Genomic DNA, 57,671 nt, shown 5'->3' with positions numbered 1-57,671 from the left:
GGGTTTAGAAGCAATGTATCCATCTGAAAATAATAATCTCGCCATGGTAATCGTAAGTCATGAATACAGCACGTTCGCTCATGGTCAATTAAATTCACATAATAATCAAGTGACCTCTCTCCTCGATCACCAGCACGAATGATCCGAACAGCATCTTGAATAGGCAGCTGATTGGTATGGCCATGAACAATCCGGCTGTTAATAGATTCATACTTCCAGAGCTTTATTGGTTTGTCGTGATCTTTTAGAATCAATAAGCAACAATCCCTTCAAATTGGTATACTTAATATAGTAGCTATTTTTCAAATAATTACAACATATAATACTATTGATTTATCAAAATAAAAAACTTCCACGAGGGAGAACATGTCCCTCTTTCATGGAAGCGTTACTTTGGTATAAGCTTAAAATTAATAGAATATCCGTCCTTTTTTCCTCTGTTTCTTAAGTAGCCAAATGCCAACGAGCAACAGCACGATGCCAATTTGCCAAAAGCCTCGGTCCGGGGCATCAAGCAATATATAAGTTAAAAAATCTAATACACCATCCCACGGTTCCGTTGGGTAAACAAAAACAATGGGAAATACTCCTACTACTATAGATATAACACCTAGCCCTATAAAAATACGTGAGAATAGCTTCACCCTCGATTCCCCCATTAAGCAAGAAAAGTCTATTAGCACTCTTTTTCAATCAACCATTTAGTTTATATTAATCGAAAATTCAAACTTTTATACTATTTTAGCACAAATCATTAATTTAAAAAGGACTTAGAGGGAAATTATTATAGAACTTTCAACTATTTTGCTGAAGGATGGTCATTTAAGTACCATACAACTTGATTCTTACCACCTTGTTTAGCGCGATATAAAGCCTGATCTGCACGCTTAATTAACTCATCTCCAGCCTCACCATCACTAGGATAAACAGCAACTCCAACACTCATGGTGACATGATAAATATTACCATCGACCTCCCACGGCTTGGATACTGTCTCAATTAAACGCTCTGCGACTCGCTGAACATCTAAATCAGAATAAACATTCCTCACCAATACATTAAATTCATCTCCACCGATCCGAGCAATCAAATCTTCTTCTCGTACCGCATTTTTCAATCTCCTAGCTAAATAAGTTAAAAACTCATCCCCAGCATCGTGTCCTAAATCATCATTAATCTTCTTAAAGTTATCACAATCTAAGTATAACAGGGCTATACGTCGGTTTTGATGACGTGCATCCTTTAACACTTGATCTAACTTCTCTTTAAAATAACGACGGTTTGGCAATTCAGTCAAAGGGTCATTATTAGCAAAGAATTGAACTTGCTTTTCAGCCCGTTTGCGATCAGTTATATCGATTAAAACCCCTTCAATATACTTTATTTGATTATCATATCCTCTAATAATGATCGTCCGGTCATCAACCCATTTAATAGAACCATCCTTAGTTCTAATGCGATACTCTTGTTGATATTCATTAATGCCGTTTTGCTTGTAATATTCTACTTCATCAGTGATACGATCGAGGTCATCTTCATGAATAATCGATGAAAACGGGGTTTTCTCACCTAAAAAGTCACAAGACGAATAACCAAACTGTTCGACGTTTTTAGATATATACTCAATCGGCCAACCAGGTTCATTTTTCCAGCGTAGGACAACAGCCGGTGTGCTTTCAATTACCGTCTCAGCTAACCTAACTGATTCCTCAGATTTCTTCTTGGCAATAATAACAGCCGCTAGGTTTGCAAAGGCATCAAATACCTGCATTTCCTTTTCAGTTGGTAAGCGTTTTTCTTTGGAATAAAAGGCAAGTGTCCCAAATAACTCACCATTTGTTGAGGTAATGGGTTTAGACCAGGATGAACGGATACCAAACGATCCCAGTTTGTCACTTAATCCTTCCCATAGTAGACTGTCATGAATATCTTCTACCAACACAGGTTCGTTAAGATAAGCAGCCGTTCCACAAGAACCAGATTGAGGTCCTATTTCAATTCCCTTAAACATCTTCACAAGATCACTCGGCAAATTAGGAGCAATTGCATTCCCTAGTTGATTGGAATCTTTATCAAGAAGAAGAATTGATGAATAGATTCCCTCTAAAGATAGGTCCAAAGTGCTAATTAGATGTTTTAAGGTATCCCACAATGGAATTTGTTCCATCGCTAATAATTCAATCACTTTACTCTGCTCTATTAATATATCTTGTGCACTTAAATGCTTGTTCATGATTGTCATCACCAATCTATTAATTTATGTCGAATTTTTAAGAATTATCCATACTATACCACTACATTTCCAATAAACCAAGACAAAACTCCTAGAAAATGCTTATAAGTTTCATTTTACTGTCATTTTAAATATACTAGTAAACAAATCGGAATAATTTTAGTTTTAAAAGGAGCTTTTTTATGAAAAAAATATACATCATTCACGAAAATGACGAATGGACTCAACCACTTATCGAAGCATTAGAAGAGCTGGGTGCTCCTTATGAAAGCTGGTTCATTCATGAGGGACATATCGATTTAACCGAAACTCCTCCCAATGGGGTATTTTATAACCGAATGAGTGCATCCTCTCATTCACGGGGACATCGCTATGCACCAGAATTAACTTCAACCATACTCGCATGGTTAGAAGAACACGAGCGTCTTGTATTAAATGGAAGTCATGCTCTAGACTTAGAGATTAATAAAGCAAGACAATATACAGCATTACAAAAAGCTGGAATCCGAACGCCTCAAACAATGGTCACTGTCGGTAAAGAACAAATGATTGAAGGTGCTCATCAAATGGAAAAACCATTTATCACCAAGCATAATCGAGCAGGGAAAGGTTTAGGTGTTCAACTATTCCAGAGTGTTGAGGCGCTTGAAAGCTATGTTAATAGTAATGAATTCGAAGAGCCAATTGACGGTATAACCTTATTACAGCAGTATGTTGAATCACCTGACTCGACCATTACACGTTGTGAATTTATCGACGGTAAGTTTTTCTACGCGGTCAAAGTCGACACATCAGAAGGCTTTGAACTTTGCCCTGCTGATGCCTGCTCCATTGAGGATCAGTTTTGTGTGACCACGGAAAACACACGTGAAAAGTTCCAAATTATTGAGAACTTTGCTGATCCGATCATCCATAAATATGAGAAATTCTTAAAGGATAATGGGATCGATTTTGCCGGCATTGAATTCATTCAAAATAATAATGATGAGATTTTCACCTATGATGTTAATACCAACACCAACTATAACTCTGATGCCGAGCTTAAAGTTGGTCAATATGGGATGAAACAAATCGCCAAAGTATTAAATAATTACCTTCAAAAGCTTGACTAAAAATGAATCCCTGCTAACAGTATTCGAACTGTTGCAGGGATTTTTGGTTAGTTTCTTCAATTATGGTTCATTAAGCCTACTTATTATTCAAGATTGAATGGCTCTTGTAAAAATAAAATAATTTCTTCAACTAACCCCTCAGCAAGAGGTGATGTTGGATCCTGATAAGTTGCTAAATTCCCCATACGATCTTCCGGAGAATCTTTTAACACGTGGTTCATTCCATCTATCACAACCCATTCAGCTTCTGGTTTTGCTTTTGCTAATTGTTCAGCATCTTCTTTAGTTACCTGTAGATCGTGTTCACCTTGGACAATTAAAGTGTTAGCATCTACCTTAGTCATGATCTCACTTGGATCATATGCCATCCAAGACCCTAAAAATGGTTGTACTCCTGGCCGAAATGTACTTTGTAATTCAGTTGAGACATCTTCTACGACATTTCCTTCAGCTATTTGATTAAGAATCTTATCCGCCTCTATCATTAAATGTTCCGGTAGTTGGACGGCCAACTGTTCCCTTAATACATCATCAATTGTACGTCCTGCTCCAGCGATTGAAATGATCGCATCAACCTCGACATCGAGTGATGCCAACTTACCCACTAATGCTCCTTGACTATGGCCAATGATACCTACTTCATTAAAACGGTCATCTTCTTTAAGCATTTCTAACCAGTAGACTGCATCTTGTATAAAGTCATCAAAGCGCATGTCTTCTTCAGGAACAATAGCATCCGAATTTTCTAAAGCTCCACGCTTACTATAGCGCACACTAGCTATTCCCTTATCTGCTAAAGCTTCAGCTAATAACTTCAAGCTATTATTCTGACCTACCCCTGGTGAGTTCCCGTGCCGATCAGTCGGGCCTGAACCAGGAATGATTAATACGACAGGTGATGGCCCATCTTTATTTGGCTCCAATAACTCACCTTGTAAAGTGCCGTCATCTGTTTCAACTGAAACGAGATTAGCCTCTTCATCTTCTTCACTTGACAACTCACCTTTTTGTAAATGAAACGGAAAGGATTGTCCTTGTTGCGTGAACGTGCCTTCTATACGCTCTTCATGCTCTAAGTCACCAACAAAGCGAATAAACTGACCAGGCAAGTCCATATCAAATCGGATATCATCATCAGATACCTTCAAGTCGGACAATGGGAAATCCGTCAACCCTTGCATAGGAATACTGATCTTCCCGGCTAAGTCATCTTCATCAACTTCTTCAAAAGTTACCAAAACATTCAAAGGCATGTCGGGTGTTTCAATCATACCTTGCCAGTTACCTATTAAGGTGTTTTTTATATTGTTATCATCCATTACTTCTTCGTTCGAACAACTTACTAATAAAAAAACGAATCCAACCATTAATGAGAGCCAAATCTTTTGCAATTAAATTACCTCACTTAAACGTAGTATTTATGATGATTAATCCTTTGTCCGAACTCTAAAAAGCACTTCTTTATTTAGTCTGAACTAGATCAAGCTACGTCATAACCACAATGAGAAACCAAATGATCATAATCGTTAAGGTGACAAATTTGGCAAACGCACCACTTAAGAACCCTAGAAGTGACCCAACTGAAGCCTTCGCTGCCTCTTCTGCCGTTCGTTTTTGTAATAACTCAACGACGAACACTGCAATAACAGGTACAACTAAAATCCCTAACGGTGGCATAATAAACGCACCAATGATGACACCAATTGCTGCTGCCCATTCACCACGCTTAGTACCTCCATACTTTTTGACGAAATAACTATTTGCAATAACATCAGCCACGACAACGATTATAGTTAGAATAATCATCGACGTCCAAAACACCCATGTTAGTTCCTCACGATTGATTCCAAAATGATAGACAAAAAATCCACCCCAGACTACTAATGGGGCAGGTACTATTGGGAAAATAATCCCTATGTAACTCAACAAGAACAAACCAGCCACCAACACCCACATGATGATTTCTGTAAGTTCCATAAACGATCACTCTCAATCATTTAGATTTTAAGAAATACGGTTAATTTCGAGAAAATACAGTTAAAGTTTCTGAAATACAGTTAATTTGAGCAGAATACAGTTAATTTTTCAGAAATACGGTTAATTTCAGGAAAATACGGTTAATTAGACTTACTGTTTATTATAGCCTTTATTAACTTATAGGGTAAACTAAAATGTGCGCCTCACCCGAAGCGCACATTCACACTATTCTAACTCCTCCAAATCGAATGAAATCACTCGATCTGTTCGTGGATTATAAACGACATGACCTTGAACAGTTACTCGTTCCTGAGGTGATTCAACGACATAATTGTACGTCTCACTCACACGATTTTCAGCTACTTCTTCAGATCCAACGAATTCATAATCAACAATGTTATAACCAGGGTAAGCTACGCGCACAATTTCCATTAAATACTTACCAAACTCTTCTTCCTCTAAATCTGGTGCAGGTGATATGACGACATCAACAATCCCAACTCCTGGATTTGCACCTAGTGCTTCAAATGCACGACGGTGGAGATTGATATGATTTCCCGGAAATTCATCTACTGTATCAACAACTTCAACTAATATTTCCCGTTGAGTTGCTGGGTTACGTACTTTTAACATTTGACCACATCTAAACTCACTTTGTGGACTCACTGCAACAGTCATAAATTGATTATCGGACCAAGGAATATCACATTTTGTTACTGCCCCTCCTTCTGTCCATGTCGCCTGTCCTTGAATGGATTGGCGCCGATAAAAGAACGGCATATGAAAAAGAGGCTGTTCCGTGTCGGGGGCTCGGTGGAAGTGATCAACGTTATTCGGATAGTAAAAATATGGATACATATTCTTCCTCCTATATTTATTTTTCTCATTATTTAACATATGCCTACTAAGCTTGACTGTTACCTTTCAGTTCCTAAAATTGTTTATACAATACAATTCAAATGTAAATTTATTTTAAGGTTTATTTTTTCGTGGTATAATAATAAAGGACAAACAAGAAATCTATAGGGGGAAACGCAGTGGGTAAAAGAATTTTATTTTTCTTATTAACAAACATTCTTGTGTTAACCACAATTATGATTGTTTGGTCAGCGATTGTCTCTTTTACAGATATCGGACCAACATATGATGGTAGTGGTGCCTTAGGTATTAATTATACATCACTAGCTGTGTTTAGTTTATTAGTCGGTTTTTCAGGTGCTTTTATCTCCTTAGCAATGTCCCGTTGGATGGCTAAGAAAATGATGAAAGTCCGTGTACTAGATCCTAATGATAATTTAACAACAGCTGAGCGCCAATTAGTAGAGCGCGTCCATCGCCTATCTCGTGCAGCTGGTTTAATGCATATGCCTGAAGTAGGAATTTACCGTTCTCAAGAAGTTAATGCTTTCGCAACCGGTCCAACCAAAAAACGTTCGCTAGTTGCTGTATCAACAGGTCTATTACAATCTATGGACGATGACGCTGTTGAAGGTGTACTTGCACATGAGGTGGCACACGTCTCAAATGGTGATATGGTGACAATGACATTACTACAAGGTGTCATTAACACATTCGTTGTATTCTTATCACGTATTGTTGCTGCAGTGGTTTCCAACTTCGTACGTGAGGAAATGAGAATGATTGTTCACTTCATTGCGATCATCGTGTTCCAAATCCTATTCTCAATTCTAGGAAGCCTGGTTGTTATGGCATACTCACGTCATCGTGAATTCCATGCTGACCGTGGTGGTGCTGACTTAGCAGGTAAAGATAAAATGGCTCATGCACTACGTTCGCTTAAGAACACTTTAAGTAATGCTAATGACCACAGTGATGATACAGCCATTCAAACGATGAAAATCAATAACAAGGGTGGAGCAGCAAGATTATTTTCTTCTCACCCTGATTTAGATGAGCGTATTGCACGTTTAGAACAAAAATAATCCTAAAAACCTGACGTAGACACTACGTCAGGTTTTTTCACTTCTAACTTCTTCTTTCGATTAAATTAACTCCTACTCCCATACATAACACACCAATTAACACGATAATCGCTATGGGCTCTAGCAACTCACCTAACCCTTGTTCGTACATTGATACCCCTTTTAAAGCATCCATTGCATAAGTGATCGGGTTAACCTTAGATGCAGCTAGAATAAATTGGTTACTCACCGCTTCAATCGGCCAAAACGCGCCACCGATCATCGCCATACTTACCGATACAATCGGCACAACAGAATTTAACTGCTCTTGAGTTTTCGTAAAGCCTAATAAGAGCATTCCAATCGCAACAACTGAAAATGTGAAGCTTGCTATTATTACCAATAAAGCACCAGTACTTTCCCCAACATCAAAATTAAACAGATATTTAAACAATAAGACGATCAATATAATCTGTAAAATTCCTAGAACAAACGAATAACTCACATGCCCAAAATATACCTGCCACTTCTTAACGGGTGACAATATAATTCGATTCATCGTTCCCGTCCGTTTTTCTTCAGCGATCTTGCTTAAACTAAATATGATCGTATAGATTGAAAAAAACAGGGTCATTCCAAACAAGGTCTGTATCTGATGGTTATAAGTTGGTGCAGCATTGTCGTTGTCTACCATCTCAGTTGTTACAGATAGGGCTGGCTCAGATAATCGATTTTCCACCTGACTACGAAATTGGTCATCGTCCACCACTGATTCGACAGTAGCTAAACGGTTTTCATTCATATAAACCTGCCTCACCACTTGCTCTAACATGGTTAACTCGGGACTTTCTGATAACATCCAGATCTGATAGTTATTTTCCATAACCAGTAAAGCAAAGGGCTTATTACCCATAGCAATCTTTTCCCTTGCCTCAAGCTCTTCCATTTCTTCAAAAGAGTAGCCATCTGTTTCATTAAGCCGTTCCAGCCAAAATTCCTTCTTAGACTCACTCACTGAATCATCGATGACTGTTGGAACCTTAATCGATGAGATCGAACCAAAGCCACCAACAACAGCTACGAACAAAATCGTCATAAGAACCATAGCAAAAAACAATACCGGCTCTCTCCGTAATCGCTGCCACTGTAATAAGAATAATGCCTTCATCTAAGCCACCCTCCTTTTTGGAAAGATAAATAAACTCATGCTGAATATGACTATTGCCATCACTAGTAACCGAACTAATAATGGACCAATGGCGCTTAAACCTAAGCCTTGAGTCCACTGTAAATAAGCGTTCATGGCAACCCCATTCGGCACCCATAATCCCATTTGATTAATCACATCAGGTAATTGGAACATTGGAGCAAAGCTACCCCCTAAAAAGGCAAACACACTTACGATACCAAAAGCGAACACATTAGGAATTGCATTACTTTTTGTCCTCATTGCCATAGCTACTAGTAAAGTCCCCAATGAGCCAATGGTTAGCGCGTAAACTAAAGAAATTAAACCAATACCACCCCAATAGGCCCAATTATTCAGTTGGAACGCTTGGAAGACAAGACTAGAAGCTACCAATAATATGAAGATCTGCATAACGACCAATACTATAGTAGAAACCCATTTTCCGGATAAATATAGATTTCGACTTCTTCCTGACAGTAAAATACGATCAAAAACATGTTGGTAATTCTCGATATAAGCCTTAGACCCCATCGTGGAAGCTACATATAATGCAAACATAACAGCCATTCCAAACGTATAATACTGAAGCATCGAAAGGGGTTCTTGATCCGTAACTGATTCAACTCCCCCAAGATCATGAATAGATAACTCCTCTTCAGTTGAAGTTATTGCCTCCTCGCCACCGACTTGAGCAATGGCAGTCTCCAAGTTGATTTGATCAACCAACGTACTGATGATGTCATCAACAATATCGACAGCTAAGGCACTGTGATCACTGGATTGAATAATTAATTCACTTCCCTCACCCTCATCAAGGATCATCTTTTGTAAGGCTTGATAAGTAAAATCTTCTGGGACCTTAATAATAGCTAGGATTTCCTCATCTTGAACTGCTTCTAAAGCCTCATCCTCAGCTAAGTAAGATACTTTTACAACCCCTTCTAAATCATCACTGAATAAAGCCTCTTCGATAATAGAAAAAGGTTGAAACGATTCAGCTGCTTCGGTCATACCTACTTTTGCCTCATCTGGGAAAGCAGCAGAATTGACGTCATCAATGAATTGTTGCACCCCAGCCTCTGTATCATCTTCCTGTACAATAGCCACCTTTAACTCAGAAAATCCTTCCTCCGACATCACACCACCTAGGGCAAAACCTAAAATAGCAGTTAGTACAAAGGGCATGAGCAGCAACACAAGTAATTCTGTCCTATCCCTGATTAGAATTAAGACATCTTTTTTCAAAAAGTTTACCATCACTCACACCCCCCTAGTCTCTTAACTTACGGCCTGTTAAATGTAGAAACACATCTTCTAATGTTGGCACCTGCACATTAATTCCTGCAATTTGTGCATCTTCTTGTTCAGCGATCTGAAAGACTTTCCCCAACAGCCGACTACCTTTTGTGACAATCAGTTTTATCCCTTTATCATGCTCTACTACTTGTAAGACTTCTTCTAAGCCCGATAATGCTTTGACTAAGTTTGGGTAAGGTCGATCTAATTCAATTAAAATCGATTCTTCACTTGATAGAATACTTGTTAATTCTTCTTGAGTCCCTGTTGCAATCACTTTCCCGTGGTCCATAATATAAATCCGATCGCATAATCGCTCAACCTCCTCCATGTAGTGGCTTGTATAAAGAACGGTCATCCCCTTTTCTTCATTTAATTGACGTACCATCTCCAAGATATAGTTGCGTGATTGTGGGTCAATTCCAACTGTCGGTTCATCCATAATAATGATTTCTGGTTCGTGTAACAAAGCTACAGCAATATTAATTCTTCGCTTCATTCCACCAGAGTAATTTTTGACTAATTCTTTTTGCTTTTCTTCTAACCCAACTATTTTTAAAGCATCCTCAACCTTCTGATCTAACGTTTCTCCCTTTAATCCATAAATCTTTCCGAAGAATTTTAGATTCTCGAGTGCTGTTAACTCCTCATAAACAGCAATTTCTTGTGGGACAACCCCCAACACGTTACGAATGACATTGGGATTCTTCACAACACTTTCTCCATTCCACTTCACATCACCTGAAGTCGGCATTGATAACGAGGAAATCATGGAAATTGTCGTTGACTTCCCTGCTCCGTTAGGTCCTAGCAAGCCTACAGATTCACCCTTATTTAAATAAAGATTAACTTCATCAACGGCTACCGTACTCTTAAACACTTTTCTCAAATCGGTCGTTTCTAACATGCGCTCTCCTCCAAACACTTTTCGTCTAATTTCTTCAAGTATATAAAAAAGAAGGCAGATTCAACACTGCCCTCAGTCACTAAATGGAAGATAAACCATGACTTAAGTCATTTAAATTAAACAATCTGATTTCTAATTGCATAGATTGCCAATTGCGTTCGATCACGAAGCTCTAGTTTATCGAGTAATCCGCTAATATGATTTTTTACCGTTCCTACTGATAATGCTAAATCTTGCGCAATTTCTTTATTGCTCTTTCCTTCACCTATACGCCTTAATATATCAATTTCACGTGGTGTTAATAAATCATTTAGACCTGATGTTTCACGCTTCTGTTTATGTAACAGACGTGGGACGACCTTTGCGGCTACTTCTCCTTGAATTTGAAGTCCACCTGCTAAACAGCTTTTAATCGACTTAATTAACCACTCAGCATCTGCATCTTTAAGCATATAACCATGTGCACCAATACGAAGCGCCTCAAGTGCATATTCATCATCATTAAAGGTCGTTAACATTAATACTTTCATCTCTGGCCAACGCTCTCGTATGATCTTAGCGACTTCTAATCCATCGATCTTAGGCATGCGAATATCTAATATCGCCACGTCAAACCACTGTTCTTCGCATAACTTTATCGCTATTTCACCATCACTTGCTTCTCCCGTCACGCGCAAATCATCATCCGTTTCGATCATCATCTTAAGCCCTTGCATGACAAGTGATTGATCTTCAGCCAGTAAAATCCGTGTCATTGACAGCACTCCTAGTCTTTAAAATTGGTAAGGTTCCACGCACGATGAATCGTTTTTGATAGCCAGAAACTTCTAGTTGACCACCCACTTTTTCTACACGTTCTCGCATCGACTGTAACCCATACCCTTCTCGATACTGATAATCTGCATCAATCGGATTCGAAATTTCAAACCTAAAAACACTTTCTCCAGGCGACTCAAAAATAACAGAAGCTTCACGTTCTGGACTATGACGCATCACATTGGTCAGTGCTTCTTGTACAGCTCGGTAGACAGTTACCGTCTGATCCACATCCAGTTCTGCCGTAAACGCCCGATTTTTAACAGAGAAATAAACCTTAATTAAGTTCTCTGCTTCAAGCTTACGAATTAACCGCATGATGGCAGGTAACCCACCGACTTCATCCTGTTTCATCACTTTAACCGCGCTTCTTGTCTCATCTAGACTTTCTTTCGCAAGTCCTTTAAGCATATCCAATCGCTCGACTGCTTCAGTTCCTGCTTCCATTCGAGCAACCTCCAACTGCATCAAAAGGTTAGTCAACTTATGACCAACTCGATCATGAATCTCTCTTCCAATCTGCGCTCGCTCTTCTTGACGGGCCAGTTGTTCGTCATTAGCAGATTTACGCTTCAGCTGGCGGTACTCGTGCAATAGCGCCTCATAACGAGCATCGAAAGCACGCCATCTTTGAATATAAAAATAGGCTAGCACCCCAACTATTGCGTAAAAAACGATGTATATAACCGAAAATGTAACGGAAATAGGAGATGATATTAACAGTGACACAGCCAAGGTAGTGCCAGCAATTACAGCATACCACCTCTTTAGCCTGAAAATCACTTCACCCATTAAGTATGTAAAAATAATGAGTGAATAAGGGTTCGAACCAACACCTTGTCCACCTTGAAATAACACTGCTGTTACTAAACCAGCACTTGTAAGCACAATAGTAGTCATTATTAAGCTACTCGTAAATAGGGGAATGGTAAAAATTAAAGCAAAAAAGAGTGCTGCACCAAACCATTGGGAATGAGAAATCATTGCTAGGCCATGATTCATTGATATTAAGCCTATACCCCAAGTTACCCCTAAAATAGTTAACCAAATCCACACCAAATGTCGCTCCATTATATTCACCTAAATGCTTTTATTCTTATCATAACATTAAAGACTACAAGTAATTGCCCATGAATCAAAAAAACTACCTCGCTCAACTTTTAAATAGTCAAGCAAGGTAGTTTGTTGGATAAACCTTACCAAATCCACAAGGCGAATAAGGTTGCTAACACTAACCCACCAATTACGGGGAGGAAATTTTTGCGTGCAAGCTCCATCACGGACACCCCACAGAAACCAGCTACGGCAACAAGTGATGACCAGGCGACTAAAGCGCCACCTCCAGTCCAGATCGAACCGAGTTGCCCAAGTGCAGCAAGTGTCGTTGGCTCGACTGAACCAGTGGCTAATGCACTAGATAAGGCACCTGTTAATGGGAGCCCCGAAAAGCCAGAACCATCAAGCCCCGTAATGATCCCTATAATCAAAATACCAAATGCCGTTAAGAATGCACTTTCAGGAATCGCAGCCTGACCTGCCTCAACCAACTCGAATAAAAACGCTGGGGTTGCTGCATCGCCTAAAGACATAATCTCACCTGCAAAATCCCCACTTCCTAAGAAGAAGAAACCTGCAATCGGAATGACTGGCCCCATCGCTTTAAAGGCGAACACGAAGCCGTTTGTAATGTGCTCACTAATTCGGTCCAATGCCTGAACCTTTCCAAAGGCGAGCGATGCTAAAGCAAGTAACAGAACGGCAACACCACCAATTAAAGCAGCCCCGTCATCTCCTTCAAAACCACCTTCTCTACCACCAGTGGCTTTAGTTATGATCATAAAGATCATAATCGCTAACATAGCAAGTGGCACTAAAACAGCAAATAATTTTCGCCATTTTTCGTTTTCAAATTGGTATGGTTTTGACGTCTCCTCTTGCCCAGGAAGTTTCTTCAACGCTTCCTTATTTAATGGATCATTAGGCTTTCTAATCTGTCTACGAATCATCAGATAAGCTAAACCAATAGCAAAAGCACCTGCAACCAGTGATAGAACAAGTGCTTTATCAGCGATTACACTTGAATCCAATCCTGATGACGATGCGCTTAAAGACGGAGCCACTTGCATGATATAGTCTGATGACAATGCCATACCTTGACCAGCCAAAGCCACAACCATAGCCGCTCCCATCACAGGTAAGCCAGCTCTAACTGCAGCCGGCACGAGTAAAGCACAAATCAATGGGACAGCAGGTGTTGGCCAGAAGAATAATGAAATGATAAACGTGACCACAATTAGTACTAGATATGCAATATGCCCATTTGTCATGATTTTTTGAACGGGAGCAATCATTTGTTGATCGGCACCTAAATCTTTAAGTGAATGCAATAACGCAACCATAAAAGTTATGATCAAAAATATACTAAACAGCTCTTTAGCAGCTGTTAAATTGGCGTGAAATACGGATGTAAACCCGGTCACTAAGTTTCCAGTGTAAATCCAGGCAACTAAGAATGTGCCAATTAGAGTTGGTAACACGACACCTCTTCTAAACACCATGGTTAGAATAACAACAACCGTGACCAACGCATACAGCCAATGCGAAATGGTTAATTCCATGTTGCTACCTCCTTTTGCAGCATCTTATGCACAGACGCCTAAGGAGGTGACTTTAGTTCGAGACACTGATTTCAAGGTTAAAATAAACTCAAGATGTTGATTGGAACCATGATTTTGTTGATAGATTCTCCATTTTTGTTGATTGTACGGTACTTTTTGATGATAAACCCTTTATTTTCGTTTATTGTCTATTCTTACCAGAACATATATACTAAAGTAATTAAAGTCATAATACTTAGTAAATATTCATAATACATAGTTGAACATGTAAAGAAGGTGAAGAAAAGTTGAGAAAGCTTAATAAAATAATTCTATTCATACTTATAGTAGGTGTTATTTACTTGTTTTTTTCATTACAATCACCTACAGACATTAACAAAGAATACGAAGGGTTCATATATCAATTAGGGAGTGATACAGAAGGAAAAAAAGTTAAAATTGAAGTGAATGGTGAATTAAAAAACGCCATTTTTGCTAAAAATCAATTTGAAGGTTTCATAAGTACTAATGGAGAAAAAATCCCCCCTAATCATGCGTTACAAGATACCGTAATTCTTGATCTAGAGGAACAACTAGGAGGACTACTTATTTATACTATTCAAAATGAACGTGGAGAAAGTATTTTGCAATATGGGGAGTTACATCAACATGATGAATTCAAGGAGATACTTATTACTAAATTCCCTGAAGACGGTAGTTGGAATGTAGAAGATGGTACTATAATAGCAGCTCCAGCTAATAATAAGGATGAAGCTTTAACTATTGCTAATGAAATTATAGATTCAACAAATCCTTTGAAATAATGCAGTATGAAAGAAAAGTCAGAAGGTTGATTATCCATTTTGATAATTACAATTAAGCTATACTATTTTACTTTTATTATAAGGTGGCCATCCCTGCCTTAAAAAAGGAGAAATCCAGAAATATATCTAGGTCTCTCCTTTTACTATGTGACATGTATTTAAATAATATCAAATTCCTGACCAGTCTGAGGGTTACGTCCTTTTCTCGCTGAGCGTTCACGTACCGCAAAGTTTCCAAAACCAATCAATTGAATTCTTTCCTCTTTTTTAGTGAATCGGGAATGGTTCCAAATACACTATCTAACCCCCGCAAGCTTAACCAATTCTTGTAGCATCTTCTCATAGCTTTTCGCATCTCTTTCAGGTAGATTCAACTTCCCCTGATCATCAACTAGATCATAAGCGCCACTTACCATAATACGAGGATGTGCTGGGACTTGAATCCCCATATGCCCAAGCACTTCACGTAAATGAAGCTGAGCTTGGATGGTTCCACTTTGGCCTGGTGTTGCTCCAACAACCCCAGCAACCTTCCCTGACAGTGAATTATCACCTTCTGGACGTGTTAACCAGTCAATAGCATTTTTTAAAACACCCGGGAAGGACCCATTATATTGAGGTGTTGCAATCAATAACATATCTGCACTCTCAACCTGTTTTTTAAAACGAGCTACACTTTCAGGAAGAGGGTTCTCTTTGTCCTGATTAAAAACTGGAACATCTGTATAGTCAGCATACTCATATTCCACATTGTCTGGTAACAACGATTGACACACATCTAATAATTTTTTGTTAACAGAATCTTCTCGAAGACTACCACTAATTCCTACTAATTTTAAGTTTCGACTCATGTTCTCACTCCTATTTGTCTATCTAATAACATTTATCGTAAGAGACTTTCACCCTTTAAAGCAAGTCATTTGCACAAATCACTTAATTTGACCACTGTTATACGGATTGGATCCACATTTCCACTGATTGAGCCCCATATAATATAAAAAAGAAGAAGCAACCCTGCTTCTTCTTAGTGTACCGTCAACTCTTCTATAAACTTCCAAGCTTCCTCAAAATCTTGCTCAGTGTAATTTTGTTTACTTTTTACCGTTCTCACTTTTTCCTCGACATCGTCTTTGGAAAACTCATCAAAGAAAAGCATCGTTGAAACTAGCTCTAAAAACTTAGAACTTTGATTATTCATCTGATCAATCACATCAATCATATCTGGAGTCTCGACCTCAGCTTGTTCCAAAAAACCTGCACCACGATCCGTTAAATGATAACGATATTGGTAGTAGCCTTTTTCCTTTTCGCGCTCTTCATCTAAGAATCCTAGATTACACAACTCTTCAATTCTAGTTGATAGTTCCTCAGAATAAGGGCCATAAAAATGAAATGAATAACGTTCAGAAAAATCATATCCACACTTTTTCAATATGTATACCATTTTCTGCAATCGTTTCCGTCCAACAACCTCTTGCGCTTGTTTAAAAAACGTCATCAATTTTGCGTGATCTTCTAACATGAGCACAACTCCTTATCCCTTCAAGATTTCTAATATCCGCTTCTTAGTTGTATCCTCATCTGGTAGTTTATCAATTAAATCCCTAGCGAAATATAACTTATGATCTGTTCGTTTCTTCCCTGAAATAGATTCAACTATATCTGACTGCCGTGATAGTTCCCGTAATTCCCCATTTGGAAACTGTAAATGAATCGGAAGGCGCTCCTCTTCTTCACCAGGTCGGTAAAAATCGTACGGTAGGTCAGATGAAGAATCGACTTCTAAATAATAATTCGGATCAATTCCCGCTTCTTTAAAGCACTCTTTTAAATCCATTAACTCCCGGTATTGATGACCCGGGTCAAATTCTACATATTTATATAAATCTCGGTCGACAAAACGACGACATAGATCGGCTAAAATCTCATCATCTTCTTCCTGCCATATGTGGAAATAATAAAATACCACATTCTCGTCTAATTTTAAATAGTCCTCAAGGCTTACGTCTTTGTTGAAAAAGCTCTCAAAGTGTGTTGGATGTAACTTAAAAGCATACTCATCCGACAAATATAAATCTTTTGCGCGATGCAAGATTTTTGATAAAATCACTTCCGCACTTCTCGTCACCGGATGAAAATAGACCTGCCAATACATTTGATAACGACTCATAATATAGTCTTCTACCGCGTGCATGCCACTTTCCTTAATCACCATCTGATCTTCCACCGGGCGCATGACACGTAGAATTCTCTCCATATCAAAATGGCCATAACTTACACCCGTAAAATAGGCATCGCGTTGCAAGTAATCCATACGATCCGCATCAATTTGACTCGAAATCAAACTAACCACAAGCTTGTTGGAATAAGTTTTATGAATCACATCAGCTACGTCCTGTGGAAAGTTTTCGTCCACTTGACGAAGTATTTGATTTACTTTGGTATTCCCTAAAATGATGGCTCTTGTAAAATCCTCATGATCTAAATCAAACACTTTTTCAAATGAATGTGAAAAAGGGCCATGTCCAAGGTCGTGCAACAAGGCAGCAGATAAGCATAATAATCTCTCATCATCGTCCCAAAACGGTTGGTCACGGAAATTCTCAATAATACGACGAACAATTTCATAAACACCTAATGAATGATTAAAACGACTATGTTCAGCTCCGTGAAAAGTTAAAAACGTCGTCCCCAATTGTTTAATCCGTCGCAATCTTTGAAACTCAGGTGTACTAATTAAATCCCAAATGACGCGATCACGCACATGTATGTATCTATGGACAGGATCTTTAAAGACCTTTTCTTCATTTAATTTTTCATCACGATATGCCATTTTTTCCGACCTTTCTATCAAACTGTGCATTCTTAATCATATTATAACTTTTTTCAATCATGAATAAAACAGGGCGAGCTTATCAAAGAAAACAGTTAGAAAAAATCACGCCTCTCGCCAGTGTCTTAACCATTCCTCTGCCTCTTTTAAGTCCACACGCTTAAAATTAACCTTTCCACCTGGAGGAAGTTGGGCTATTTTCCAGTGATCAATCGTTACGATAGTTCCTAGCGTCGTATAGCCCCCTGTTGTTTGTCGATCAGCTAAAAGAATCATGGGCTGTCCGTTCGATGCGACTTGAATCGTTCCAAATGGGGTTACACTCGAGATAATATCTGCACTGGTATGGTGGTTTAATGGCTGATCACTCTCCAACCTACACCCCATTCGGTCCCCTTGTTTCATCGTATAATTGGTTCGATAAAAATACCTCACTGATTCTTCTGTAAAACGGTCCTCCAAATGGCTAGGGACCACTCTTAATGTAACTTCTTGTGTGTAAGTCGGTAATAATTCCGGACTTAACCGATTACCAGGCGTCATATGAACTCCCTCATACTCTGATAAGAGCTGATCACCTGCTTCTAATCGTCTTCCTAATCCAGCTTTCTCATAGCACGACTGACTCCCGAGGTAAACTGAAGACTGAATCCCACCGAGTACACATACGTAAGCACGTACGCCTGTTTTTGGTCGTTCGAAGACTAACTTTTGACCCTTAGTTACCGAAACAGTCTCCCACATCGGAATTGGCTCACCACCTAGATAACCGTTTAAGTTTGCACCCGTCACGCAAATCAGACCATCACGTAAAAACTTAAACTCTGCCCCACCAAAAGTTACTTCGATAGCTGCTGAATCCTCGCGATTGTTTAAAAGGCGATTTCCCATCACCAACGCGTAGCGATCCATAGCCCCTGACACTGGCACCCCCATATGCTGATAACCAGGCCTTCCCAAATCTTGAATGCTCATATATAACCCCGGCTCAACCACTTTAACGAATGCTTCTGCCAAATCCAATCACCTACTTAAAGCTATAACTTGAATTCCTTTATACTCTAGCGACTCTCGAATATGCTTGACATGTTCATAAGCCGACTCACCATCACCATGAAAACAAACTGTGTCCGCTTCAATATCGATTTGATTTCCATTAGAAGTTGTCACCTTACCTTCAAGTACCATCTCAAAAACTTGATTACGAATCGCATTACGGTCCTTCAGGATGGCATCCCTCTCTGACCGAGGAGTTAAATGTCCCTCAGATGTATAGGTTCGATCGGCAAAAACTTCTGAAGCTACTTGCAAACCAACGTCTCTACCAGCACGAATCAGTTCTCCATTAGCTAACCCATACAACACAAGACGTTCATCCACATTAACAATAGCTTTAACGATTGCATCTGCTACTTTCCGGTCTTTTGCAGCAAGATTATATAATGCTCCATGAGGTTTAACATGATTTAATTGCACTCCCTCGACGTGACAAAACGTTTGCAAGACCCCAATCTGATAGACCACCATTTGATAGATTTCTTCATCAGACATACTAACCAACCTTCGTCCAAAACCTTGTAAATCAGGATACCCAGGGTGTGCTCCTATAGCCACACCAGCTTCCTTTGCTAGCTGAATGGACTTCGGTATGGTCATATAGTCTCCAGCATGAAAACCACAAGCAACGTTGGCTGAGGTTACCACCTGCATTAACTTTTCATCGTCTCCTACAACAAATTGACCGTAGCTCTCACCTAAATCTGCATTCAAATCTACTTGCATCACTCATCCTCCCATTCTATTTGGATGACTTGATTACCTAATTGACCTTGTTCAATTTCCCTATACTCTTCTCCACTAATAGATTGAAACCTCAATAGATCACCCATTTTCAACAAGGTTGGTTCATCTTGCTCAGGATCAAAGAGTGAAACCGGAGTTCTTCCGATCAAATTCCAACCACCTGGTGACTCTAATGGGTAAATACCTGTTTGGTTTCCAGCAATACCAACACTGCCACTAGGAACTGTAGCACGTGGTGTTTCTAATCTAGGTGTGTCCAAACGCTTATTTAAACCTCCTAAATACGGGAAACCAGGCAAAAACCCAATCATGTAAACAAGGTATATCTGTTCAGTATGTAATCGAATAATATCTTTTTTACTGATCTGGTGATATTGTTGCAAATGGTCGAGATCAGGTCCATATTGCTCGTCATAACATACCGGTATTGTCACTGTCCGCTTACTCATTGAGGTCTTCGAATTTTCTGTTTCAGCTAACATTTCCTCAAGTAATGCTCTTACATGATCGAATTGTAAGACTCGCCAATTATAATAAACAGCAACGGAGTGATAAGTCGGTATAATATCGACTAACCCTTTAATACTACTATTTCGTATTAATTTTTCAAACAGCATGACCTGCTCGTGGGTATCCTTTGAAATATCTTCACCAAACTGGACAACAGCAACCTGGTCACCGACTGGATAAATAGTAGGACCGTTCACACTTCATCATCCTCTACAAACATTGTAAACAGAGTTTAACTGCCTCATTTAAATCCTTTTGTGACCAGCTTGGTACCTTCCCGTGTTTAATCGCTAGCTCGTGTGAAGCTGGGATATGGATAAAACCAGAAGGAACGTTAATACCTTTTCTTTTAAAATGATATAGTCCATGGTACATCACGTTATTACATAAATAGGTCCCTGCCGTGTCTGAAATCGCGGCAGGATAGCCAGCTTCTTTCAGTTGTTCTACCATCTTACGAATCGGCAACGTGCTAAAAATACCATCCTCTCCATCGGTAAATATCGCCTCACCATTAGGCTTTCTCCCAGAATTGTCGGCTTCTCCATCATTACTATTTACCGCTATTCTCTCGGGAGTTATTTTATGACGTCCTCCAGCTAACCCTAGAGAAACCACTGCATCAGGCTTAACTGACTCAATTATATCGATCAATTCCTTTCCACTTTTCGCAAAATCGACCGACAGAATCTTTCCAATAACTTCATATTCTCCAATACTCTCCCCACTCAATTCTTCAACAACCTTCATGGTTGGATTGACAGGAAAATTTAAAAATGGCTCAAAGCCTGTTAACAATAACTTCTTCATCAACATCCACCTCTAACTTTGTCAAACTATTATTACTATTTTAACATTACTAGACCCATGATTAACAGATTATTTCAAAGCCACAATCTGCTATAATAAGAACAGCTTATAAAAGAGGAACGATTATATATGAATCACGATTTATTAAATTTTAATCATATTAGATTGATCAACAATAGTAACCCCCATACATCGAGCATTATTGAATCATTTGCCGTTGATGACACCCTTTGTCTATCAGTTAGTGAGACTGGTGAGACAGCTATGCGCTTCTGGGTTCATCAACCAACAGTTGTACTAGGGATTCCTGACAGTCGATTACCTCATTTATCTCAAGGTGTCCAATATTTAAAACAACAAGGGTACGATGTGATTATTCGAAACTCAGGTGGATTGGCTGTAACATTAGATGAAGGAATCTTAAACATTTCCCTGATCTTCCCTGATGCTAAAAGTTTTGATATTCATGACGGATATGAAGCAATGGTCAAGTTGATTCAGTGGCTCTTTGAAGACGAAGGTCAAACCATTGAAGCGTATGAAATTGAACAGTCATATTGTCCTGGCACGTATGATTTAAGTATTGATGGGAAGAAATTTGCCGGAATCTCTCAAAGACGTGTAAAAAGTGGTTCTGCCGTCCAAATTTATCTCTGCGTTGAAGGTGATGGGGAAAAGCGTGCACAGCTATTGCAGCATTTTTACCAACTATCTTTAAAAGGTGAGACGACTAAATTTAAGTATCCCCATATTGATCCTACAGTAATGGCATCTCTTGAACAGTTATTAGGTAAAAAAATAACAATTAAGCAAGTGATGGAGAAACTGATTAATAAATTTAAAGATTATGGCGTCCATGTATTAACTCATGATTTAAATGAACGAGAACATGTTTGGTTACAGTCTAGGCTTCAACTTATGAATAAAAGAAACGAACACTTATAATCCCGTTAAAAGTTAACAAAACGTTCATGACCATATCTTTTAACCTCATGACAAGCTTATGGTATATTAAAAATAGATGTTGAAATGATCCCAAAGGAGTGACTATATATGGCAGAAGCAGTTGAAACACTTGATGGCTGGTATATGCTTCATGACTTTCGTACAGTTGACTGGACAGCATGGAAGAATGCCACAACTGAAGAAAGAGAACAAGCAATCAGTGAACTTAATCATTTAATGGCTTCATGGGAAGATGTTGAGGCTGATAAACAAGGAAGCTTTGGCTATTACACTGTGGTTGGCCACAAAGCTGATCTATTATTCTTAAATGTTCGTCCAACTATGGAGGAACTGACAGAATTAGAAATGGCGCTTGATAAAACGAAAATGGCTGAATTCTTCACTAAGCCATATTCATACATTTCTGTTGTTGAGCTATCAACCTATATGGCTCAAGGCAAGGATCCTGACACAGATCCAGAAATCCAGGCTCGTTTAAAACCAATTTTACCTAAATGGAACCACGTTTGTTTCTACCCAATGGACAAGCGTCGTGATGGAGAAGATAATTGGTACATGATGTCTAAAGAAGACCGTGGAAAATTGATGTATGCTCATGGTATGACTGGACGCAAATATGCAGGTAAAGTCCGCCAGATCATTACTGGTAGCCAAGGCTTAGATGATTGGGAATGGGGCGTTACTCTATTCGCACATGATACGTTACAATTCAAAAAATTAATTTATGAAATGCGCTTTGATGAAGTCAGCGCGCGCTTTGCAGAATTCGGTTCATTCTACATCGGACATCGAAAAGAACGTTCTGAATTAGAAAAAATTATGTATGTCTAACTAAGTTATTGAGCTTAATCAGACCAACTGATTAAGCTCTTTATTTTGGCTCTGTTAAAGTTTAGTGTTGATAATATTAAGTTTTAACAGAGCGTATTTTTTGACCTAAGTATATCATTCATAAACCCACCCTAATGATTGCTCCTACCTCAAACACCTTCTTAATTCATAAACGGTTGATCATTCCCATAAGATTTTAATAGTCATAACATTTCCTGAAATTTCACAACAAAAATTAATCATCATTTCTAAATTAGGTCATATATATGAAATAGTGATGGACTAAATAGAAGAGGTGGTGGTTAGTTGGCAGTCATAGCATACACAGACGCACAACTGAGAGAACTAGCTCGCCTTATGCGCGCCGAAGCTGAAGAAGACGGAGAACTCGGAATGCTAATGGTAGGAAATGTCGGTGTTAACCGCGTTCGAGCTGATTGCTTAGACTTTGAAGACATTCGCAATTTGGAGGATATGATTTATCAGTCCCCTGGTGGTTTTGAGGCAACTCAGATGTCTTATTTTTACCAAGGGGCACGTGAAATGGACATTCGCTTAGCTAGACGAAATGTTCAAGGTGAAAGGTTTGACCCAGCGGAATATTCGTTATGGTTCTTTAGACCTGACGGACCCTGTCCCCCTCAATGGTTTGGGCAGTGGAACGTTGGCCGATACAAGGCTCACTGTTTTTATAATCCGACTCAGGCGGATTGTCCGAATATTTTTTAGTTAGTTAGTTCTATTTCAGTATATAACTCTTAGGGAGGTTGATTTTTTGGATCAGTCAAAAAATGACAATCAGGAAAGAAAGCGCACAGGGGAAAACAGATCCAACCCTCAAGAACGTAAGGGGAGTGCATTCAAGCAACCTGCACAAAAGCCTTACCAACCAGGGCAACAACAAGGATGGTACCCAGGTGGGCAACAGCCGGGGAAAAAAGGTTTAAAACCTGGTGGAAAGCCGATTAAAGGACCAGGTGGATCAGGAGCTGGAGCACAGCAGGGTTACAGTAGTCCTCCAGGTGGCACACAACCTTGGGGCGGAACAGGTTATGGAGGTATGCAACAACCACCTAACGGCATGGGGCCTGGATTTAATGGACCGCAATCACCTGGTGGGACACAGCAACCACCTGGTGGCATGGGACCTGGGTTCGGTGGAACACAACAACCAGGTATGCAGCAACCACCTGGTATGCAACAGCCACCTAGTGGCATGGGACCTGGTGCACAGTTCCCTGGAATGCAGCAACCACCTGGCATGCAACAACCAATGCCAGGAATGCCGGGTATGCCAGGGATGCCGGGAACACCTGGTACCGGACAGATTCCACGTGAACGCTCTTATATTGAAAACATCCTGCGTTTAAATCGTGGTAAGCAAGCGACTTTCTACTTCACATTTGAAAACAATGATGAATGGAATGCTATGGTCTTTGAGGGAATCGTGGAGGAAGCTGGTAGAGACCACATAGTTGTTCAAAATCCTGAAACTGGTGAATGGTACTTACTATTAATGATTTATTTAGATTACGTTGTTTTCCAAGAAGAACTCGAGTATGAGTATCCATTCGCATAACCATGTTAATCAAAATCGACTGACTTACATTTGTAGGTTGGTCGATTTTTTTATTTGTTTCCCACTCTATCAAGATACTTATCGATTATATAGGTATAAGGTACCTATTAAAATAGCAAAAACGTATCAATACCGATGAATCATACCCCCAAAAAAAGCTTTTTTTATAACATAGATTTATAACCCAACACCAACCTACCCTGTACATGGCCGGCCTTTAATGATGGAGGAGAAAGCATATTGACTTATAATCATGGACAACCTTACTCAGAAGACTTCACTTCTATACTAAATCAATACCAAAATATGATTTATTATAATATTCATAAACTTGGTATCTATGATCAGCACGGTGAATTTTATCAGGAGGGGTTAACAGCACTTTGGGAATCTTACCGAAAGTATGGTGACCATCCAACCTTCCCTAGACTAGCAACTATGTATATTCGTAGTAGACTGATTGACTTGATCCGAAAAAGCAATCGCGTACAAGACCGAGAAACAATTTATGAATATATACACGACCAACCCGAACTTAACCAACAAATTGAAAACTTCGACCCATCGTTTTGGAACACCGTTCGATCACACCTGACTGAAAAACAATGGATTTACGTCGTCAAAAGGATCGTTGAAGGGAAAGCTATTAAAGAAATAGCTCATGAAGAACAAGTGACTGTGGATGCTGTTAAAGGCTGGGGAAAGGAAGTAAAGAAAAAGCTCAGACCCATAATGATTGACTTCCTATAACCCATCTAATTTGCCCTTCTTCATAACTCAAAGTCTCTTCCCCCTTCAATATCTCAGACTGATATTTGTTCAGTCCATAGAATGAAGTAAAATCGACCTCCATGCCGTTTAGAACCATTAATGAACACGGTAAACTTTATATAGTAAGTGAAACGGAGGCGATTTTTATGTCTATAGATACTATGGTGAAAGAAGTAATGCTCAAGGATTTACAAACAAAATACATCTCTGAGCATGCCTATCAACCAGATAGGTTACTTTCAATCAAACGTTTGTTTAATAAGCGTCGTTTGGTAAAAAATGAATCACCAAAGCACAAGCAGAAACTTGCATAATGCTGTATAATCCATGTATAAAGCTCCTAGCCAAATTAAAATAATGGCTTGGAGCTTTTATTTTAGGAAATGATAAATTCCGTTTCACTATATCCGTCTTTATTCTTTCGTACTTCTAAGATCGCTGGTATGGCTGACTTTAATTCCTGTACGTGAGAAATCACACCAATCATTCGACCCGACTTCTGTAAATCAATAAGTGTGTCAATTGCTTTATTAAGTGATTCTTCATCTAATGAACCAAACCCTTCATCAATAAACATCGTTTCAATAGACACACCACCTTGAAAGCTTTGAATCACATCAGACATTCCTAAAGCAAGACACAATGAAGCATTAAACTTCTCTCCTCCTGATAACGACTTAACATCCCGTGCTTGTCCAGTATAAGCATCGTAAACGTCCAAGCCAAGACCACTTTGTTTTCCTTGAGATTCTTGACGGTCACTTCGTTCTAAATAAAACTGTCCATTCGATAATACTCTTAATCTTTCATTAGCTGCTTCAATAATCTGTTCCAAATATTCGATTTGTAAATAACGTTCAAATGAAATTTTCCGGCTATTCTGGCCTCGTACGATATCATACAGATCATTAATTCGACTAAGTTGTTTCTCTACTTCTTCTGCTGCCTTATGTGCTTCTGATATTTGACCTTTTAGTTGATCTATATCTTCAATCCTTCTTTTAATAACATTATATTCGTTTAATACTTCTTCATATTTTTTCATCACTTCATTGATTTGCGTCTCTAAAGTGGTTAAGTCTACTTTTTCTTTGTCTTTTAATTCTTCGTTCAGCTCACCAATTCGATTTTGCAAGGCCTTAACTGTTTGATGGTAATCATCAATCTCTGCTTTTAATTTATTTATTTCTTCTTCAGATCGCTTAGCTTGTTGATAGGATTCCTCTGTCTCAAAAGTAGCTTTTTTAAGCTCTTCATTAAAGTATTTCTCATGCTTTTCGCGTTTGGCTTTCAACTCGTTGACTAAATGAACCGTATTTTTATAATTAGACTCTGACTCAATTACCCTTTGTTTAGCTTCTTCATAATTCTTTTGTGCTTGTTCCCACTTTCTTTCAAGCGCTTGTTTACGTTCATGCATTTCTTTAGATTTTTGCTCGATGAACTCTAACGAACGGGCATTTTCTGGAATTGAATTAAGCAACTCTTGATAAGCACCTTCACTCTTTTGATAATTACTTTGTTGTTGTTGATATTCTTGTTCGGCTTGGTCTTTATGTTGTTGTTGCTTCTTCAACTGTTCTTCAAGTTTGTGACTTTCTTCTTTAAGTTGTAGTAGTTTTTGTTGTTTTTGTTCTAAATCAGTTACTTCTTGGCGTAACTTCTTACCCTTTTCACAAATCTCTTCGTACTGTGCTTCAAGATCTTCTAACGAATCATGGTCAACTTGTACAGCCTCTTTTGACTGATTAATCTCCTGCTGCACTGTCTCTAATTGACTCTCCGTCTTCAAATAGGTTTCTTGAAGAGTGTTCATTTGACTTTTCTTCTCTTCCATCAACTCTTTACTTGGAGCCTGTGAAATGGTTGATTGCTTATCTGGGTGTTCCTTGCTGCCACAAACTGGACAAGGGTGACCGTCATGAAGGTGTTGTGCTAACACTCCTGCCTGACTGTGAACCCAGCTTTCTTCTAAGTTTTCATAGAGTTGCTGAGCTTCTAAAAACTCTTTCTTTTGTTCCTGTAACTGGTTCATAAGTTTTGTTTGTTTTTTTAATTGATCAATGTAGTCCTTAATCGCTTTTGCCTTATCTCGCTCAGTCATTAATTGTTGGTACTTTGTCTGATAGGTTGCAACCACTTGTTCTAACTGGTTAATCTCTTTCTTTTGTTTTTCCTTCTTCTCTTCTATGTGTTGGCATGACTCCTTGAATTGGTTAACTGTAGCTTGTAATTGCTGTGTCTTTTCTCTTAATTCTTTGACTTCATTCTCTTTGATCGTTAACTCTTTTACTCTAGGTAATAGTTCGTTAAGTTTATAGATATAATCACGTACCTCTTGACGTGATTCTTCACGGCCTTTTTCTTCCTGATATAACGCTTCAGCTTTTTCTAGTATGTTTTTTCGATCATTTAATTGATTACTTAAATTCTTTACGTGTTCTTCTTTGCTCTGCAGCTCTTCTTTAATCTCAATCAACTGTCTTTCATGTGGAATCAAATGACTCGCAAGTTCGGCCAGTTTAAGCACTTTTTCTTTTTCCTGAAACTCGGCCTCACGTTTAGCTAACATTTCTAAATGATTTTCTTTTCCCTCAAGTTCCTTAAACTTATCATGAACAACTTTAGCTTGATGATAGTAATCTGTTAACTTTTTTTGGCGCTGATTCAGCTCTTCCTTCTTCGCACTGACGTCGGTGATATACTGCTTATAATAGCTTTGCTCATTAGTTATACCATTCATTAATTGATTCACGTTAAAATTGTCTTGATCAAGTACTTCAAATAAATTTGAACCTTCACGTCTAGGAAGCTTAGCACTAACTTCATTGATTAAGTGATCACGTTTTTGAATTAGTTTTTGGCTATTACTCCTTGCTTCTTCTCGTTTTTCTTTTAATTTCTCGTTAATTTGCTGATAGGGTTCTGTTTTAAATATTTTTCTAAGGATAGCTTCTTTATTTTCAGTGTTAGACGTTAGTAATTTACGAAATTCCCCTTGTGGCAGCATAACAATCTGACTGAATTGACTATGGGTTAAACCGACAAGTTCCTTCACCTTATCATCAACCACAGTCCGCATTTGTCGATCAACACACGGCTCTTCACGCTCGCCAACAACCTTCATAAATTCTACTTTATCCCCTGTGGGAGTTTTATTTCCTTGTTTAACATGCCCTAATTGCCGGAAAATACGGTAAGTCTCACCGTGTAATTCAAAGATTAAATCGACACTTGTATGAACCTCGTCCTTCGCAAAATCACTCCGTAGCATCTGTTTATTTTCACGGTCTTCACCACTAGCTGAACCGTATAAAGCAAAGCTAATCCCATCAAATATGGTCGTTTTCCCTGCTCCAGTCTTACCGGAGACAACGAATAAACGATGGTTTTGTAATTTATCAAATTCGATCACTTCATAGTCCTTGTAAGGGCCAAATGCGGTTAGAGTTAATTTCATCGGCTTCATTAACATCGCTTCCTTTCATAATTTAATGACGCTCTTCATTTAATAGATCTTCAAATACTTCTTGCATAATTTTCTCTGTTTCCTCACTTGGCGCTTCACCTTTAACTTCTTCATAAAAAGCTCTGAACAATTGCTGATCAGTCATCTTATGTCGTTGAATCTTTTCGGTTTGACCTGATTCAGTTTGCTTACCTTTATTAATTTGGCGTTCTACGTGCATGGCATTTGGATAGACTGAGCGGATTTTTTCCATAGGGTATAAAACCGGGGTTTCATCTAGTAATCTAACAAACACATAATCTTCATTTACTTCATGCTGTAACAATTCTTCCATAGTAGCTTCTACGGTTCTTAAATCTAACCGTGGTTCTAATAATCGTTTCTCCACATCAACTGAACCATTTTCGTCTAGGTCCACAATTAGATACCCTTTTTTGTGGTTTTCTTCTGAGATTGAGTATTTCAATGGTGAGCCCGAATAGCGAATGGTTTCATTACCTACATGGTGCGCTTGGTGTAAATGCCCTAACGCCGTATAATTGAAGTCTTTAAATAAATTAGCATCCACATGTTCTGCTCCACCAATTGATAATGGTCGTTCTGAATCGCTTGTATTCTCTTTTTCCTTACCTTGGGGTGTCGCGAATAAATGACCGACCAATACATGCCTCGCTTGCTTATCCATATTTGTCTTAATTTCAGAAGTTAGTTTCTCAGTGGCATCTTGATGGGTACGAATCTGATCATCATTAAACAGTTGACGGACGACACTTGGGTCACAATAGGGAACTAAATGGAAATGAACCTCTCCATGATCATCATTTAATACGACAGGCTCTAGCTCTGGTGATAGCTCCCCAACAATATGTAGCCCTTTATTTCTCATTATATTACTTCCGAAGTTTAGACGTCCTGGGCTATCATGGTTTCCGGCAATGGCAACAACAGGTATTTGAAGTTCTAATACAACCTTACCTAAAACGTCATCTAATAAGTGAACAGCTTCCGTTGGTGGGACTCCTCGGTCATACAAATCACCGGCAATTACGACCACATCTGGTCTTTCCTGCTCAATTTCTTTGACAAATTGATCCAAAATAAAGCGCTGATCTTCCGTCATGTATACCCCTTGTACAAGTTTACCTAGGTGCCAATCAGCAGTGTGAAAGATTTTCATCGACATCATCCTTTACAAAATCGTTTAATCATCCAGAAAAGAAACGTATGTTCGTGTTTTGTGTTTCTTAATTTTATCACGAACTCCAACATAATTCCACTTCTTCAAACATAGATTTACAATTAGTTGTGCAATCGACAATTTACCTCTTTTTATCAATATTGATTTTATTCTGAATATTTGAACATGTTGGAGGGTGTTTAGGGTGTACTATTTTCAGAAAGTTTTATATAATTAGACTTCTAATACAATGTGAAACTTTTTTGGTTAATTTAATGCCAATTTGTTTACACAAAACCAAAACCTGGGTATACTATAGTATGGAAACAATGATTCGCTACAAGGAGGCGATTTACATGTTTGATCATCACTTACTACGTGAAGCAATTGTGACAGATAAGAGAAAACAATACACTACTCCTAGCAAAAAAGTTGAGAGATCACATAAGTCAATTTTTCAAGTATTAAAAGTATTTTAATTCAACGGTTAATTTTAACACATCATAGAATATTAGATTCCTAGAAATAAATGGGCCATCAGCCGAGAATACGGTTGATGGCCTTCTTTTATCTTTAATCAAATTTTCCTGAACGTAAGAATCGATCAACGCACCCAGCTGTCACCTCACTATGGTGGAGCTCTTTATGCCCTAAATGAAGCACCTTAAAATCTTTTAACCCGGGGTAATAAACAGAATCCACCTCGACATATCCATCATTCTCTCCTTTGATCAGTTTATCAGCAGCAATATTACTCCGATTACCTGCAATCGCCCCGATTTCAATTCCAGTATCATGAGAAAAGTCTACATTCTCTAAGTAATCTGTACTTAGTGAGCGAACTGTTTTAAACACTGTAACATAGCCACGAACTTTACTAGCAAGGTCTGCTATCTGGCTGCCACGGTTAGGTGTACCAATTAATACACATCTACCAATATGATCTTTATACTTCGTATCAGCAATAAGTTTACGGATCACTAATCCACCTGTACTATGCCCAATAAAATGAATCTTCTCCCCAGGGGCTATGCCCGACTTTACAATCCCTTCTAAGACGTCTTCAACTAAAGAAACGGTTAAGTCAAACTCATTAAATGTCAATGGTAGGTCGGGGGTAAAACAATCATACCCTTTCTTCTGTAAGTATTCTGCTAATGGAATCATATCTTTATCTTTTCTAAAGAATCCATGAATTAAGACTGCCTTCATCTCGGTGCCCCCTCATCTCTATTTATTCCCTTCTACTATAATGTACTCATAAGAGGAAATGAGTTTCAAGGAATTGGATTTAACCACCGTCAAAGTGAGTGACACCGAAATGATATTCCAGAGAGGGTCGAAAAGAAAGAAAGGAGAGTTTAGGAAGAAGATCATTACGAGATATACTGGAATTGTGCTTCCACACGCGCACTAATCACTAACTGCCCCGGTTCAATTGTTGTACCAGGCGACTCCACTTCTGTGAATGCTTGATAAGTAATCGGTTGTTCATCGACCTGTTCATCAATCTTTATTGGAGTTGAATCAAGCGATGCACCCATCGCATTAGCTAAGGTTACTGCTTTAGCAACTGCACTTTCAAGAGCTTTTCTTAACGCACTTTGATAAACGTTTTGTTGATTGCGATATACCAACTCAACACTCCAAACGCGATTTGCTCCACTTTGCACTGCCACATCAATTACCCGACCAGCTTGAGAGATCTCGTCAATCGTGACTTGTAAACTATGGCTCACCTCATACCCTCTAAACTGCTGTACCCCGTCAACATAGTCATATCGTGGACGGATCGAGTAATCTACCGTTTGGATCTTCTCGCGAGGAATTCCAAGACCTTGTATCGACACCATTACTTGGTTAATTAACTCCGAATTTTCACTTTGTGCATGGGTAAGTGATTCATCTTGACTGACAACTCCTAATCGCACTTCAGCTACATTAGGCTCAACTGTCACGATGCCTTCTCCAACTACAGTCATTACCCGCTTCTCATCTGGTTGAACCTGACTGGTAACATGGTAAGGAAGTGGCGAATATGGGGAATAATACACTTAAGATACCACCTTTCAAATTAGACTTACATATCTATTTATGAGGAGGTGGCTTGGACTATGATTGTTTAATGGATAGAGGTGGAATGATTGTTGAATAGTTTAATATTACCCCCTCTTACCACGACTCGTTATTACTACCATTCCATAAATCACCAAAAATAATATAATAGTAATCCCTTCTAAGGATAATATATACCATGGATAAGGGCCGAGGTAATCAAGTAAAGTTGTGCTACTTGGCTTTCCATTTAGAAACATGTAATTTGATCCAATTAATTGATTCACCCCATACACTAACAGAGCGATGACATTGAGTGCGACAAATGCACGAAGCACAGACTTAAGCGTTGGATGGTATTTTTCCACCCAAAACATATACAAGCACGCTAATATAATCACAAAGTGTGCGATGAAAAACTGGAAAAATCTCATGTGTGGGAACCCAAAATATAATTCAGGTGTAATCATCGCCATAATACCACCAGTCATACTAATAAAAAAAGTAACTTCAAATATTCGGTAGTTTTTCGTTAATAACATAAAAGCGCAGAGATATAAGGAGATCGAACTTAATTGAAGTGGTAAGTTCACAGTCACACTCCACTCACCATGAATCCAAAACCACAAATGAAAAGTTAATTCACTTAAAACTAAAACAGTTACCAACACGACAGTGAAGTCCTTCTTGTATCTTTTAGCAATTGTTTTACGATAGTTATATAAAGCAAATGCTAATAAAAACGTTAGGAATAACATAGTGAGATGCGAAAGGCTAAATAGCTCAAAAGGATACTCACCTCGATTAAATCCGATTAATCCCCACATTGGACTCGCTCCTTATATAGAAAAAAAGAGCCAACCCCAACTTGTGGCCCTTTTTATTGTTTTGCGTAAATTGACATGGGTTCCACCGACAAAAGTCGAGAACCGTTCTATTGATGCTTTTCTAAAAAATCGAGCATCGTTTGGTAGACTTTGATTTCGTTTTCTTTTTTGGAGAAGCCATGCCCCTCATCATCTAAAACAAGATAATCAACGTCGCGACCTTGATTGCGTAATTTCTCAACAATTTGATCGGACTCCTCTTTAACAACACGAGGATCCTTAGCTCCTTGAATGACGAGCATTGGTTTTTCCATACCATCTAAGTAAGTGACTGGAGAGTCTTTTTCAAAACGCTCTTTGTCACGTTCAGGATCACCTAACCAACGCTCCATAATTGGCTTCCAATGATCAGGAACTGAATTAACAAAGGTAAATAAATTGGATACCCCAAAAATATCGACGACCGCTTTAAAGTATTCGGCGTGGCGACCATGTAGTAGTAGGGCCATATAACCTCCATAGCTTCCACCGACTAAAAATAGTTTTTCTGGATTGGAGATTCCTTGGTCAAATAACCACTGGACCCCGTGAACACAATCTAATCGTGGACCTTCTCCCCAATCTTGTTCAACGAGTTTGACATATTCTGACCCGTATCCTGAACTTCCTCTAAAGTTCGGGCAGAAAATAGAATACCCACGATTTAAGAAGCATTGGAACATCGCGCGGAAGAATTTACGCTCAGCTGATTGTGGACCTCCGTGTGGCCAGAAAATTGTGTAGCCATTATCATTTTCCGGCTTAGCACGGAATAACAACGATTCAATTTCCATCCCATCATAAGATTGATACGACACAACTTCCGGGTCAACCATATCATCTGGGCTAACCCCTAACACTCGATTGGCCGTTAGCTGCTTCCAAACGTTGGCTTCGTTATATTTAAAAATATTATGTGGAATCACTGCACTACGCCCGAGCACATAAACATTTCCTGATTTTGCGACTTGCACTTTTTCAATAACATCGACCGGCGCTTCAATTGACTCAAGCGTTCCGTTAACTAAGTCATAGCGATAAAGCTTGTCAGTCACTCCTTTTTCCGTGACAATGAAAAATTGCTGACGGTCTTTATCGTATTTCAAATCGCCAACACTTTCGTTTTCAATCTCTAATACCTTCTTAAACGACTTCGTATTAAGGTCAAACTTCGCTACATAACGATAGTTGCTATCAAAGTCTGTCACAAAATAGATGGCTTCTTCACCTACAAAAGTAGCACCACCACAAACATGCACTTGCTTAGGGTCTGGTGTTAAATAATGCTTCTCCCCATTGATTGTCACAAAAGCAACAGAATATGTATTAGCAAATGTTTGGGTAAAAACTAATGATTGTTCATCTTCAGATACAGCTGCTAGATAAGTAGGACCCTGTTCACCTTCATTAACCAACTTATCTTGACCACTTTCCAAATCCCTTACTCTAGCATTTAGGAAGTTAGGATTATCTTTAGACGTCATGTAATATAGACGCTTTCCGTCTTCAGTTAAATGAGCATAGAAATATTTCTCATTAGATTCTCCAGTAATCAACTCCTGAGGCAATCCACCCTCTGGAGCAACAGAATAAATTTGATAGTTTTCATCCCCATCACGATCAAAACCAGCAAGGACATAGCGACCTTTAGGGTCAAATTTCAAGAAATTACTAGATTCATCTTGATGAGCAAATAAATATGGAAAAGTCTCTGGTAGATTCATCGCCCACACATTCATCTTTCCATTAAGATTTGAACTAAATAACAACTTGTCCTCATCAGGGCTTACTGTAAAATTGGAAATAACATACGAACGAAAGAACTGCTCAACCGTTGGCTTTGGAAATTCTATCATATTTCCCCTCCTAATTATTTCGATAATTGAAATATTTCTTACTATTATACTTCTTTTTATAGAATTGTTCAATTAACCGTATTTTTTAAAATTTAACTGTATTTCCGAGATTTTAACCGTATTTTATTTAAATTAACTGTATTTCTATAAAATTAACCGTATCCATAAAAAAAGCTGCTCGAGTAAGGTTCTTTCACCCTAACGAGCAGCTTCAACACTTCCTATTACTCTAGTAAGTCTGGTTCTTCATTTACGATACGCTCAAACATTGGCTGAAAGCTTTCCCAACCATCGATTTCTCGACCAACTTGTCCGGCCGTATGTTCAGCATCTTCCGGGGCAATTGGATTCACAATTCCAGCAGACTCTGCTAATAGCTGAGACTGGCAAGAACGCTCCATCGTAATAAACCAAAAGGCTGCAGAATCGACTGACTGGCCGACTGTTAACAAACCATGGCTACGTAGAATCACCGCTTTGTTATCACCTAGTGCTTTACCGATTCGCACCCCTTCTTCCTCATCATAGGCAACACCTTTATATTCATCAAAGACTGAATGATCATTGTAGAATGCGCATGCATCCTGGGTAAGTGGATCTAGTAACCGACCACTGACAGACCAAGTCTTACCGTATACAGAATGCGTATGTGCTGAAGCAACCACATCCGGACGTGCTTCATGGACAGCAGAGTGAATCGAAAAAGCTGATTTATGAACAGAATATTTCCCTTCAACGACTTCCCCTTGACTATTAACAAGCACTAAATCAGATGCTTTTATTTTACTAAAATGCATCCCATATGGATTTACCCATAAGTGATCCGTTAACTCCGGGTCACGGTAAGTCACATGTCCCGCAGCACCTTCTGAAAATCCGAAGCGTCCAAATAAGCGAAATGCTGCAGCTAATTTCTGTTTATTATGCTGACGCTCCTCATCTACCGTTTTAAAAGTTGGCTTCTTCAAATAATCCTCTACACCCTTACCAACAACACGTTCCGTTTGATTACTCATCAAAAATCCTCCCTCTAATCATTGTAAGTCTAATAAGTCGTGCTACTATTGTATTTCCACTTTAACTGTCTCAGCTACACTATCTGAAACTCATTCAAACTACACGTCTACGAGATCTTGCAGAAAATTAACTGTATTTACAAAACATTATTAATGTTAGAGGATTGAAGGTTGAATCACAAACCTGGTTTCTTACACAATTCAGAGGAAAATTGAATAAAGTAGGAGTATTTCTCTTGCATTTATGGTCATTGCAATAATCCGACATAATTTTCCGATATTTAAGAGTAATTGAAAGAATTCTTGATTGTGGGTGTGGAAGGAATTCCTCAATTAACCGTATTTTTGAGATTTTAACCGTAAATTTGAAATTTTAACTGTATTTCTGCTGAATTAACCGTATTTCTGAAATTTTAACCGTATTTCATTAAAATTAACCGTATTCGCCCACGCCTACTTAAGACTCCTCATTCCGCTTCAAAGCATCTCGTAAGTCTGTTAATACTTGATTCCTCAACGATTCAGGTCTTATATTATTAATGGATGTAATGTATTGTAGTATCCAATAACGGATGTTACTCTGTGATGTTCGAACTTTCACATCAAAATGATCTTCATCTACCTTTCGAAACGTTGCTCGGTCACCAAAGAAATCAACCACTTGATTAACAATTGAATTATCACAGCGGAATTCAACTGTTTCATTCTCTCCACCAAACATGAAAACCTGATTCTCTATATACTCTTCTGTAGATTCTACACCTTCAATCGGATCACATGGTTCATCTAGGATCTGAATATCTTTCATTCGGTCTATTCGTAAAAATCGTTCTGGATGTTCTCCTTCTAGATTTGTACAGAATAAGTAGTAATAACTAAGGCGCCAAACAATTTTATAGGGGTTAACCACTTTTCGCCCTTCATCTTCATCTCGATACGGAACTAGTTTTTTATCCGTATTATAGGCTAAATATGTAAACTGCACCTTCTTCTTTTGCTCAATCGCTTCAGTTAGTTGCTCAATATTGGTAAACGTTTGAAAGTTATAATCTTTGTGCTCTTCTTTATAGAAATGAATATTTTCTATAAAGCGTTTAATTGAATTCTCATCACCATTATATAGCTCCCCAAGTTTCCGTAATAATTGCTGTCGATGTCCTGGATAAATAAAACTTGAAGAAGCTATCGCATCAGATAACATCTTAATTTCAGAATCAATCAGACTGTGGTTAACGTAGTAAGCATGTGGCTTTTCATCATGCTCTTCAACCTCCTCAATAATTAACCCTTTTTCGGATAGGTCTATTAAATCCTTGATATAATTTCCAATTGTTTTCCTCCCTGGAGGTTCTCCATATAACTCTAATTTTTGACAGATCTCATGGTTTTGAATGGGGTGGTCATAATCGGTTCTTCGTAAGATTTGATAAGTTCGCCACAACCACTCAGTCGACTTAGGCATCATAACACCTCCACAACTTTATAAACATAACATACATAAGTTGGGAATTATTTGCAATCTTTAAATGAGTCATTTTTTACTCACCTCTTTTGCTAGACTGTAGCTACCAATGTTTGTGGAGGGATTGACTTGAGTACTAAACGGCTAGACGTTCAATCATTTATTAAAGAACAGATTCATGAAAGTAAAGTGTATGGAAGTGAGCGTGAAACCGACTCACTTGAACTTCTGCAACAAGCCAGACGTTCACAATCAGCTTTTAAAGAAATCACCCGCATCCTAATAGAAATGGAAATGATCGGCTGCTACGCCAAACTGCATGTTGGAACGATAGACGAAAAAGGCCACCTTAACGAAGAAGAGATGGAACTCCTCAACCAATTTGCTAGTTTCTCAGACCTAACACATTATAGTTTTGAACTTGAAAAAGCTCTTACCTTTCATGACGAAGATGAAGTCAGTGACGAGGTAATCTTAGCCATCGGCACATGGCGACAGTTACCTGGGATATTTAAAACGATTAAAGGGATGGGAAAATAATATCAATCAATCTATCTATTTATGTTTTTTGCCATGTGTAAATATTTTCAAATAATTATATTGAATTTTATGAATGTTTAGTGTTATGGTAGAATAACTTATAATTAAAAACTCGAGGTGTTTGAACATGGATGAAGTCTTTGACCCGGCTGGTTTTTGGATTAGACTTGCTGCTTTAATTGTAGATGGAATTATTCTCTTTTTGGGATTCGGCTTCTTGTCATTAGCTATTTACGGAAGTTTTGTGATTGAACCTTTTTCATTTGTGGACCTGTTAAGCCCACTATATTATGTTTTACTCCCAGTCTTCTGGGTCGGTTATACATTAGGAAAAAAAGCTTTAGGGATTAGAATCGTTAAATTAAATGGAGAAGATGTCGGTATTGGTGCAATGATTATGAGAGAGATCGTCGGTGGATTAATCTATGCTGTTACATTTGGAATAGGTGTCATCGTCAGCGCATGTATGGTCGGATTCACCGAAAATAAATGGGCCATTCATGACTACATTGCAGGCACTTATGTGACATAGGGCTCACCAGAACAAATGAAAGACCAGTAATCTATCATTTATTTCACGAACCCCATAAAACCTTAACCATCAATAAACTAATAGGGTGACGCTAATGGATTTTTCAAAGGATCAACCTATAGCAATAGGGTTAATGGAGCGTGGTATTGCTTTACTAATTGATGAAGTACTCATAGTTATAGTTAGTATGGCTTTATTATGGAGTCTTTTGGAAACCACATCACTTGATGGCATCCAACTTATATTCATTTATTTCTTGTTACATTTTCTATTTACTAATGCCTACTTTATCCTGGTGCCGTTTATTTGGCGTGGTAGGACAATTGGTAAAAGAATCATAGGGCTACGAATCACACCGGTATTGGATGAGAAATTAAGTTTCCAAACGATGCTTATTAGAGGGGTAATCCTTGCTAGCCTGTACTCATTAATATTTCCTTTATTTATAGCTAGTGTCGTTCTCGCTATTGTTAGAGGAGATCATCACACTATTCATGACCTACTAACCTCTACTTATGTGACCTACGACCGACCACAGTATCATTAGGAGTTTTTCCATAAAATTAAGGCGGACCCAATTAAGGACCCGCCTTTTTATTATTTGGCTCTGTTAAAGTCTAGTGTTGATAATTAAATGGTTTACTCTTAGTTGTTGTATGGTGAAAAGCGAAGGTGGCGACTCCAGCGGGAATAGCACGAGCTGAAGATCCACTTGGGAAACGCTTTTCTTCCCAAGTTAGCTGAAGCCGTGCCCCGTGGAAAGCGTCCACCGAAAGCGGATCACCATAACAACAACGGACTTTAACAGAGCGTATTATTTAACAACAGAATCTTCTACAGGAATACTTAGTAGCTCACCTAGATGCTCATCGATTTGGTTAAAATATGCTTCGCCCTCACCACCAAATAAACCGAAGTGGCCACAAACACTATCAATCACTCTTAATTCGCTATTTGGGATTAGCTTTTGCTCAGCTTCACAATCCCTCGGTGGAAAAAACATATCCTCATCAATAGGCATCACAAATACTTTTGCTTTTATTCGTCCTAAGGCTTCTTTTAAATTACCACCAGTCATTCGACTAACATCACCACGCTGCCACTTCCAAGCCATCGTCAACAAAGCATTAGGGTCCATCGCTTGGAATAATGGATGAAGGAATCCGGTTGTAAATTCCTCTAACGAATCCACTTCAAATAATCGCCATTTCTCTTGCTTGTAGAATTCCGTGCTTAAACCCATAACTGCCCAAATATCAGCATGTCTCCTTAATCCATCAGCTACATCTTGACATGATTGATAGTTTCCACTATTAAACCCAGGGTCAGATGTAATGGCTTCCATTAGCGTATGGGTAAATAAAAAGTCATGGTCGGTATTCTTAGCCGTCCCTGCAATTGGTGCAGCACGTTTAACCATATCAGGGTACCTTACTGCCCATTCATAGGTTTGCTGAGCCCCCATTGAGCCACCAACTACTAACGCAACCTCTTCAATACCGTATTTCTCTGTTAATAATTGATGCTGCGCGCGTACATCATCACTAATTCTGACATTCGGGAAATTAGCCATATCAATTGGTGCGGGACTGTTATGAGGGGAACTAGAAAGGCCATTACCAATTTGATTGATAATCACTATAAAGTACTTTTCAGGGTCTAAAGCTCGTCCTTCCCCAATATAAGGTTCATAGGCGATGCTTGTTCCTGAAAACCAGGTCGGAATAACGATGACATTATCCTTTGACTCATTCAGCTCACCATAAGTCGTGTAGGCTAACTGACAATCGGGAATCACACCCCCATCCTCCAATTCAAAATCCCCAATCGTGTAAAGCTCAAAAGGTCCGTGAAACTCTTCGGTGTAGTATGCATTTTCAATCATACTAATCTCACCTTTCTTATATAATAAATTTAATTGCCTACATAAGCTTATTTAATCATATTTCAACAATCATCTAAAAATTCCACATCACCTAGTTAATTTTTTAAAAGGAAGTATAATAGAAGTAGAAAATCTTCCACATTAAAGCCTGATTATTAATTCTATAAGCTTAAACAAATCCCCTTCTTTTAAATAACTAATGATCCCAACCAAAAATATCTTGTAATAAATCTTCTGCTTCTTCTTGCCTTAACAAATGGCCATTGACCCGCACTTCATAAAGCTCTATCGTGTATCGCTCTGTATTAACATCAAAGACAATACTCACATCATAATCATCTTCGCCACCGATCAGAAGTCCTTTATAAATCACTTCCTCCCATTCGGCATCTAAGTAATATGAATGCCATTCTCCATCCATAAAGTTTGTCGAAAATACTTCTTCAACCGTTCGATCGTCTGCGTTAGAGACGGTTGCCTTCTTCACCATCTCGATCGCTGTCCAATCCAATTCATCTGACATGTCGTTGTTTTGATAACCCTCAACAGGTTGAGCTTGTCGATGCTCATTCATCGTGTCACTATTAAAAAAGAAAACCGAAGTGACAATCAACACAAGGACGACCACCGATATAACAACACTAATCCATGACTGGCCACCTGTCTCGTTGGCTGCATTCATCTGTTCATCAAAATCTTCAGTGACATAAGTAATCAAAATGACATGCTTTTCTACACGCTCTTTATAAAAGTAATTACCATAAATTCCAAGCAACACCTTTGCCAGGATCACTAGGCAAGCTAACACGGTATAAAACGCGTTCGAACCAAACTCCAACCACTGGTAAGTCCAAGCTGTCATCGCTGTTGTGATCGCTAACATAAAAGCAATAGCATGACCGTACATCTTCCGGTAGATTAACCAAAAGACATCAAACAAGAAAGCAGAAAAATTCCATGACTCTTTTGTTCCATTCGCCTTAATTTTGATAAACTCTTTAAGGTAATACCAGTGATGACGTCCAATATAGCACTTGGTAAGATCTAAATCAGCCGTATCTACCTCTTTTAGCGAGGCATTAAAAGGACCTGACCTTGCCCGTATGAAACCACCTTTTGTCTCACCTTCACCTTGATTTAATTTATGCACTAGCTGTTTCTGCTTTTTCATCAAAGAGTCCTCATTTCCATATCTGCCTTATTCAATTTTATGGGTCGTGCTCTTACATCATGAGAAATCCTTAAAATTACAAAAAAGAGGAACTCACATTTCATGAGTCCCCCTACATATTCTTAACACTTGCTTTTCTTATTAATGGTTCACCAAGCTCATTGACAAAAATAGCAACTATAATTAACGCAATGCCTAACCATTGTAACCCTGATACCGTTTCCGTCAATATGATCATGGCCGACACAATGGCAACAGGTAACTCAATTGAGCTCAAAACATTAGCCAAACGTCCTGAAATTAATGGAGCCCCTCCAGCAAAAAATAAAGGTGGAAGCACAGCCCCTACTAAAGCTATACCAGCTGCAACCAACCACAATCTCCCTTCACTTAACGGCAAGGTTGGAATGTCCTGAAAGAAGACGATTAAAATCAAGACAGTTGAGCCCGAGATCATCAATGTACTTCGCATAATCGGATGCGTATGAACACCAACATGCCCACTAAAGAAGATAAAACCAGCATAGCTGAATGCTGATAAAAATCCTAACACTAGGCCAATCGTCGGAAAATCAAAAACGCCACCTTCCAACAACTCAGAAGCGAAGAAAACCCCTAATAGGATGATCACCATCGATACTAAGTTAATTCGTGAAGGTTTCACTTTTGTAAAGAACCATTCAAAAATCATCCCCACCCACACGAATTGGAATAATAGTATGATCGCTAATGAAGCCGGTAAATAGATCATGGCACCGTAATACAATATACCGGTCAAACCGACAAATGTCCCAGAAGCTAATATTTTAATTAACTCACCTTTTCCGATTCCCTGCACACGAAACCCTTTAATTAAACTTAACCCCCAAAGAAAAGCTAGGGCGACGATCATTTGAGTTAACGTGATTTGACCCAATGAATAGCCAAAGTCAAAGCCTGTTTTGACAAAAATCGGAGTGAATCCAAAACTAGCTGCACCAATTAGCACGAAGATCATGCCTTTTATTTTCATGATGTCACCCCCCACTTTGTCAGATTAATAGAATGAAAAAGAAGCTCGATCGATCAATTCTGCCATGCGCCTCCTATAACTTAAGCTATTTCACCTTTTCAATCAACCCCATTTTCAAACATGTTGCAATAGACAGCTCTTTTTCGACTTGTTCAAATTGAATGGTCATCAAATCATCTGTCACATCACGAACTTCTCCTTCACCAAATACACGATGATTCACCTGTAAGCCAACATCAATTTGCTCACGTGAGCTAATCGCGTTGGGGTTAACTTGCTTCGTGGAGTGTTTTACTTTTAAGCTTTTAGATGAGTCATTGCTGCTTGAAGGGTTAATAATCTGATTAATATCACGATAAAACTTTGACGTAACCACTTTTTTATTAAACTTTCTTTCATATGTGATCAGCTCCAAATAGAGTTCTGCTCGCGTCATCCCTACATAAAATAATCTTACAGCTTCTTCTATGTTGTCTACCTGTCCGTCTCTTAAAGCTTCTAAATCTGAGGTAGACGGTATGACTCCGTTAACTAAGTCAATCAAATACACAGTTGGAAACTCGAGTCCCTTAGAGCTATGCAACGTTGATAACGTTACCGCATCTTGATTCTTGCTAAACTTAGACTCTTTACCAATCCTGTCTAAATGTTTCAATCGATTAGCAAACGACACCATATCGGATGTATGTTCAGCAATCGATTCTAGGATATCTAGATTTTCTAATAAGACATCTAGTTTAAAACCTAAGCGCTTACTCATCTCACGGATGACCTTTTCATACTCTAATTCTCTTCGAATTAAGCGAATGACCTCACTTGGTGATGACTGATGAAACTTTATAAACACATCTTTAAAGGCATTAAGCTTCCTTTTCTGCCAATCCTTTAAATCGAGTGACTGCAAGTTGTCAAACACTGGTTTTTTAGACGAAAATCGCTTCAGCTGCTCAACATCATACTTAGATAGATAGGTGGGGGTCTTCGAATAGATTCGCTCAAAAATATCAACTCGCCCCAGATCATAAGACAACCTCATAAAGTTCAAAATATCCTTAACAATCCAATGATTGAAAAAGCGCTGATCGGAGTCCTTGATATAAAAAGGGATACCCGCCCGTTCAAAGGCATCCATTAACATAATGGAAGATCCATTATTTCGATACAAAATGGCCACATCACGATAGCTTGCTGCCAGTGAAACCTGCTTAACTAAATAAGCACACTGATCTTCATAATGAGAGAGAGTTTGTAATCGAATTGGCTGATGAGCACCATTGTGAGTAAACATGTTCTTAGGATAACGATGTTTATTTTGCCTAATGAACTGATTGGCTACTTCTACTATGTCCTTTGTCGAGCGATAGTTTTGTTCCATATAAAGGACAAAAGCATTAGGATATTGGTTTTTAAAATTTAATAAATATTGTGGATCAGCACCACGCCACGTATAAATGGACTGATCATCATCCGCTACGACACATAGGTTTTTATGCTTCCTCACCAACTTCTCAATGATCGCATGCTGCACAAGTGACGTATCCTGACTCTCATCCGTTAACACATAATCATATTGATTTTGATACTTTGCTAACAATGACTCTTCTAATTCCAAAGCCTCATTGGCGACGGTGAGCATATCATCATAATCTAGCAACATAACGTGTTTACCATGCTTTTTGAAGCACTCGTATTCTTTAAGAATCTCTAGCGCACCAGGAACATTACATGTAATCGACTCCCATGATTCTTTAGAAATTAATTTATTCTTAACCAAACTAATATAAGTCGATAGTTCATCCAACTGATCCTCCGTGATTCTCTCCTCATTGATAGATTCAAATAATCGACGTAAAATCACCCGTTTATGAAGCTTTGGATCACTTACTTCTCCTTCAATAAACTCATATGCAGTTCCAGTTAACCTAAAATAATCACGGACAACTTTATAGGCCAAGCTATGGATCGTAGAAAAATCAACTGGCTGAAGTGATGGGAAGAATTTTTGATAGCGTTCCTTCATATCCACAGCAGAAGCCCGACTAAATGTCACCGCCTTAATCCTTGACGGATCGACACCTTGCTCCTCAATCAAATAGCCGATTCGCATAATCACTGTTGTTGTTTTTCCTGAACCCGGTGAGGCTAGTAGTAACAAAGGACCTTCTGTCGTTATGACAGCCTCTTGTTGGGCGTCATTAAGCGCGACGCCGATCTCCTGTTGTTTTCTAGTAAAAAAGTTAGTTTGCGTCATCATTGGTGAACCCCTTTTTAATTCATGAAAAAAGAGCAAGTGAGCTAGCACTTACTCTTCTCAACACTATTCAGAACCGTCGATCCATTCTTCAATTAGATCTCGGTTATCATCAATCCAGCTCTGAGCACCTTCTTCTTCTGAGTCAGACTCATTAATTTCTGCCATTAAACTACCTAACTGCTCATCATCAAGCATAAAATTATCAAACCACTCAACGACTTCAGGCTGCTCTTCTTCTAAACCAAGACGTGTTGCATAAAGAATGTTTTCAGAATCACCATAGATGTTTTTAGGTTCCTCTAAGATTTTTAAATCCATCTCAGCAAACGTCCAATGTGGCTTCCAAAGTGTGACCACAACTGGCTCTTCGTTATCAATACGCTGTTGTAACTCGACTAACATCGTTGGCTCTGAAGAACTGACTAACTCTAAGTCTAGTTCGTAATCGGAAATCACGTCTTCCGTTAGCCCCATAATACTAGAACCTGGGTCAATTCCGATAATTTCGTTATCAAATCGTTCAGCATGCTCGTTAAGGTCTTCGACACTATTAATGTCTTCCATATAGGAAGGTACCACTAATGCTAAATCTGTTCCATTGTACCAATATTCACGCCAGTCAATTTCCTCTTCAAATTCATCATAGAAATGACCATCTGTGTTTGGTAACCAAATCTCCATTCCAATATCAATATCATCATTAGCTAATCCTTCATAAAGAATGGCTTTCTCGACATTCTCTAAAGTGACATCATAGCCCTCTTCCTCTAAAACAAGCTTCCACATGTTTGAGACAGCTACATTTTCAGCCCAATTGTTCATTCCAATTGAGATTTCGCCTTTGTCCTCTCCAATATTGCTGTCATCAGTCTGCTCATCGCCACAAGCTGCAAGCAATAGTAACAGCCCCAATAATGAAACAGCTAACCATTTAGATAAGTATTTCATGTAAAATCCTCCTATGTTGTATACATTCCTGTTGCAACTGAAAAGTATGTGATAGTTGCAAAATCGAAGCCACAATCAATAATTATACCATGTTTTCTGGTAACTTTCAGATTGGGTTACTATTTTTCAACCTTTTCTGCTCCCCAGAAACCTTCGAAACGAGTATATGCCAATGGCTTTCCTAGTCGTAATAGATTATCAGCAAAATCAATAATGGTACATTGCTCAGTTCCCCCAAATTTAGGACCTCTTAAACCACGACCAATAATCTGTTCATACAAAATATCACTCGTCGTTGGCCGAGTAATGACAATATACTCTGTGTTTGGTGCATCAAATCCCGTCGTTAATACTCCGTAATTAAATAAAAAGTCGATCTCACCGTTCTTGAACGCGTCAATATAAATTCTTCTTAATCCTTTTGACGTATTAGCAGAAATCGAAGCTGACTTTCGACCAAGTGAATTCATCACGGTCGATAAATACTCGGCATGCTCAACCGTACAAGCATAAATAAGTGTCGGCTTCACATCAGGAATTTGCAATAAGCGCTCGATAATCATTTCATTACGCTCCTCATCCCCGGCCAACTCTTTTAAAAATTCTTTATTTAAATCGCTACGATCATCTACTGAATCTTCATCCACCTGATAATCTTTGCCCGATTCATGAATAATATGGATAGGTGTTGCTAGGTAACCCTCATCTCTAAAATATCTAATGGGATTTTCTTCATACTCAGTACGTTCCGGAAGTTTGGGCTTTATTAAATGAGCTTCAAATTCACCGACCAAATCCTGAGTTTCCCCATTACTTCGTCCAGGTGTCGCCGTTAATCCACATACAGGGAAAAGCTCCTCCCCACATAATTCTTTGGCATGATTAATCAGCTTTCGGTAACTTGGCGCTGCTGCATGATGGGCCTCATCAATAATCATCGCTCCACAGTTTTGTAAGATCTCTTTTAACGCAACATCATCGGCGTTCAACCTTGAAACAATCTGTTGAATACTAGCAACAACCGCACCACCCGTTAAATCTTCTATCCCAATGTCATTTCCATTAAAATATCGGTAGATCCTAAGTGACTCAGGATACTCCTTCTCTTGCCACATCTCCGCTATACACGCAATTGCTTGTTCACACAACTCCGAACTTTGAGCAATCCAGATCATATATTTCTGCTCATTAAAATGGGCATGCATCCACTCTATGAAACTCTCAACTGCAACACGCGTCTTGCCACCACCTGTTGGCAAAGTAACAATGCAACGTGTTTGGTCTTTATTAAGCTCCAATACATCTAGCATGTCCTCCTTTAACTGCTCTTGAAAATCGACTAGGGGTGGAACAGTCTTTCGAGCTTCGATATCCATAACTGCTGAAGGCTTTGAAGCTTGTGGTACTTTAATACCTGAAAATACAAGTGGAAAACCGAGAGTCGTTACAAAGTCACGTGGCCAAACCCTTCCATCCGTCCACCTTTTCTCAGCTAACGCCTTATACATATAAGATGGCGATGTAATCTTCTTCCCACTCCTCGGATTACGGTCATATAAAGCCACTAAGTTCGCTTCAGGTAGTTGCCTTAGTAAATGTTCGCGAAGTTGACGAACAGATTTACCACTTCCTTTAAAAAGCTCAGCCCCCTTCTCCATAACAATCATTCGCGCTAGCTGTTCATCTGACATGGAACCACCTTGAAATGTTCGGTAATGACGGTTAACACCCTTAATATTCTCCTGGCCCAGCAGTCCTTGAATCAACCGACTCGGCACTTTATATGTATCTACTAATAACTTCACAGCTTGATTTATTTCCTTACTTGATAAAAATACTGACAAAACCAACCCACCTCTCTAAAAATACCTTTCTATTTTACAATAAAATACATGAAAATGGGTGTGGGAATGGTTGGCGAAAAGCTTGTCTATTTCCCAAAAAGCAACACCTTCACCAGTAGGTATGAATTGAAAACAGGATGGAAAAGATATAAAATATCATTGTGACTAATTGGTCATTTAATGACTATCCAGTCAAAGGTTTACCAATTTTCTATATAGAGAGGAAGACAAGTCATGTTATTCCATCCAATGGATATTCTTATATTTTTAGCTTTAGGTTTAGCTTTTTAACGGATAGGAGTGATGAATAATGAACCTATTTCACCCCAAAGATGCTTCGATGTATATAAAAGAGGAATTTGATCAAATGCAGTCAAAAGTTTCTCCGTTTATGAAAAAGAGTATGATCTATGGTGGTCTTGCCTTTCCACTAATCACCATCTCAATATTCAACCTATTTTTCCTACTATCAAGCGTCTCCATTAATAAAGATACGATCGTTATTTTCGGGTTACTTGCACTAGCTGGTGCTCTTGGAATGGCATTTTTCAAAGAGTTAACCCACCAAAATAGACGGATGCATGAGACTAGTGTCCATTATATCAAGGAACGCATTGCTCAAAGTGACCAGTTACCCGATTATGCTAAAGATCGTTATTTAAAAGAAATACGGATGAACCCAGCAAACGTATTTCAAACCTTCTACGACTTCTTAAAGCATGAAGAACGGATCAAAAACTTAGACCGAAGCTAGGAGATGAAACCATGATTGAAAAAGAAAGACTTATACTTGAAAAGGCAATTGATCTATTCTCAACAAAGGGATTTTCAGCGACCTCTATTCAGGAAATCGCTGATTCATGTGGGATTGCAAAAGGGTCTCTCTACTCCCATTTCCCCTCAAAAGATGCCTTGTTAATTGCTTCTTTAGACTTTTATATTAATCAAACGCTTGAACAAGTTTATGCCGTTGATCAAGAAGGGTTAGCGCCAAGAGACAGGTTTATTAAACAGCTTACCCTATTTTTCGAAAATGTAGTAACTCATAGAGAGTTTATGGATCTACAAACCTATGAACACGGGAGTTATCTAAGTGAGTCGATCAAAGAACTTATTAAGGAGAAATACAGTGAGATTTACCAATTTTACATTAATGGGCTAAAAGACATCTATGGCGAAAAAGCCAACCCTTATTTATATGACTTGTCGATTATGATGGAAGGGTTAATTCGCTCATATATTAGGCTAGTACTTATCGATCAAGAACAATATAGCCTACAGCAGCTCATGACATTTATTATGAATCGGGTTGATCATCTTGTAACAGGATTTATCCAAGGAGACGAGAACCCTCTATTATCAGAAATCCAAATCCGACATTTACTGAAAAAAGCAGACTCTCAAAAGATGACGAAACATGAAGTCATACAAAATAATTTATTAAAAATTGCTAAGACGCTACAAGGATTGCCTAATCAAAGAGATTATCAAATATCATTAGAAGTAATTGAAGAAGAAATGACTAAAAAAAATCCAAGATACCCTGTCATTCAAGGGATGCTCTCAAACTTTAGTAACCTAAAACAAGTGCAAAATTATGTAAATGAAATCGAAATGGTTATAAAGGGACAACGACAAATATAGCACTTTCACCTCACTCCTTAGGGATTGATCTAGAGTGAGGTTTTTTTCAAATTAGCGTATGAACTGTACATCTTTTGTCTAACCTGTAACTAGAACTGACATAAGTAGTTTAATAGATTTAAACGACAAAAGATGAGGAGTGATTGGGTTTGAATCTTTTTTATCCAAAAAATGCTTCTATGCCGATCAGGCAAGAATTTGATCAGTTACAGGACATGGTAACGCCATTTTTAAAGAAGAGAATTATTTGTGGAGGTCTAGCTATCCCTCTAACCGCATTCTCCTTCTTTAACTTAATTCTTATTCTTACAACCGTGTCAGTGAATCGAGAGAATTTGTTTATTGTTGGAGGATTAGCTTTGGCGGGATCAATCGGAATGGCACTTTTCAGTGAGTTGGCTCACCAAAACAATCAAATACACGCGAAACGAATGAAATATATCCAAGAAAGAATCACTAAAAGTGACCAACTACCGGAGCATGCGAAAAAAAGATACTTAAAAGCCATTCATATGAACCAAACAGACGCCTTTCATACTTTTTATCAATTTTTAATTCACGAAGAACGACTCAAAAAATTAAAACGTGAAGAAACAAATCGCGATTAAATAGAATCTCACTTGTAGGAGTTCCCCCACCTATAAGTGAGATTTTTTATATAAACCACCGATTCACATATTCATAGATCAACGCCCAGTTTGGCGCAAATAATATCACTGGCATTAAGATATAAAAGATTGTATTAACATCTAACCTTAATTCTTTTGGCAACAAAAACATAACAACAAAAACGTAAATGGGGTAAGCAAGCACCGTCATATATATAACACTATGAACCAATAAGTCATAAGGCCCCATTCCACTTTCAGCTAGTAAATAAATAACCACATATTCAGCTATCACGAATAAAACAATCGACACCCAAAACCATGTTGGTTGCTTCCACTCAACTTGTGATTTTGATTGAGTCATTATACTTCACCTCTTGTCATTCCCCAGATAAGTAGTAAAAACCTTTTAACTTCTGTAACATCGTTTTGTTAACCATCTCTGTCTACCCCATCACAATAAATAAATAGTTTAAAAACAAATACCAACCGAATGCACCAATACTAAGTGAAAGAACGGTTGCTGAAAAGTAAAATTGGGCATTGATTCGTTTTCTTGATTGATAGAGGAAAATAACTGAAATCACCATACTCGAAATAAAAAACAAACCTAAAATAACCATCCATAACTGATTATAACGAAAGTCAAAATATATTAAGTGATTGACGATAAAGATCATATTGATTAGTAATAAAACAGTCAATATCGCATTCTTCAAACAAAGCACTCCCTTAAATCATAGTTTTATATACGCATGAATTTTCAGATAAATATATCGTACCATATATTAACATTAGGGAGAAGTTGTGATCACATAAAAAATCCCTAACTTATTACAGCTAGGGATTGATAGACATGAAGTTTAGAAAAACTCCCACTCGTCCACTGTTCTTCCTTCATTAATTTTATTGGCGATTTTATAAGCATCAATAGCGACTAATATCCATAACACAAACGCTCCAAGGCCGACCGTGACAAAGCCAATTAATAAGGAGCTGATTAATAAAACCAATCCTTTTAAAACCTGACCTAAATAAATCTGGCCAACCCCAACAATAATTAGTGATAAAATCACTGCCAATGCAACGCTTTTCTTTTCTCGTGGAGGATTTTGGTCAACCACCGTTTGCTGATGTTGATCGTGATTATATGTCGAACTCTGCTTAACTTTCGCACCACAACGTGAGCAGAAACGATCATCGATAAATAATTGATTTCCACAATTTTCACATTTCATAGCCTTCACCTCAATAGAATCTATACACTTTCATTTTATCAATACTTGTAGATCTTTGTAAACTTGTGTCGATACGTCATAGAGGCAATTAAGAGGGCTAACCACCTCAATTTATATATGTATTCGAATCAAACTTTTTTAATGAAACGATTAAACATTTACGATATTCTATGTACTAAGGAGGAATTAAGATGGACTATCCAACAAAGAAAGATATATGGATTGCTATATTATTATTTGGATTCGCTGGATTCGCATTAGTGTGGACCTTCTTAAATTCTGAATGGTTCCTAATGGGCTTAAGCCTTGCGTTCACTTTAGCTGTTATATGGCTCTGGTTTACGGTACACTATCGTGTTGATGAAGGGAAAGTCATTATTAAATATGGCCCCTTTACTAAAAGCGTTGATATACAAGATATCGAAAAAATTCGACTAATCCGAAACCTAAAACTATCTCCAGCCTTATCCGTAAACCGTTTAGAAATTACATATGGGTTTGATCATCGAGTGATTAGGATTTCGCCAGCTAATAAGGACTTGTTTATGAAACAGGTCGTTTCGATGAATCCTGAAATCGATTTTGAATAACTTTATTTTTTAAACCTTAACTAAATGGACTGTCCTTATCAATAAGGTGTTCCTTATTGATAAGTAGCATGTAGAAGATTAAGAATCACTCCTAGTCGTTTGCCTTCATAAATTATAGAAGCAAACGATTGAGGAGGATTTTTTATGATGCCGTATTATGGTAATCCTGGCATTAATTATTACAGGGAACAGCCACAGGTACCAGACCAACAGATTGTTCAACTAGAACCCCATACAACTACTTTAATTGAGCCTTTTATATATCACGCTCTTCTTGCGATGAACTACAGTTCTGTAACAGTCGAGACAAATAAGGGAACCATCCGTGGTTTACTTACTGACGTTAAGCCTGACCATATCGTCTTAGATGTTAGTGATCAACTGTATTTTATTCGTTTACAAGAGATTACTTGGATCATGCCTACACAAAAACCTGCTATACCTGCTAAAGATCAATACTCTTAGACTATAGCCATACAAAACTCCACCATTATTATACTTAATTCAGCAGCTGAACAACTTATGATCACGACATAATAAATCCCTCTACTCACTGACGAGCAGAGGGATAATTATTTACTCATTAAAATTATTTTCAATTAAGTCTACTAAAGCATTTACAGCCTCTTCTTCGTCAGGGCCGTCTGCTTTAATTCCAATGGTTCTTCCTTTTTCAATACCTAACGTCATAATTCCAAGAATGCTTTTAGCTTCTGTTTCTTTATCACCTGTTACAATTTTAATATCAGATGAATATTTATTGGCTTCTTGGACAAGTTGTTGAGCTGGACGTGCGTGTAGCCCCGTTTCATTGGTTATGGTTACTTCAACTTGCTTCACATTTATGCCTCCTATCCTTCTAAAGCCGCAATTAATTCTTCGCTGTTACTCGCCGTATTAAGCTTTTCACGGAAATCTTCATGCATTAATTTACGTGAAAGCTGAGATAAAATTTGTAAGTGTTCATTACCTGCTTGCTCCTCAGGGATTGCGATTAAGAACACTGACTTGACCGGATTACCATCTAGTGACTGCCAATCGACTTCTTGAGATAAACGAGCATAAGCTAATCCTGGTTCATTAACACCGGCTGACTTACCGTGTGGAATAGCCACACTAAAGCCAATTCCAGTAGAACCTTCCTCTTCACGTTTCAAAACAGCTGCCTTATAAGTCGCAGCATCTGCAATAACCCCTGTACCTTCCATCGTTTTAGTTAACTCATCAATTACTGCTTCACGTGAGTCGGCTTCTATATCAAGTAATACGTGGTCTTTTTTTAGAATTTCTGATAACTGCATGTGTTAATTCTCCTTTAAATTCATGATGTCTATATTTTCCCCTAAAACAAAATATCATAACATCCGGTTCCATTTTTCAACGATATTGATTATGTTACTTATTCTGTTAAATCTGCTGCTTGGGCTTGTGGTGACCTCTTCTTGAAGAAAATTACAAGTAAAGCTGTTACAACCGTACCAATTGCTATCGCTAAAGCATATAGAAGAACGTGAGTGACGGCATTGGGAATAAAGAGTACAAATACACCACCATGCGGGACGCGTAATGCCGCATTAAATATCATTGACAATGCACCAGCTGTTGCCGAACCTGCAATCAAAGCTGGAATAACACGTAATGGGTCAGCTGCTGCGAAAGGAATGGCACCCTCTGTGATAAACGAGATCCCTAAGACACTTGCTGCTTTACCTGCTTCTTGTTCTTCTTTTGTGAAACGCTTCTTCGCAATTAATGTGGCAATCCAAATACCTAATGGTGGCGTCATACCTGCTGCCATAACCGCTGCCATTGGACCATAAATCTCACTCGCAAGCAGTCCTGCTGCAAAGGCATAAGCTGTTTTGTTGACTGGACCACCCATATCAACTGCCATCATTCCACCTAAAAGTAGTCCAAGGATAACCGCATTAGCGCCTGTCATCGATTGTAAAAAGTCTTCAAGGGCACCCATAATTCCACTCACAGGTCCTCCAATCACGTAATACATTAATAGTCCAGTCGCTAATGTTGCTAACAGTGGAATAACTAAAACAGGCATAATTCCTTCTAAATTCTTCGGTAGCTTAACGACCTTCTTCACTAACTGAGCTAGATAACCTGCTAAGAAACCTGCAATAATACCACCAAGGAAACCGGCTCCAACTTCATCAGCTAACATACCACCGACTAACCCTGGTGCTAGACCTGGCTTATCAGCAATGGAGTAAGCAATAAACCCTGCAAGGATTGGGACCATTAAGCCAAATGCCACACCACCAATTTGATTAAGATGGTTTGCTAATGTCCCTTCTTGATCTGCCGCTTCTAAACCAAAGACAAATGAAAGTGCAATAAGTAAACCACCGGCAACTACGAGTGGAATCATAAAGGATACACCATTCATTAGGTGTTTATAAAACCCTTTACGTTCCTCACCCTTAGCTTTCTTCCTTTCTTTAACTTGTTCTACATAATCATCTGGTGTTGTGTCTTCCATTTCTAAAGCTTGATCGATTAGTCCGTTCGGGTCTTTAATGGCATCACCTACACCAACACGGATTACTGACTTTCCTGAGAACCGTTCTTCATCAACATTCGTATCAACTGCCAAAATAATCGCATGAGCCTCACGAATATCTTCTTCCGTAAGCTCATTTTCAACACCGACACTTCCTCGCGTTTCAACTTTCATGTCAATGCCTTTCTCTTTCGCGGCCTTATCCAAGGCTTCTGCAGCCATAAACGTATGGGCAATTCCTGTAGGACAAGCCGTAACAGCTAATAACTTCTTCATACTCCTAACCTCCCAAATATTAATGATAAATTATTTATGTTACTAAATTTTGCGCACTTTAACCTGATCAACATATTCCTCTATTTCTGATAAGGTACAGACACTAGTTCCAGCCTTTGACGCTGTGATTGTGCCTGCAGTTGTTGACCACTTAGCTAGATCCTCTAACGAGTAAGAATTAAGTAGCGAATAAACCATGGCCCCAACCATAGAATCACCCGCACCAACTGTACTTTTAGGAGTAATATCGAAAGGCGCCACTTGATATACCTCATCTTCAGATACAAACAAAGCGCCATCTCCTCCTAAAGAGACCACAACTAGCTCAATTCCTTCTTTTACTAATTGTTCACAAGCTTCAACTATCTCATCGCGATTATTAAACTGTCTACTAAACAAATCTTCTAACTCGTGTATATTTGGTTTAATAGCAAACGGCTTAGCTTTTAAACCTTCTTTTAAAGCGTTACCACTTACATCAAGAATGGTGCGTACCCCTTTAGCTTTAGCCTTCTCGATGTACTCTTTGTAAATATGATCGCTAACACCTTTTGGAGTACTTCCAGCAAGAATCATAACCTCCGTTTGGTCTAGCAATTGATCAAGAATTAAGTTAAGCCCCTCTAAATCCTCTTCACCAACAACAAAACCAGGTTCATTAATCTCTGTTGTTTGTTGCGTTTCTTGATCGACAATTTTAAGATTGGTCCTCACTTCACCATCTACGTCTTGAAAACTCGTTTTTATGCCTAAGGATTGTAGTTCGTTCATCATCTTTTTTCCCGTTTGACCAGCCATAAACCCTGTTGTCGTCACCGGAGTATTTAAATGATTCAATACTTTTGCTACATTAATTCCTTTTCCACCCGGATCTATATGTGGCTGAGTTGTTAGCCTGTTTAATCCACCAACTTCGAAAGTTGATAAGGTTAACGTCTTATCAATTGCCGGGTTCAATGTCATTGTTAGTACTTTTGTCATTATGTTAATCCTCCTGAAGTGGTACGATCTCTAACTTGACACCCCGTTGTTCAAATTCAATTTGATACTGCTCATTCACTTGTTCATCAGTAATACAATAATCTAAGCTTTCTATTTCACCAAAATTGGCAAAGGATACTTTCTCGAATTTGCTGGAGTCTGCTAGCAAGAAAACTTCTGATGATTGTTCAATCATTTTACGCTTAGTAGCAGCCTCAGTAAGGTTCGGAGTTGTTAAACCATCATGTAGATCAACTCCATTTGTACCTATAAATGCTTTATCAACATGAATGAGATTTAATCCTTGGTCAGTCAATGGACCGACTAATGCTTGCGTCTCATGCCTTAAGCGCCCTCCTAAAACAATCACCTCAATATGGTTCGACTCTTTTAAAAGCTCAGCATGGACAACAGAATTCGTCACAACGGTTAATGAATTCTTTAGTTTTATCTCTTGTATCAATGCTAATGTTGTCGTCCCTGAATCAATGAGAACGGTATCATTATCTTGTATAAATGACGCAGCTTTCCGAGCAATAGCTTGCTTCTCAATAAGCAGTCGGTCTGCTTTTTCAATCACACTCGGTTCAAAATTAACACTTTGTTTTGAAATCGCACCACCGTGAGTCCGTTTTAGCATTTTTTCATTTTCAAGCTCACTTAAATCGCGTCTTATAGTCGATTCAGAAACTGCAAACGCTTCACCTAATTCCTGAACAGAAGCACGACCATGTTGATCTATATATGATAATATCTTCTTCTTTCTTTCCTCACTATATAACACCGTTGATCACCACCATCACTTTTGCTCATTTCAGTGATTATTATTGACTGAATGTGATTAATTATGATTATAATAGATAGTGAAAACGGTGTCAAAACTAATTTTAAATATATTTTTGCCTAACCTTGATTATTTATGATTATTTTAGGTTAGTCTTACTTTTAAGGAGCTGAAATAACATGACAGAATTAACAGGCATTGGAGCTTCAAATGGTATATCTATTGGAAAGGCTTTTGTTCTTCAAAATCCCGAATTAGATATTGTCGAAAAAGCAATTAATGATGTATCTGTAGAAATTAGTCGTTTTGAACAAGCTATACAGCAGGCAAACCATGATTTAGAAAAGATACAAGCACACGTTAAAGAGGAATTAGGAGAGGACCACGCTAAGATTTTTGGCGCACACTTACTTGTTCTTCAAGATCCTGAATTATTAAATACCGTTAAAGGCAAGATTGAAAGTGAGCAAATTAATGCTGAAAAAGCTCTGAACGATGCAGCTAATCAGTTTATCTCCATTTTCGAGAGTATGGACAATGACTATATGAAAGAACGTGCTGCAGATATCCGTGATGTTTCTAAACGTGTCTTATCATATTTATTGGGTGAACCCTTAGTAACAACTAGTGATATTACTGAGGAAGTCATCTTAATTGCCCATGATTTATTACCTTCTGATACGGCACAATTAAACCGTAAGTATGTCAAAGGCATTGTGACTGATATTGGTGGACGCACCTCTCACTCTGCTATTATGTCCCGTTCTATGGGCATTCCAGCTGTAGTGGGTACAACAACTGCAACTTCAGAGATTACTAAAGATACAACAGTCATTATCGATGGTGAAAACGGAACAGTGATTACCGACCCAAATGATGAACAGCTAGAGTTTTACGAACGTCAATTAAAAGAAGAACAAGAACGAGCTCAGGAGTTACAAACGCTCATTCACGAACCGAGCGTATCTTCCGATGGTAAACAAGTCGAATTAGCTGCTAACATTGGTTCACCTAAAGATTTGGAAACAGTGATTGAAAATGGTGCTGAAGGTGTTGGCTTATTTCGTACTGAATTTTTATATATGGACCGTGATCGACTACCGTCTGAGGATGAACAATTCGAGTCTTACAAAACCGTTCTAGAAACGCTTAACGGACAACCTGTTGTTATTCGCACACTTGATATTGGTGGCGATAAAGATTTACCCTACCTAGACTTACCTAATGAATTGAATCCATTTTTAGGCTTCCGTGCAATTCGCTTATGTTTAGAGCGTGACGACATTTTTCGCGTTCAATTACGAGCATTACTTCGTGCCAGCGCTTATGGTAACCTAAAGATTATGTTCCCGATGGTCGCAACCCTTGAAGAATATCGGGATGCAAAACATATTTTAGATGAAGAACGTGATAAGCTTCTTAAAGAAGGGCATACAGTTAGTGATGATATCGAAGTTGGTATTATGGTTGAAATCCCATCAACAGCTGTACTAGCAGATCAATTTGCAAAAGAAGTGGACTTTTTCAGTATTGGGACAAATGATTTAATTCAATACACAATAGCAGCTGATCGGATGAATGAGAATGTTAGTCATTTATATCAGCCTTACCACCCTGGCGTATTACGTTTAATCAAACGCGTCATTGATGCTGCACATGCAGAAGGCAAATGGGCTGGTATGTGTGGTGAGATGGCTGGAGATGAGGTCGCGATCCCAATTCTCTTAGGCCTAGGTTTAGATGAGTTTAGCATGAGTGCCTCAACCATACTTCGAGCACGTCAACAAATTCATCAATTGAACTATCAGACCACTTCAGAAGTAAGTGATGTAATTTTAAATAAACAAACTAACCAAGAAGTCGAGCAATATGTTAGACAACATTTCTTATTAGATTAAAAAAAGAGGCTGGGACAAAACTAGTTTCTACGAATAAAAAGGTTCGGATGATCAAAAAATGATCATCCGAA

The 57,671-nt window shown here is 38.5% G+C and carries 59 protein-coding genes and 1 pseudogene (1 of these 60 running past the window's edge); 19 read left to right on the top strand and 41 right to left on the bottom strand.

The annotated features are described in order from the left end of the window. Positions 1 to 254, bottom strand: the 5' portion of a protein-coding gene (locus tag HWQ49_RS10195) for a nuclease-related domain-containing protein (protein ID WP_188207512.1). 145 nt of this gene lie to the left of the window's left edge; only the first 254 of its 399 coding nucleotides appear in the window; it begins with the start codon at positions 252 to 254; its stop codon lies beyond the left edge, outside the window. A 545-nt stretch (positions 255 to 799) separates the two neighbouring features. Continuing rightward, the gene (locus HWQ49_RS10190) at positions 800 to 2,233 is read right to left on the bottom strand and encodes a sensor domain-containing diguanylate cyclase (RefSeq protein WP_188207511.1); all 1,434 of its coding nucleotides are present in this window, start codon (positions 2,231 to 2,233) and stop codon (positions 800 to 802) included. A gap of 182 nt (positions 2,234 to 2,415) precedes the next feature. On the opposite strand from HWQ49_RS10190, the gene HWQ49_RS10185 reads away from it, so the two are divergent. Further along, positions 2,416 to 3,345 carry an ATP-grasp domain-containing protein gene (locus HWQ49_RS10185; protein WP_188207510.1) on the top strand — a complete coding sequence of 310 codons (930 nt, stop codon included), beginning with the start codon at positions 2,416 to 2,418 and terminating at the stop codon, positions 3,343 to 3,345. Between the two features lie 83 nt (positions 3,346 to 3,428). Here HWQ49_RS10185 and HWQ49_RS10180 read toward each other — a convergent pair whose 3' ends face one another. The 3 genes from HWQ49_RS10180 to HWQ49_RS10170 all read right to left on the bottom strand — a co-directional run bounded on the left by HWQ49_RS10180 (position 3,429) and on the right by HWQ49_RS10170 (position 6,180). Further along, the gene (locus tag HWQ49_RS10180) at positions 3,429 to 4,736 is read right to left on the bottom strand and encodes an alpha/beta hydrolase family protein (RefSeq protein WP_223155120.1); all 1,308 of its coding nucleotides are present in this window, start codon (positions 4,734 to 4,736) and stop codon (positions 3,429 to 3,431) included. Positions 4,737 to 4,830: 94 nt separating this feature from the next. Beyond that, positions 4,831 to 5,322 carry a DUF456 domain-containing protein gene (locus HWQ49_RS10175; protein ID WP_188207509.1) on the bottom strand — a complete coding sequence of 164 codons (492 nt, stop codon included), beginning with the start codon at positions 5,320 to 5,322 and terminating at the stop codon, positions 4,831 to 4,833. A 225-nt stretch (positions 5,323 to 5,547) separates the two neighbouring features. Further along, a complete protein-coding gene (locus tag HWQ49_RS10170; RefSeq protein ID WP_188207508.1) occupies positions 5,548 to 6,180 on the bottom strand; it encodes a DUF3889 domain-containing protein in 633 nt (210 codons plus the stop codon). Between the two features lie 179 nt (positions 6,181 to 6,359). Between HWQ49_RS10170 and htpX the strand changes: the two genes are divergently transcribed. Then, entirely contained in the window at positions 6,360 to 7,265 is a 906-nt protein-coding gene (htpX, locus tag HWQ49_RS10165) for a protease HtpX (protein ID WP_188207507.1), read from the top strand. 43 nt (positions 7,266 to 7,308) lie between these two features. Here htpX and HWQ49_RS10160 read toward each other — a convergent pair whose 3' ends face one another. From HWQ49_RS10160 to HWQ49_RS10135, 6 genes are all read right to left on the bottom strand, one after another. Then, on the bottom strand, positions 7,309 to 8,412 hold the full coding sequence (locus HWQ49_RS10160; RefSeq protein ID WP_188207506.1) for an ABC transporter permease: 1,104 nt from the start codon (positions 8,410 to 8,412) through the stop codon (positions 7,309 to 7,311). Continuing rightward, positions 8,413 to 9,690, bottom strand: coding sequence for an ABC transporter permease (locus tag HWQ49_RS10155; protein WP_188207505.1), 1,278 nt, complete (start codon positions 9,688 to 9,690; stop codon positions 8,413 to 8,415). Positions 9,691 to 9,703: 13 nt separating this feature from the next. Then, complete coding sequence (locus tag HWQ49_RS10150) at positions 9,704 to 10,636, bottom strand: ABC transporter ATP-binding protein (protein ID WP_188207504.1); 933 nt, start codon at positions 10,634 to 10,636, stop codon at positions 9,704 to 9,706. A 116-nt stretch (positions 10,637 to 10,752) separates the two neighbouring features. Beyond that, entirely contained in the window at positions 10,753 to 11,391 is a 639-nt protein-coding gene (locus HWQ49_RS10145) for a response regulator (protein WP_188207503.1), read from the bottom strand. Beyond that, a complete protein-coding gene (locus HWQ49_RS10140; RefSeq protein ID WP_188207502.1) occupies positions 11,369 to 12,523 on the bottom strand; it encodes a sensor histidine kinase in 1,155 nt (384 codons plus the stop codon). The genes HWQ49_RS10145 and HWQ49_RS10140 overlap by 23 nt, the downstream gene beginning before the upstream one ends. A gap of 125 nt (positions 12,524 to 12,648) precedes the next feature. Continuing rightward, positions 12,649 to 14,070: a hypothetical protein gene (locus tag HWQ49_RS10135; protein WP_188207501.1), complete on the bottom strand. Its 1,422-nt coding sequence runs from the start codon at positions 14,068 to 14,070 to the stop codon at positions 12,649 to 12,651. A gap of 287 nt (positions 14,071 to 14,357) precedes the next feature. Between HWQ49_RS10135 and HWQ49_RS10130 the strand changes: the two genes are divergently transcribed. After that, positions 14,358 to 14,873, top strand: a complete 516-nt coding sequence (locus HWQ49_RS10130; protein WP_188207500.1) for a hypothetical protein — start codon at positions 14,358 to 14,360, stop codon at positions 14,871 to 14,873. 158 nt (positions 14,874 to 15,031) lie between these two features. On the opposite strand, the pseudogene HWQ49_RS10125 reads toward HWQ49_RS10130, so the two are convergent. The 8 genes and pseudogenes from HWQ49_RS10125 to HWQ49_RS10090 all read right to left on the bottom strand — a co-directional run. Continuing rightward, positions 15,032 to 15,177, bottom strand: a pseudogene (locus tag HWQ49_RS10125) (HU family DNA-binding protein); the annotation flags it as partial. After that, the gene (locus tag HWQ49_RS10120; protein WP_188207499.1) at positions 15,170 to 15,724 is read right to left on the bottom strand and encodes an NADPH-dependent FMN reductase; all 555 of its coding nucleotides are present in this window, start codon (positions 15,722 to 15,724) and stop codon (positions 15,170 to 15,172) included. The pseudogene HWQ49_RS10125 and the gene HWQ49_RS10120, both read right to left, overlap by 8 nt. 173 nt (positions 15,725 to 15,897) lie before the next feature. Continuing rightward, the gene (locus tag HWQ49_RS10115; RefSeq protein WP_188207498.1) at positions 15,898 to 16,395 is read right to left on the bottom strand and encodes a YwgA family protein; all 498 of its coding nucleotides are present in this window, start codon (positions 16,393 to 16,395) and stop codon (positions 15,898 to 15,900) included. Positions 16,396 to 16,407: 12 nt separating this feature from the next. Continuing rightward, entirely contained in the window at positions 16,408 to 17,706 is a 1,299-nt protein-coding gene (locus tag HWQ49_RS10110) for an HD domain-containing protein (protein WP_188207497.1), read from the bottom strand. Positions 17,707 to 17,811: 105 nt separating this feature from the next. Then, the gene (locus HWQ49_RS10105) at positions 17,812 to 18,723 is read right to left on the bottom strand and encodes a 5-oxoprolinase subunit C family protein (RefSeq protein ID WP_188207496.1); all 912 of its coding nucleotides are present in this window, start codon (positions 18,721 to 18,723) and stop codon (positions 17,812 to 17,814) included. 6 nt (positions 18,724 to 18,729) lie between these two features. Continuing rightward, entirely contained in the window at positions 18,730 to 19,491 is a 762-nt protein-coding gene (locus tag HWQ49_RS10100) for a LamB/YcsF family protein (RefSeq protein ID WP_188207495.1), read from the bottom strand. Next, positions 19,488 to 20,216, bottom strand: coding sequence for a 5-oxoprolinase subunit PxpB (pxpB, locus tag HWQ49_RS10095; RefSeq protein WP_188207494.1), 729 nt, complete (start codon positions 20,214 to 20,216; stop codon positions 19,488 to 19,490). Before pxpB ends, HWQ49_RS10100 begins: the two co-directional genes overlap by 4 nt. 13 nt (positions 20,217 to 20,229) lie before the next feature. Then, positions 20,230 to 20,829 (bottom strand): pyroglutamyl-peptidase I, encoded by a 600-nt coding sequence (locus HWQ49_RS10090; protein ID WP_188207493.1) that lies wholly within the window; start codon positions 20,827 to 20,829, stop codon positions 20,230 to 20,232. Between the two features lie 129 nt (positions 20,830 to 20,958). Here HWQ49_RS10090 and HWQ49_RS10085 point away from each other — a divergent pair, with 129 nt between their 5' ends. From HWQ49_RS10085 to HWQ49_RS10060, 6 genes are all read left to right on the top strand, one after another. Continuing rightward, a complete protein-coding gene (locus HWQ49_RS10085) occupies positions 20,959 to 21,774 on the top strand; it encodes a lipoate--protein ligase family protein (RefSeq protein WP_188207492.1) in 816 nt (271 codons plus the stop codon). A 108-nt stretch (positions 21,775 to 21,882) separates the two neighbouring features. Beyond that, a complete protein-coding gene (hemQ, locus tag HWQ49_RS10080) occupies positions 21,883 to 22,626 on the top strand; it encodes a hydrogen peroxide-dependent heme synthase (protein WP_188207491.1) in 744 nt (247 codons plus the stop codon). A 306-nt stretch (positions 22,627 to 22,932) separates the two neighbouring features. After that, positions 22,933 to 23,355 carry a cell wall hydrolase gene (locus HWQ49_RS10075; protein ID WP_188207490.1) on the top strand — a complete coding sequence of 141 codons (423 nt, stop codon included), beginning with the start codon at positions 22,933 to 22,935 and terminating at the stop codon, positions 23,353 to 23,355. A gap of 412 nt (positions 23,356 to 23,767) precedes the next feature. After that, positions 23,768 to 24,205 carry a spore coat protein GerQ gene (gerQ, locus tag HWQ49_RS14890; protein WP_188207568.1) on the top strand — a complete coding sequence of 146 codons (438 nt, stop codon included), beginning with the start codon at positions 23,768 to 23,770 and terminating at the stop codon, positions 24,203 to 24,205. Positions 24,206 to 24,445: 240 nt separating this feature from the next. Next, positions 24,446 to 24,955 carry a sigma-70 family RNA polymerase sigma factor gene (locus HWQ49_RS10065; RefSeq protein WP_223155118.1) on the top strand — a complete coding sequence of 170 codons (510 nt, stop codon included), beginning with the start codon at positions 24,446 to 24,448 and terminating at the stop codon, positions 24,953 to 24,955. Positions 24,956 to 25,122: 167 nt separating this feature from the next. Then, the gene (locus HWQ49_RS10060) at positions 25,123 to 25,290 is read left to right on the top strand and encodes a hypothetical protein (RefSeq protein WP_188207489.1); all 168 of its coding nucleotides are present in this window, start codon (positions 25,123 to 25,125) and stop codon (positions 25,288 to 25,290) included. 62 nt (positions 25,291 to 25,352) lie between these two features. Here HWQ49_RS10060 and HWQ49_RS10055 read toward each other — a convergent pair whose 3' ends face one another. Further along, the gene (locus HWQ49_RS10055; RefSeq protein WP_188207488.1) at positions 25,353 to 28,445 is read right to left on the bottom strand and encodes an AAA family ATPase; all 3,093 of its coding nucleotides are present in this window, start codon (positions 28,443 to 28,445) and stop codon (positions 25,353 to 25,355) included. Between the two features lie 22 nt (positions 28,446 to 28,467). Next, a complete protein-coding gene (locus HWQ49_RS10050) occupies positions 28,468 to 29,622 on the bottom strand; it encodes an exonuclease SbcCD subunit D (protein WP_188207487.1) in 1,155 nt (384 codons plus the stop codon). 356 nt (positions 29,623 to 29,978) lie between these two features. On the opposite strand from HWQ49_RS10050, the gene HWQ49_RS14775 reads away from it, so the two are divergent. Further along, complete coding sequence (locus tag HWQ49_RS14775; protein ID WP_262926661.1) at positions 29,979 to 30,101, top strand: hypothetical protein; 123 nt, start codon at positions 29,979 to 29,981, stop codon at positions 30,099 to 30,101. Between the two features lie 94 nt (positions 30,102 to 30,195). Here the strand turns inward: HWQ49_RS14775 and HWQ49_RS10045 are convergent, their stop codons facing one another. The 6 genes from HWQ49_RS10045 to HWQ49_RS10020 all read right to left on the bottom strand — a co-directional run bounded on the left by HWQ49_RS10045 (position 30,196) and on the right by HWQ49_RS10020 (position 36,877). Beyond that, entirely contained in the window at positions 30,196 to 30,834 is a 639-nt protein-coding gene (locus tag HWQ49_RS10045; protein WP_188207486.1) for an alpha/beta fold hydrolase, read from the bottom strand. A 164-nt stretch (positions 30,835 to 30,998) separates the two neighbouring features. Beyond that, positions 30,999 to 31,676, bottom strand: a complete 678-nt coding sequence (locus HWQ49_RS10040) for an SIMPL domain-containing protein (RefSeq protein ID WP_188207485.1) — start codon at positions 31,674 to 31,676, stop codon at positions 30,999 to 31,001. Positions 31,677 to 31,784: 108 nt separating this feature from the next. Further along, complete coding sequence (locus tag HWQ49_RS10035) at positions 31,785 to 32,504, bottom strand: YwaF family protein (protein WP_188207484.1); 720 nt, start codon at positions 32,502 to 32,504, stop codon at positions 31,785 to 31,787. Positions 32,505 to 32,611: 107 nt separating this feature from the next. Further along, positions 32,612 to 34,399 carry a S9 family peptidase gene (locus HWQ49_RS10030; RefSeq protein ID WP_188207483.1) on the bottom strand — a complete coding sequence of 596 codons (1,788 nt, stop codon included), beginning with the start codon at positions 34,397 to 34,399 and terminating at the stop codon, positions 32,612 to 32,614. A 224-nt stretch (positions 34,400 to 34,623) separates the two neighbouring features. Further along, complete coding sequence (locus HWQ49_RS10025) at positions 34,624 to 35,415, bottom strand: class II aldolase/adducin family protein (protein WP_188207482.1); 792 nt, start codon at positions 35,413 to 35,415, stop codon at positions 34,624 to 34,626. Positions 35,416 to 35,872: 457 nt separating this feature from the next. After that, positions 35,873 to 36,877, bottom strand: a complete 1,005-nt coding sequence (locus tag HWQ49_RS10020) for a helix-turn-helix transcriptional regulator (RefSeq protein WP_188207481.1) — start codon at positions 36,875 to 36,877, stop codon at positions 35,873 to 35,875. 129 nt (positions 36,878 to 37,006) lie between these two features. On the opposite strand from HWQ49_RS10020, the gene HWQ49_RS10015 reads away from it, so the two are divergent. From HWQ49_RS10015 to HWQ49_RS10005, 3 genes are all read left to right on the top strand, one after another. Further along, entirely contained in the window at positions 37,007 to 37,417 is a 411-nt protein-coding gene (locus HWQ49_RS10015) for a hypothetical protein (protein WP_188207480.1), read from the top strand. Between the two features lie 127 nt (positions 37,418 to 37,544). Continuing rightward, a complete protein-coding gene (locus HWQ49_RS10010) occupies positions 37,545 to 37,949 on the top strand; it encodes an RDD family protein (RefSeq protein ID WP_188207479.1) in 405 nt (134 codons plus the stop codon). 94 nt (positions 37,950 to 38,043) lie between these two features. Further along, positions 38,044 to 38,496 carry an RDD family protein gene (locus HWQ49_RS10005; RefSeq protein WP_188207478.1) on the top strand — a complete coding sequence of 151 codons (453 nt, stop codon included), beginning with the start codon at positions 38,044 to 38,046 and terminating at the stop codon, positions 38,494 to 38,496. Positions 38,497 to 38,763: 267 nt separating this feature from the next. On the opposite strand, the gene HWQ49_RS10000 is transcribed toward HWQ49_RS10005, so the two are convergent. From HWQ49_RS10000 to HWQ49_RS09975, 6 genes are all read right to left on the bottom strand, one after another. After that, positions 38,764 to 39,834 carry an alpha/beta fold hydrolase gene (locus HWQ49_RS10000; protein ID WP_188207477.1) on the bottom strand — a complete coding sequence of 357 codons (1,071 nt, stop codon included), beginning with the start codon at positions 39,832 to 39,834 and terminating at the stop codon, positions 38,764 to 38,766. A gap of 196 nt (positions 39,835 to 40,030) precedes the next feature. Continuing rightward, positions 40,031 to 41,005 (bottom strand): DUF2628 domain-containing protein, encoded by a 975-nt coding sequence (locus tag HWQ49_RS09995; RefSeq protein WP_188207476.1) that lies wholly within the window; start codon positions 41,003 to 41,005, stop codon positions 40,031 to 40,033. A 112-nt stretch (positions 41,006 to 41,117) separates the two neighbouring features. Then, positions 41,118 to 42,017: an EamA family transporter gene (locus HWQ49_RS09990; RefSeq protein ID WP_188207475.1), complete on the bottom strand. Its 900-nt coding sequence runs from the start codon at positions 42,015 to 42,017 to the stop codon at positions 41,118 to 41,120. A gap of 85 nt (positions 42,018 to 42,102) precedes the next feature. Continuing rightward, positions 42,103 to 44,271 carry an ATP-dependent helicase gene (locus HWQ49_RS09985; protein ID WP_188207474.1) on the bottom strand — a complete coding sequence of 723 codons (2,169 nt, stop codon included), beginning with the start codon at positions 44,269 to 44,271 and terminating at the stop codon, positions 42,103 to 42,105. Between the two features lie 63 nt (positions 44,272 to 44,334). Then, positions 44,335 to 45,219, bottom strand: a complete 885-nt coding sequence (locus tag HWQ49_RS09980) for a glycine betaine ABC transporter substrate-binding protein (protein WP_188207473.1) — start codon at positions 45,217 to 45,219, stop codon at positions 44,335 to 44,337. Between the two features lie 119 nt (positions 45,220 to 45,338). Then, positions 45,339 to 47,063, bottom strand: a complete 1,725-nt coding sequence (locus tag HWQ49_RS09975) for a DEAD/DEAH box helicase (RefSeq protein ID WP_188207472.1) — start codon at positions 47,061 to 47,063, stop codon at positions 45,339 to 45,341. A 310-nt stretch (positions 47,064 to 47,373) separates the two neighbouring features. Between HWQ49_RS09975 and HWQ49_RS09970 the strand changes: the two genes are divergently transcribed. The 3 genes from HWQ49_RS09970 to HWQ49_RS09960 all read left to right on the top strand — a co-directional run bounded on the left by HWQ49_RS09970 (position 47,374) and on the right by HWQ49_RS09960 (position 49,315). Continuing rightward, positions 47,374 to 47,817, top strand: a complete 444-nt coding sequence (locus tag HWQ49_RS09970) for a DUF5392 family protein (RefSeq protein WP_188207471.1) — start codon at positions 47,374 to 47,376, stop codon at positions 47,815 to 47,817. Positions 47,818 to 47,828: 11 nt separating this feature from the next. Continuing rightward, on the top strand, positions 47,829 to 48,707 hold the full coding sequence (locus tag HWQ49_RS09965; RefSeq protein WP_188207470.1) for a TetR/AcrR family transcriptional regulator: 879 nt from the start codon (positions 47,829 to 47,831) through the stop codon (positions 48,705 to 48,707). Between the two features lie 149 nt (positions 48,708 to 48,856). Then, positions 48,857 to 49,315 (top strand): DUF5392 family protein, encoded by a 459-nt coding sequence (locus HWQ49_RS09960; RefSeq protein ID WP_188207469.1) that lies wholly within the window; start codon positions 48,857 to 48,859, stop codon positions 49,313 to 49,315. Between the two features lie 46 nt (positions 49,316 to 49,361). On the opposite strand, the gene HWQ49_RS09955 is transcribed toward HWQ49_RS09960, so the two are convergent. The 3 genes from HWQ49_RS09955 to HWQ49_RS09945 all read right to left on the bottom strand — a co-directional run bounded on the left by HWQ49_RS09955 (position 49,362) and on the right by HWQ49_RS09945 (position 50,553). Then, complete coding sequence (locus HWQ49_RS09955) at positions 49,362 to 49,679, bottom strand: hypothetical protein (protein WP_188207468.1); 318 nt, start codon at positions 49,677 to 49,679, stop codon at positions 49,362 to 49,364. Between the two features lie 82 nt (positions 49,680 to 49,761). Continuing rightward, on the bottom strand, positions 49,762 to 50,034 hold the full coding sequence (locus tag HWQ49_RS09950) for a hypothetical protein (RefSeq protein WP_188207467.1): 273 nt from the start codon (positions 50,032 to 50,034) through the stop codon (positions 49,762 to 49,764). Between the two features lie 144 nt (positions 50,035 to 50,178). Further along, positions 50,179 to 50,553: a zinc ribbon domain-containing protein gene (locus HWQ49_RS09945; protein ID WP_188207466.1), complete on the bottom strand. Its 375-nt coding sequence runs from the start codon at positions 50,551 to 50,553 to the stop codon at positions 50,179 to 50,181. 191 nt (positions 50,554 to 50,744) lie between these two features. Here HWQ49_RS09945 and HWQ49_RS09940 point away from each other — a divergent pair, with 191 nt between their 5' ends. Further along, positions 50,745 to 51,143, top strand: a complete 399-nt coding sequence (locus HWQ49_RS09940) for a PH domain-containing protein (RefSeq protein ID WP_188207465.1) — start codon at positions 50,745 to 50,747, stop codon at positions 51,141 to 51,143. A 144-nt stretch (positions 51,144 to 51,287) separates the two neighbouring features. Then, a complete protein-coding gene (locus tag HWQ49_RS09935) occupies positions 51,288 to 51,608 on the top strand; it encodes a YuzF family protein (RefSeq protein WP_223155116.1) in 321 nt (106 codons plus the stop codon). Between the two features lie 111 nt (positions 51,609 to 51,719). Here HWQ49_RS09935 and HWQ49_RS09930 read toward each other — a convergent pair whose 3' ends face one another. The 5 genes from HWQ49_RS09930 to HWQ49_RS09910 form a co-directional block, all read right to left on the bottom strand. After that, positions 51,720 to 51,983: an HPr family phosphocarrier protein gene (locus HWQ49_RS09930; RefSeq protein WP_188207464.1), complete on the bottom strand. Its 264-nt coding sequence runs from the start codon at positions 51,981 to 51,983 to the stop codon at positions 51,720 to 51,722. Between the two features lie 11 nt (positions 51,984 to 51,994). Next, positions 51,995 to 52,444, bottom strand: coding sequence for a PTS sugar transporter subunit IIA (locus tag HWQ49_RS09925; RefSeq protein WP_188207463.1), 450 nt, complete (start codon positions 52,442 to 52,444; stop codon positions 51,995 to 51,997). Positions 52,445 to 52,542: 98 nt separating this feature from the next. Continuing rightward, positions 52,543 to 53,937 (bottom strand): PTS fructose transporter subunit IIC, encoded by a 1,395-nt coding sequence (locus HWQ49_RS09920; RefSeq protein WP_188207462.1) that lies wholly within the window; start codon positions 53,935 to 53,937, stop codon positions 52,543 to 52,545. Positions 53,938 to 53,979: 42 nt separating this feature from the next. After that, on the bottom strand, positions 53,980 to 54,918 hold the full coding sequence (gene pfkB, locus HWQ49_RS09915) for a 1-phosphofructokinase (RefSeq protein ID WP_188207461.1): 939 nt from the start codon (positions 54,916 to 54,918) through the stop codon (positions 53,980 to 53,982). A gap of 4 nt (positions 54,919 to 54,922) precedes the next feature. After that, entirely contained in the window at positions 54,923 to 55,702 is a 780-nt protein-coding gene (locus tag HWQ49_RS09910; protein WP_188207460.1) for a DeoR/GlpR family DNA-binding transcription regulator, read from the bottom strand. Positions 55,703 to 55,881: 179 nt separating this feature from the next. Between HWQ49_RS09910 and ptsP the strand changes: the two genes are divergently transcribed. Continuing rightward, complete coding sequence (gene ptsP / locus HWQ49_RS09905; protein WP_188207459.1) at positions 55,882 to 57,600, top strand: phosphoenolpyruvate--protein phosphotransferase; 1,719 nt, start codon at positions 55,882 to 55,884, stop codon at positions 57,598 to 57,600. Positions 57,601 to 57,671: the final 71 nt, after the last annotated feature.

The organism is Alkalibacillus aidingensis, assembly GCF_014595945.1.
Taxonomy (GTDB): Bacteria; Bacillota; Bacilli; order Bacillales; family Alkalibacillaceae; genus Alkalibacillus; species Alkalibacillus aidingensis.
This window is presented reverse-complemented; position numbering and strand designations above follow the sequence as displayed.

Bases quoted from the DNA above. Each gene is read 5' to 3' on its own strand.
- HWQ49_RS10045 (WP_188207486.1), bottom strand. From the start codon at position 30,834: ATGAAGGCAGTCTTAATTCATGGATTCTTTAGAAAAGATAAAGATATG.
- HWQ49_RS10160 (WP_188207506.1), bottom strand. From the start codon at position 8,412: ATGAAGGCATTATTCTTATTACAGTGGCAGCGATTACGGAGAGAGCCG.
- hemQ (WP_188207491.1), top strand. From the start codon at position 21,883: ATGGCAGAAGCAGTTGAAACACTTGATGGCTGGTATATGCTTCATGAC.
- HWQ49_RS10110 (WP_188207497.1), bottom strand. From the start codon at position 17,706: ATGGCATATCGTGATGAAAAATTAAATGAAGAAAAGGTCTTTAAAGAT.
- HWQ49_RS10005 (WP_188207478.1), top strand. From the start codon at position 38,044: ATGGATTTTTCAAAGGATCAACCTATAGCAATAGGGTTAATGGAGCGT.
- ptsP (WP_188207459.1), top strand. From the start codon at position 55,882: ATGACAGAATTAACAGGCATTGGAGCTTCAAATGGTATATCTATTGGA.
- HWQ49_RS10090 (WP_188207493.1), bottom strand. From the start codon at position 20,829: ATGAAGAAGTTATTGTTAACAGGCTTTGAGCCATTTTTAAATTTTCCT.
- HWQ49_RS10060 (WP_188207489.1), top strand. From the start codon at position 25,123: ATGTCTATAGATACTATGGTGAAAGAAGTAATGCTCAAGGATTTACAA.
- HWQ49_RS10035 (WP_188207484.1), bottom strand. From the start codon at position 32,504: ATGTGGGGATTAATCGGATTTAATCGAGGTGAGTATCCTTTTGAGCTA.
- HWQ49_RS10190 (WP_188207511.1), bottom strand. From the start codon at position 2,233: ATGAACAAGCATTTAAGTGCACAAGATATATTAATAGAGCAGAGTAAA.
- HWQ49_RS10155 (WP_188207505.1), bottom strand. From the start codon at position 9,690: ATGGTAAACTTTTTGAAAAAAGATGTCTTAATTCTAATCAGGGATAGG.
- HWQ49_RS09940 (WP_188207465.1), top strand. From the start codon at position 50,745: ATGGACTATCCAACAAAGAAAGATATATGGATTGCTATATTATTATTT.
- HWQ49_RS10150 (WP_188207504.1), bottom strand. From the start codon at position 10,636: ATGTTAGAAACGACCGATTTGAGAAAAGTGTTTAAGAGTACGGTAGCC.
- HWQ49_RS09935 (WP_223155116.1), top strand. From the start codon at position 51,288: ATGATGCCGTATTATGGTAATCCTGGCATTAATTATTACAGGGAACAG.
- HWQ49_RS14775 (WP_262926661.1), top strand. From the start codon at position 29,979: ATGTTTGATCATCACTTACTACGTGAAGCAATTGTGACAGATAAGAGA.
- HWQ49_RS09995 (WP_188207476.1), bottom strand. From the start codon at position 41,005: ATGAAAAAGCAGAAACAGCTAGTGCATAAATTAAATCAAGGTGAAGGT.
- HWQ49_RS10140 (WP_188207502.1), bottom strand. From the start codon at position 12,523: ATGGAGCGACATTTGGTGTGGATTTGGTTAACTATTTTAGGGGTAACT.
- HWQ49_RS09955 (WP_188207468.1), bottom strand. From the start codon at position 49,679: ATGACTCAATCAAAATCACAAGTTGAGTGGAAGCAACCAACATGGTTT.
- HWQ49_RS10120 (WP_188207499.1), bottom strand. From the start codon at position 15,724: ATGAGTCGAAACTTAAAATTAGTAGGAATTAGTGGTAGTCTTCGAGAA.
- HWQ49_RS09990 (WP_188207475.1), bottom strand. From the start codon at position 42,017: ATGAAAATAAAAGGCATGATCTTCGTGCTAATTGGTGCAGCTAGTTTT.
- HWQ49_RS10030 (WP_188207483.1), bottom strand. From the start codon at position 34,399: ATGATAGAATTTCCAAAGCCAACGGTTGAGCAGTTCTTTCGTTCGTAT.
- HWQ49_RS10010 (WP_188207479.1), top strand. From the start codon at position 37,545: ATGGATGAAGTCTTTGACCCGGCTGGTTTTTGGATTAGACTTGCTGCT.
- HWQ49_RS09980 (WP_188207473.1), bottom strand. From the start codon at position 45,219: ATGAAATACTTATCTAAATGGTTAGCTGTTTCATTATTGGGGCTGTTA.
- HWQ49_RS10000 (WP_188207477.1), bottom strand. From the start codon at position 39,834: ATGATTGAAAATGCATACTACACCGAAGAGTTTCACGGACCTTTTGAG.
- HWQ49_RS10085 (WP_188207492.1), top strand. From the start codon at position 20,959: ATGAATCACGATTTATTAAATTTTAATCATATTAGATTGATCAACAAT.
- HWQ49_RS10055 (WP_188207488.1), bottom strand. From the start codon at position 28,445: ATGAAGCCGATGAAATTAACTCTAACCGCATTTGGCCCTTACAAGGAC.
- HWQ49_RS10175 (WP_188207509.1), bottom strand. From the start codon at position 5,322: ATGGAACTTACAGAAATCATCATGTGGGTGTTGGTGGCTGGTTTGTTC.
- HWQ49_RS09985 (WP_188207474.1), bottom strand. From the start codon at position 44,271: ATGATGACGCAAACTAACTTTTTTACTAGAAAACAACAGGAGATCGGC.
- HWQ49_RS10145 (WP_188207503.1), bottom strand. From the start codon at position 11,391: ATGACACGGATTTTACTGGCTGAAGATCAATCACTTGTCATGCAAGGG.
- HWQ49_RS10020 (WP_188207481.1), bottom strand. From the start codon at position 36,877: ATGCCTAAGTCGACTGAGTGGTTGTGGCGAACTTATCAAATCTTACGA.
- HWQ49_RS10115 (WP_188207498.1), bottom strand. From the start codon at position 16,395: ATGTTAGAAGATCACGCAAAATTGATGACGTTTTTTAAACAAGCGCAA.
- HWQ49_RS09945 (WP_188207466.1), bottom strand. From the start codon at position 50,553: ATGAAATGTGAAAATTGTGGAAATCAATTATTTATCGATGATCGTTTC.
- HWQ49_RS09920 (WP_188207462.1), bottom strand. From the start codon at position 53,937: ATGAAGAAGTTATTAGCTGTTACGGCTTGTCCTACAGGAATTGCCCAT.
- HWQ49_RS10050 (WP_188207487.1), bottom strand. From the start codon at position 29,622: ATGAAAATCTTTCACACTGCTGATTGGCACCTAGGTAAACTTGTACAA.
- HWQ49_RS09965 (WP_188207470.1), top strand. From the start codon at position 47,829: ATGATTGAAAAAGAAAGACTTATACTTGAAAAGGCAATTGATCTATTC.
- HWQ49_RS09970 (WP_188207471.1), top strand. From the start codon at position 47,374: ATGAACCTATTTCACCCCAAAGATGCTTCGATGTATATAAAAGAGGAA.
- HWQ49_RS10025 (WP_188207482.1), bottom strand. From the start codon at position 35,415: ATGAGTAATCAAACGGAACGTGTTGTTGGTAAGGGTGTAGAGGATTAT.
- HWQ49_RS10170 (WP_188207508.1), bottom strand. From the start codon at position 6,180: ATGTATCCATATTTTTACTATCCGAATAACGTTGATCACTTCCACCGA.
- gerQ (WP_188207568.1), top strand. From the start codon at position 23,768: ATGGGACCTGGGTTCGGTGGAACACAACAACCAGGTATGCAGCAACCA.
- HWQ49_RS10185 (WP_188207510.1), top strand. From the start codon at position 2,416: ATGAAAAAAATATACATCATTCACGAAAATGACGAATGGACTCAACCA.
- HWQ49_RS09925 (WP_188207463.1), bottom strand. From the start codon at position 52,444: ATGCAGTTATCAGAAATTCTAAAAAAAGACCACGTATTACTTGATATA.
- pfkB (WP_188207461.1), bottom strand. From the start codon at position 54,918: ATGACAAAAGTACTAACAATGACATTGAACCCGGCAATTGATAAGACG.
- HWQ49_RS10135 (WP_188207501.1), bottom strand. From the start codon at position 14,070: ATGGAATTAACCATTTCGCATTGGCTGTATGCGTTGGTCACGGTTGTT.